Annotated in this window: 58 protein-coding genes (1 of these 58 running past the window's edge); 28 read left to right on the forward strand and 30 right to left on the reverse strand. The window is 58.1% G+C overall.

What is annotated here, in order from left to right; all coding sequences use genetic code 11:
- The 7 genes from LWH94_RS07725 to LWH94_RS07755 all read left to right on the forward strand — a co-directional run.
- On the forward strand, positions 1–1285 hold a 1285-nt coding region (locus tag LWH94_RS07725; RefSeq protein ID WP_232901778.1), incomplete at its 5' end, for an ATP-dependent nuclease.
- A complete protein-coding gene (locus LWH94_RS07730; protein WP_232901779.1) occupies positions 1270–2304 on the forward strand; it encodes a DNA helicase UvrD in 1035 nt (344 codons plus the stop codon). The genes LWH94_RS07725 and LWH94_RS07730, both read left to right, overlap by 16 nt.
- 163 nt (positions 2305–2467) lie before the next feature.
- Complete coding sequence (locus LWH94_RS07735) at positions 2468–3466, forward strand: hypothetical protein (protein ID WP_232901780.1); 999 nt, start codon at positions 2468–2470, stop codon at positions 3464–3466.
- Between the two features lie 27 nt (positions 3467–3493).
- Entirely contained in the window at positions 3494–3664 is a 171-nt protein-coding gene (locus LWH94_RS07740; RefSeq protein ID WP_232901781.1) for a hypothetical protein, read from the forward strand.
- Between the two features lie 80 nt (positions 3665–3744).
- Entirely contained in the window at positions 3745–4203 is a 459-nt protein-coding gene (locus LWH94_RS07745) for a hypothetical protein (RefSeq protein WP_232901782.1), read from the forward strand.
- A 161-nt stretch (positions 4204–4364) separates the two neighbouring features.
- Positions 4365–4637: a CopG family ribbon-helix-helix protein gene (locus LWH94_RS07750; RefSeq protein WP_022989998.1), complete on the forward strand. Its 273-nt coding sequence runs from the start codon at positions 4365–4367 to the stop codon at positions 4635–4637.
- Complete coding sequence (locus tag LWH94_RS07755) at positions 4634–4915, forward strand: type II toxin-antitoxin system RelE/ParE family toxin (RefSeq protein WP_023012028.1); 282 nt, start codon at positions 4634–4636, stop codon at positions 4913–4915. Before LWH94_RS07750 ends, LWH94_RS07755 begins: the two co-directional genes overlap by 4 nt.
- Before the next feature lie 83 nt (positions 4916–4998).
- On the opposite strand, the gene LWH94_RS07760 is transcribed toward LWH94_RS07755, so the two are convergent.
- The 6 genes from LWH94_RS07760 to LWH94_RS07785 form a co-directional block, all read right to left on the reverse strand.
- Complete coding sequence (locus LWH94_RS07760) at positions 4999–5271, reverse strand: BrnA antitoxin family protein (protein WP_054641814.1); 273 nt, start codon at positions 5269–5271, stop codon at positions 4999–5001.
- Complete coding sequence (locus tag LWH94_RS07765; protein ID WP_106693228.1) at positions 5246–5557, reverse strand: BrnT family toxin; 312 nt, start codon at positions 5555–5557, stop codon at positions 5246–5248. The genes LWH94_RS07760 and LWH94_RS07765 overlap by 26 nt, the downstream gene beginning before the upstream one ends.
- Before the next feature lie 117 nt (positions 5558–5674).
- The gene (gene vapC, locus LWH94_RS07770) at positions 5675–6076 is read right to left on the reverse strand and encodes a type II toxin-antitoxin system VapC family toxin (RefSeq protein ID WP_232901783.1); all 402 of its coding nucleotides are present in this window, start codon (positions 6074–6076) and stop codon (positions 5675–5677) included.
- Positions 6073–6267, reverse strand: a complete 195-nt coding sequence (locus tag LWH94_RS07775) for a type II toxin-antitoxin system VapB family antitoxin (RefSeq protein ID WP_232901784.1) — start codon at positions 6265–6267, stop codon at positions 6073–6075. The genes vapC and LWH94_RS07775 overlap by 4 nt, the downstream gene beginning before the upstream one ends.
- 134 nt (positions 6268–6401) lie before the next feature.
- Positions 6402–6656 carry a Txe/YoeB family addiction module toxin gene (locus LWH94_RS07780; protein ID WP_232901785.1) on the reverse strand — a complete coding sequence of 85 codons (255 nt, stop codon included), beginning with the start codon at positions 6654–6656 and terminating at the stop codon, positions 6402–6404.
- A complete protein-coding gene (locus LWH94_RS07785; RefSeq protein WP_127329600.1) occupies positions 6653–6904 on the reverse strand; it encodes a type II toxin-antitoxin system Phd/YefM family antitoxin in 252 nt (83 codons plus the stop codon). Before LWH94_RS07785 ends, LWH94_RS07780 begins: the two co-directional genes overlap by 4 nt.
- A 232-nt stretch (positions 6905–7136) precedes the next feature.
- Between LWH94_RS07785 and LWH94_RS07790 the strand changes: the two genes are divergently transcribed.
- The 6 genes from LWH94_RS07790 (at position 7137) to ahpF (ending at position 11183) form a co-directional block, all read left to right on the forward strand.
- Positions 7137–7280 carry a hypothetical protein gene (locus tag LWH94_RS07790; RefSeq protein WP_232901786.1) on the forward strand — a complete coding sequence of 48 codons (144 nt, stop codon included), beginning with the start codon at positions 7137–7139 and terminating at the stop codon, positions 7278–7280.
- A gap of 6 nt (positions 7281–7286) precedes the next feature.
- Positions 7287–7664 (forward strand): YeeE/YedE thiosulfate transporter family protein, encoded by a 378-nt coding sequence (locus LWH94_RS07795; RefSeq protein WP_232901787.1) that lies wholly within the window; start codon positions 7287–7289, stop codon positions 7662–7664.
- Positions 7592–8170: a YeeE/YedE thiosulfate transporter family protein gene (locus tag LWH94_RS07800; protein ID WP_232901788.1), complete on the forward strand. Its 579-nt coding sequence runs from the start codon at positions 7592–7594 to the stop codon at positions 8168–8170. The genes LWH94_RS07795 and LWH94_RS07800 overlap by 73 nt, the downstream gene beginning before the upstream one ends.
- A gap of 1 nt (position 8171) precedes the next feature.
- Complete coding sequence (gene yedF, locus LWH94_RS07805) at positions 8172–8411, forward strand: sulfurtransferase-like selenium metabolism protein YedF (RefSeq protein ID WP_173637056.1); 240 nt, start codon at positions 8172–8174, stop codon at positions 8409–8411.
- A 271-nt stretch (positions 8412–8682) separates the two neighbouring features.
- A complete protein-coding gene (gene ahpC, locus LWH94_RS07810; protein ID WP_232901789.1) occupies positions 8683–9246 on the forward strand; it encodes an alkyl hydroperoxide reductase subunit C in 564 nt (187 codons plus the stop codon).
- A gap of 371 nt (positions 9247–9617) precedes the next feature.
- Positions 9618–11183 (forward strand): alkyl hydroperoxide reductase subunit F, encoded by a 1566-nt coding sequence (gene ahpF / locus LWH94_RS07815; RefSeq protein ID WP_094624800.1) that lies wholly within the window; start codon positions 9618–9620, stop codon positions 11181–11183.
- A gap of 79 nt (positions 11184–11262) precedes the next feature.
- Here the strand turns inward: ahpF and LWH94_RS07820 are convergent, their stop codons facing one another.
- On the reverse strand, positions 11263–11934 hold the full coding sequence (locus LWH94_RS07820) for a transglutaminase-like domain-containing protein (protein ID WP_232901790.1): 672 nt from the start codon (positions 11932–11934) through the stop codon (positions 11263–11265).
- Between the two features lie 162 nt (positions 11935–12096).
- On the opposite strand from LWH94_RS07820, the gene LWH94_RS07825 reads away from it, so the two are divergent.
- Positions 12097–12639 carry a YgjV family protein gene (locus LWH94_RS07825; protein ID WP_232901791.1) on the forward strand — a complete coding sequence of 181 codons (543 nt, stop codon included), beginning with the start codon at positions 12097–12099 and terminating at the stop codon, positions 12637–12639.
- Positions 12640–12784: 145 nt separating this feature from the next.
- Positions 12785–14311: a flavin-containing monooxygenase gene (locus tag LWH94_RS07830; protein WP_232901792.1), complete on the forward strand. Its 1527-nt coding sequence runs from the start codon at positions 12785–12787 to the stop codon at positions 14309–14311.
- Position 14312: 1 nt separating this feature from the next.
- Here the strand turns inward: LWH94_RS07830 and mltF are convergent, their stop codons facing one another.
- The gene (gene mltF, locus LWH94_RS07835) at positions 14313–15683 is read right to left on the reverse strand and encodes a membrane-bound lytic murein transglycosylase MltF (protein WP_232901793.1); all 1371 of its coding nucleotides are present in this window, start codon (positions 15681–15683) and stop codon (positions 14313–14315) included.
- A gap of 191 nt (positions 15684–15874) precedes the next feature.
- On the opposite strand from mltF, the gene LWH94_RS07840 reads away from it, so the two are divergent.
- Complete coding sequence (locus LWH94_RS07840; protein ID WP_442914975.1) at positions 15875–17182, forward strand: hypothetical protein; 1308 nt, start codon at positions 15875–15877, stop codon at positions 17180–17182.
- Here the strand turns inward: LWH94_RS07840 and LWH94_RS07845 are convergent.
- The gene (locus LWH94_RS07845; protein WP_232901795.1) at positions 17157–17996 is read right to left on the reverse strand and encodes a TlpA disulfide reductase family protein; all 840 of its coding nucleotides are present in this window, start codon (positions 17994–17996) and stop codon (positions 17157–17159) included. The two genes, LWH94_RS07840 and LWH94_RS07845, sit on opposite strands and share 26 nt — an antisense overlap.
- A gap of 344 nt (positions 17997–18340) precedes the next feature.
- Between LWH94_RS07845 and LWH94_RS07850 the strand changes: the two genes are divergently transcribed.
- Positions 18341–19672, forward strand: a complete 1332-nt coding sequence (locus tag LWH94_RS07850; RefSeq protein WP_232901796.1) for a DEAD/DEAH box helicase — start codon at positions 18341–18343, stop codon at positions 19670–19672.
- Positions 19673–19790: 118 nt separating this feature from the next.
- Here LWH94_RS07850 and LWH94_RS07855 read toward each other — a convergent pair whose 3' ends face one another.
- Positions 19791–20549, reverse strand: coding sequence for an OmpW/AlkL family protein (locus tag LWH94_RS07855; RefSeq protein ID WP_232901797.1), 759 nt, complete (start codon positions 20547–20549; stop codon positions 19791–19793).
- Positions 20550–20707: 158 nt separating this feature from the next.
- Entirely contained in the window at positions 20708–21172 is a 465-nt protein-coding gene (locus LWH94_RS07860) for a winged helix-turn-helix transcriptional regulator (protein ID WP_094624807.1), read from the reverse strand.
- An 89-nt stretch (positions 21173–21261) separates the two neighbouring features.
- On the opposite strand from LWH94_RS07860, the gene LWH94_RS07865 reads away from it, so the two are divergent.
- Positions 21262–22374, forward strand: a complete 1113-nt coding sequence (locus LWH94_RS07865; protein WP_232901798.1) for an NADH:flavin oxidoreductase — start codon at positions 21262–21264, stop codon at positions 22372–22374.
- Positions 22375–22413: 39 nt separating this feature from the next.
- On the opposite strand, the gene LWH94_RS07870 is transcribed toward LWH94_RS07865, so the two are convergent.
- Positions 22414–23055, reverse strand: coding sequence for a TetR family transcriptional regulator (locus tag LWH94_RS07870; RefSeq protein ID WP_232901799.1), 642 nt, complete (start codon positions 23053–23055; stop codon positions 22414–22416).
- Between the two features lie 598 nt (positions 23056–23653).
- On the opposite strand from LWH94_RS07870, the gene LWH94_RS07875 reads away from it, so the two are divergent.
- Positions 23654–25237 (forward strand): flavin-containing monooxygenase, encoded by a 1584-nt coding sequence (locus tag LWH94_RS07875; protein WP_232901800.1) that lies wholly within the window; start codon positions 23654–23656, stop codon positions 25235–25237.
- 44 nt (positions 25238–25281) lie between these two features.
- Here the strand turns inward: LWH94_RS07875 and LWH94_RS07880 are convergent, their stop codons facing one another.
- Complete coding sequence (locus LWH94_RS07880) at positions 25282–26793, reverse strand: acetyl-CoA hydrolase/transferase family protein (protein ID WP_269802517.1); 1512 nt, start codon at positions 26791–26793, stop codon at positions 25282–25284.
- Between the two features lie 283 nt (positions 26794–27076).
- Between LWH94_RS07880 and rluF the strand changes: the two genes are divergently transcribed.
- Positions 27077–28006: a 23S rRNA pseudouridine(2604) synthase RluF gene (rluF, locus tag LWH94_RS07885; protein WP_232901802.1), complete on the forward strand. Its 930-nt coding sequence runs from the start codon at positions 27077–27079 to the stop codon at positions 28004–28006.
- Positions 28007–28094: 88 nt separating this feature from the next.
- Positions 28095–28721: a MarC family protein gene (locus LWH94_RS07890; protein ID WP_022990652.1), complete on the forward strand. Its 627-nt coding sequence runs from the start codon at positions 28095–28097 to the stop codon at positions 28719–28721.
- Here LWH94_RS07890 and LWH94_RS07895 read toward each other — a convergent pair.
- The gene (locus tag LWH94_RS07895) at positions 28710–29507 is read right to left on the reverse strand and encodes a transporter substrate-binding domain-containing protein (RefSeq protein WP_232901803.1); all 798 of its coding nucleotides are present in this window, start codon (positions 29505–29507) and stop codon (positions 28710–28712) included. The two genes, LWH94_RS07890 and LWH94_RS07895, sit on opposite strands and share 12 nt — an antisense overlap.
- Before the next feature lie 32 nt (positions 29508–29539).
- On the opposite strand from LWH94_RS07895, the gene LWH94_RS07900 reads away from it, so the two are divergent.
- Together LWH94_RS07900 and LWH94_RS07905 are read left to right on the forward strand one after the other, a co-directional pair.
- Complete coding sequence (locus LWH94_RS07900) at positions 29540–30124, forward strand: gamma-glutamylcyclotransferase (RefSeq protein WP_094624814.1); 585 nt, start codon at positions 29540–29542, stop codon at positions 30122–30124.
- A gap of 140 nt (positions 30125–30264) precedes the next feature.
- Positions 30265–30681, forward strand: coding sequence for a hypothetical protein (locus LWH94_RS07905; RefSeq protein ID WP_232901804.1), 417 nt, complete (start codon positions 30265–30267; stop codon positions 30679–30681).
- On the opposite strand, the gene LWH94_RS07910 is transcribed toward LWH94_RS07905, so the two are convergent.
- Positions 30662–31591, reverse strand: a complete 930-nt coding sequence (locus tag LWH94_RS07910) for a DMT family transporter (RefSeq protein ID WP_232901805.1) — start codon at positions 31589–31591, stop codon at positions 30662–30664. The two genes, LWH94_RS07905 and LWH94_RS07910, sit on opposite strands and share 20 nt — an antisense overlap.
- A 248-nt stretch (positions 31592–31839) precedes the next feature.
- Here LWH94_RS07910 and LWH94_RS07915 point away from each other — a divergent pair, with 248 nt between their 5' ends.
- Positions 31840–32787, forward strand: a complete 948-nt coding sequence (locus tag LWH94_RS07915) for a LysR substrate-binding domain-containing protein (RefSeq protein ID WP_232901806.1) — start codon at positions 31840–31842, stop codon at positions 32785–32787.
- Between the two features lie 436 nt (positions 32788–33223).
- Here LWH94_RS07915 and LWH94_RS07920 read toward each other — a convergent pair whose 3' ends face one another.
- From LWH94_RS07920 to LWH94_RS07930, 3 genes are all read right to left on the reverse strand, one after another.
- On the reverse strand, positions 33224–35722 hold the full coding sequence (locus LWH94_RS07920; protein WP_232901807.1) for an acyl-CoA dehydrogenase: 2499 nt from the start codon (positions 35720–35722) through the stop codon (positions 33224–33226).
- Positions 35723–35800: 78 nt separating this feature from the next.
- A complete protein-coding gene (locus tag LWH94_RS07925; RefSeq protein WP_094624818.1) occupies positions 35801–36691 on the reverse strand; it encodes a prenyltransferase in 891 nt (296 codons plus the stop codon).
- A gap of 44 nt (positions 36692–36735) precedes the next feature.
- Positions 36736–37623, reverse strand: coding sequence for an AEC family transporter (locus LWH94_RS07930; RefSeq protein ID WP_058342122.1), 888 nt, complete (start codon positions 37621–37623; stop codon positions 36736–36738).
- Between the two features lie 124 nt (positions 37624–37747).
- Between LWH94_RS07930 and LWH94_RS07935 the strand changes: the two genes are divergently transcribed.
- Complete coding sequence (locus LWH94_RS07935; protein ID WP_232901808.1) at positions 37748–38929, forward strand: MalY/PatB family protein; 1182 nt, start codon at positions 37748–37750, stop codon at positions 38927–38929.
- Between the two features lie 3 nt (positions 38930–38932).
- On the opposite strand, the gene LWH94_RS07940 is transcribed toward LWH94_RS07935, so the two are convergent.
- Positions 38933–39871: a DMT family transporter gene (locus LWH94_RS07940; protein WP_232901809.1), complete on the reverse strand. Its 939-nt coding sequence runs from the start codon at positions 39869–39871 to the stop codon at positions 38933–38935.
- 40 nt (positions 39872–39911) lie between these two features.
- Positions 39912–41156, reverse strand: coding sequence for a succinylglutamate desuccinylase/aspartoacylase family protein (locus LWH94_RS07945; RefSeq protein WP_232901810.1), 1245 nt, complete (start codon positions 41154–41156; stop codon positions 39912–39914).
- A 185-nt stretch (positions 41157–41341) separates the two neighbouring features.
- On the opposite strand from LWH94_RS07945, the gene LWH94_RS07950 reads away from it, so the two are divergent.
- Positions 41342–41500, forward strand: a complete 159-nt coding sequence (locus tag LWH94_RS07950; RefSeq protein WP_022989318.1) for a YqaE/Pmp3 family membrane protein — start codon at positions 41342–41344, stop codon at positions 41498–41500.
- A 9-nt stretch (positions 41501–41509) separates the two neighbouring features.
- On the opposite strand, the gene LWH94_RS07955 is transcribed toward LWH94_RS07950, so the two are convergent.
- The gene (locus LWH94_RS07955) at positions 41510–43147 is read right to left on the reverse strand and encodes an MBL fold metallo-hydrolase (protein WP_232901811.1); all 1638 of its coding nucleotides are present in this window, start codon (positions 43145–43147) and stop codon (positions 41510–41512) included.
- Positions 43148–43435: 288 nt separating this feature from the next.
- Between LWH94_RS07955 and LWH94_RS07960 the strand changes: the two genes are divergently transcribed.
- Positions 43436–43861 carry a thioesterase family protein gene (locus LWH94_RS07960; RefSeq protein ID WP_232901812.1) on the forward strand — a complete coding sequence of 142 codons (426 nt, stop codon included), beginning with the start codon at positions 43436–43438 and terminating at the stop codon, positions 43859–43861.
- Between the two features lie 6 nt (positions 43862–43867).
- Here the strand turns inward: LWH94_RS07960 and LWH94_RS07965 are convergent, their stop codons facing one another.
- From LWH94_RS07965 to LWH94_RS07985, 5 genes are all read right to left on the reverse strand, one after another.
- Entirely contained in the window at positions 43868–45190 is a 1323-nt protein-coding gene (locus LWH94_RS07965) for an MATE family efflux transporter (RefSeq protein WP_232901813.1), read from the reverse strand.
- A 243-nt stretch (positions 45191–45433) separates the two neighbouring features.
- Complete coding sequence (gene tpx / locus LWH94_RS07970) at positions 45434–45934, reverse strand: thiol peroxidase (protein WP_232901814.1); 501 nt, start codon at positions 45932–45934, stop codon at positions 45434–45436.
- A gap of 328 nt (positions 45935–46262) precedes the next feature.
- Entirely contained in the window at positions 46263–47480 is a 1218-nt protein-coding gene (locus LWH94_RS07975) for a multidrug effflux MFS transporter (protein WP_232901815.1), read from the reverse strand.
- A gap of 233 nt (positions 47481–47713) precedes the next feature.
- Entirely contained in the window at positions 47714–48625 is a 912-nt protein-coding gene (locus LWH94_RS07980) for a LysR family transcriptional regulator (RefSeq protein WP_232901816.1), read from the reverse strand.
- A gap of 236 nt (positions 48626–48861) precedes the next feature.
- The gene (locus tag LWH94_RS07985; protein WP_232901817.1) at positions 48862–50013 is read right to left on the reverse strand and encodes an alpha/beta fold hydrolase; all 1152 of its coding nucleotides are present in this window, start codon (positions 50011–50013) and stop codon (positions 48862–48864) included.
- A 182-nt stretch (positions 50014–50195) separates the two neighbouring features.
- Here LWH94_RS07985 and LWH94_RS07990 point away from each other — a divergent pair, with 182 nt between their 5' ends.
- Positions 50196–51089: an acyltransferase gene (locus tag LWH94_RS07990; RefSeq protein WP_232901818.1), complete on the forward strand. Its 894-nt coding sequence runs from the start codon at positions 50196–50198 to the stop codon at positions 51087–51089.
- A gap of 14 nt (positions 51090–51103) precedes the next feature.
- On the opposite strand, the gene LWH94_RS07995 is transcribed toward LWH94_RS07990, so the two are convergent.
- From LWH94_RS07995 to LWH94_RS08010, 4 genes are all read right to left on the reverse strand, one after another.
- Positions 51104–53089, reverse strand: a complete 1986-nt coding sequence (locus LWH94_RS07995; protein ID WP_232901819.1) for a ribonuclease R family protein — start codon at positions 53087–53089, stop codon at positions 51104–51106.
- Between the two features lie 71 nt (positions 53090–53160).
- Complete coding sequence (locus tag LWH94_RS08000; RefSeq protein ID WP_199456137.1) at positions 53161–54879, reverse strand: sensor domain-containing diguanylate cyclase; 1719 nt, start codon at positions 54877–54879, stop codon at positions 53161–53163.
- A 135-nt stretch (positions 54880–55014) separates the two neighbouring features.
- Complete coding sequence (locus LWH94_RS08005) at positions 55015–55464, reverse strand: DUF411 domain-containing protein (RefSeq protein ID WP_232901820.1); 450 nt, start codon at positions 55462–55464, stop codon at positions 55015–55017.
- A 126-nt stretch (positions 55465–55590) separates the two neighbouring features.
- Positions 55591–55613: the 3' end of a heavy metal translocating P-type ATPase gene (locus LWH94_RS08010; protein ID WP_232901821.1), read on the reverse strand. The gene runs 2590 nt beyond the window's last position; 23 of the gene's 2613 nt are visible here — the last part of the coding sequence; the start codon falls outside the window, past its right edge; its stop codon occupies positions 55591–55593.

Genomic DNA, 55613 nt, shown 5'->3' on the forward strand with positions numbered 1-55613 from the left:
GAGTAATCCGGATTTATATGGAAAACATAACACTGATGGCTTAAATGCAAGTGGCTTACATTTGGTTTGCGAGCCAAATGAAGAGTTATCAGAGGAGATAAATCAGGTTATCAAATCAGGTGAAGAGAATTTTCCCTATGAATTTTATATTGCAAAGTTTTTTACTTTTAATGGTGAGGCTTATTCAGGGTATCGTCAATTCTTAAAAACATTAACTATCGATAGTTCAAAGATAAATAGTGAATATGCAAATAGGGAATATATTAAAACAATCTATGAGTCATCAATAGACTATCCAACTAGAATATCTTTAAAGAACGAATATAGGCAACAAAAAATTCAGTTTAGAGAAGAACACCTGAAAACGGTAAATGATTCACTCGGTGAATACGATTTCAGTGTGCGTTCAGGTTCAAAATCAAACCTAGAAACCGATATCACGCTAACGCAAAACGAAATACCAATTGATGAGCGCGGAAAGGGTCAGCAGTGTTTTATAAAGACGGAATTTGCTCTTGCTAAAAAAACGGACAAGAAGAACATAGATATTCTTCTACTAGAAGAACCAGAAAATCACCTCAGCCACTTAAACATGAAGCGTTTGATCAATAAAATTTCTGCTTCACACCAAAATCAGATTATCCTTGCTACACACAACAGTTTGGTTAGCACACGCCTTGATCTAAGGAAATCCATACTTATTAACAGTTCAAGTGAAACGCCAATAAAACTAAAGGATGTTTCCGAACCAACTGCAAAGTTCTTTATGAAAGCACCAGACAACAACATTCTTGAGTTCGTCCTATCTGAAAAGGTTATTTTAGTAGAAGGTGATGCTGAGTATATCTTGATGGACTCTCTTTATGCTAATGAAACTAAAAGGAGCCTTGAACAAGATTGTATTCATGTTATTTCAGTTGGTGGAACAAGCTTCAAAAGATACATGGAGTTAGGAAAAGTATTAAGTATAAAAACGGCAGTAATACGAGATAATGATAAAGATTACCAAAAAAACTGCGTCGAAAACTACAAAGACTTCACTTCTGACAATATTAAGATTTTTTCTGATCAAGATAATTCTCGCTACACGTTTGAAGTATGCATACACGCAGATAATGAAAAATTATGTAATGAATTATTTTCCGGAGGCAACATAAAAAAAGCCCCCCTTGATTTTATGTTGGATAATAAGTCTGAATGTTCTTTTCGACTGGCAGATAAAAAATCAGATAAGCTAATCACACCGGAATATATTAAGCAGGCAATTACATGGATAAACGAGTAGTTTTTGCTGTTGCAGGGTCGGGAAAGACAACAAGCATTCTTGATAGAGTGGAAAATGATAGTAAGTATCTTATTATCACTTACACAGATAACAACACACGACACTTAAAAAGCAAAATAATCCAGAAGCTTGGTAAAATACCCGATGGAGTACGGGTCTATAGCTACTTTACGTTTCTATATTCATTTTGCTATAGGCCACTTTGTGATTATGAAATAAAATGTAAAGGTATAAATTTTACCCAACCAATTCCGAAGTATGCCCAAAGAACGAAAAAAAATACTTGGGATCATTATTTCGATAAAAATCGACGGCTTTTCTCAAGCCGAATCGCAAAATTACTTATTGAATTCAATGTTATTCCAGAAGTTCTGGAAAGGATTGAAGCATTTTTCGAAGCTGTGTTCATCGATGAAATCCAAGATTTCGCAGCAAATGATTTCAACTTAGTTTGCCAACTTGCAGAAGCTAACGTAGAAATAAAGCTCGTCGGAGACTTTTTTCAACACACTTTTGATACAAGTCGAGATGGCAACACTCAAAAAAACCTTCATAATTCGTTTAATACATACTGCCAAAAATTGAGTAGCGCAGGATATACTGTTGACCTTGAGTCACTATCTCACAGCTATAGATGTAGCCCTACCATCTGCTCATTCGTCGAGAATAATATAGGAATATCAATTAAATCTCATCGTGATGATACTATGGAATTAAAGTTATTAGAGGACCAAGAAGCAATCGAACAGGTTTTCTACAACGACTCAGTAGTAAAGTTATTTTACCAGAACAGCAAAGCATATCCTGGAAATACAGAAAATTGGGGAAATACTAAGGGGCTTGATCATTACCGAGATGTCTGTGTTGTTCTAAACTCTAATTCATTCAAAGCATATGAAACTGGCCAACTCTCCTCTCTGGCCGCAACAACAAAAAATAAACTTTATGTTGCATGTACAAGGGCAAAGGGAAATCTATATTTTTTATCAGAAAAAAAATTAAAAAGCTACAAACAGTAAAGCGTTTTAAACATCGTTTGAATGTTCATCACCGAGTAAGTGCCGTATAACAAGTAAATCCAGGTGACGCCTACGGCGCACCTGATTTAGGCCTTAGGAATCCGTGTTCTCCATAAATAGAGGGCTCCTCATATAATTAGGGTTCTATCATCAGAGAATAAGTATGAAAAAAATAGTCATAATTCTGCTGTTGCTTATTATTCCCACATATTCCTTAGCTATTGAAGGAGAAGGTACGATAATAGATGGGGTAATGGGTCATCTTGAAAGCAAAAGAAGTGATGCCCGTGAGTGTCTGAGAGTCCAGCTGGAAGAAGACCCAAAAGATAGAAAAATTATAGAAGTCAATGTAAGAGAGATACATAATTTAAATTGTGGCGGTGACCCGAATACCGCTCCTAGGTATGGATTTTATCAAGTAAATAAAATGACAGGGTTGCTTTCCGAAATGGATATAGCAACAGCCGAATATAAGCCAATTAAAATAATAAATTTGGCTGGAAGTTCTGCTGATACAGTTAAATCAAATGGGCTTCACGATCAAGAAGGTTTTACTCTATCTATAGCAACGATATTGGCAAGATTGTTAGACCCTATTAGCTTTATTATTGTGTTATTTATTTCATTATTCTCGCGAAAAAAATGGTTTATTCCAGTCGTTGCGGTAGCTGGAGCCACTGTAACAGAGACCTTGTTAACATCGACCCAAGTAACCAGGAGCTGGGGTCAAGGAATTGTACTTGGGGTTGTTGCTAGTGGAATTCATGCAGTAATCTGTCATTATTTAATTCAACGATTCAATAAGCGTAAATTGAAAATATCTGATAACAGGGGTGAATTGGATATTGATCATGATCTAGAGAATGTTGATCCTACTTATCTGGAATCGTTTGCTAAAGTTTATCGTATCGTTGGTCTGGCTATTGTCATTGCTTTTGTGATTTGGGGTGTAAATTATGAGTGGAGCTATAGTAGTAGTCCATTCGAGAGTTTGATTAGTGCTTTTGGCGCGAGTTATCGACGCGAAGGCCTTTACTCGCTTATTTTGGCATCTTTTTTCTTCGTGACTGGTTGCTATTTTAGGCTAGCTATAGGTGCTTTTTTTGTATCGGCGATATTAAAGGCATGGAATATTTTGAAATCGATTTTTAATAAAATTTAAAGCCGCAAAATTAAAAAGGGAGGTGGCATGCAGTTAAAAGAAGCCAAAAATTTAAACGAAAAGAACCAAGAGCCAGATTGTCAGCATACTAACTTAAGCAAAGAGTATTATCTAGGTTCAGCAACTGGTGATTATGTGTGTACTAATTGCGGAAAATCAGGCCATGGCCGAGAGTGGGTTGATAATAAAAAATCCTAACAAGTGGCAGCAGTCGGAACGTTTTTCCGCTCCTTCGTCGCTCCAAAACGTCCGCTGTGCCAAGCGTTAAGTGCAAAATCATGGAATACGATTACCGGAAGATCATCAAAGAAGGCTCATCGGACGTTACTTCCGTCAAAGGAAGAAGGCTTGATTCAGCGTTGGCCCACGTCGTTGCAGATGAGATAAATGTCGTTCATCTCTGTTTCGATGGCATATGGTATTCCGTCCACGGGCTAGTTGGTTCCGAGGTAATGGGCTTCAAAAGGCGTGAACGGCAATTTCAGGAGGAAATTATCAATGAAGGTAGCGTTGTATGCAGGCTACCAATTCTGGATCAGTTTGTCGGTTTAGAGGTTGCTGAAGTACGGCATATTGGCGAAGCCTGGAATGGTCATGGGTTTGAGCTAAGTTTCAAGGGTGTTCCAGACAAGACATTAATACTGCAATCGATCTACACGGGGTCTGAGCCAGAAGAATTTAGTGATTGCATGAGGATTGGCGTTGGGAATTACATCTATCAGGTTCCCAGCACTTAACAAGGCGCATCAATACGCGGCCGGTGGCCGCCGGACGCCCTTTTCATTGCGGCTGCGCCTCCATTACAAGGGCGCCGTTGTGCGCTGGCGTTAAATTTTTTGCCGCACCCTCGTAGACTATGTTGTAATACATTGTAGTAGCCAAACTCGAGGGTATAGTCATGAGCGTCACCACGGTTCGCCTTCAAGCAGAAGTTGAACAGCACCTGGAAGCAATTGCTGGCAGGTTGCACCGGAGCAAAGGTTGGGTAATTAACCAAGCATTATCGGAGTACATAGAAAAGCAGCAGCTGGAGCAAGAGCGCTGGAAACAGACCTTAGAAGCAATGGAGTCCGCTGCACAAGGCAAGGTTGTTGATGCCCGCGAGGTTCACAGCTGGCTTAATAGTTGGGGAACCGACAACGAGCAGGATGCACCGAGGTCAGGTAAGTGAAACTGGTTTACACGGACGAAGCCATTGAAGATTTACAGCGCCTCAGGGAGTTCATTGCAGTCCACAATCCATCGGCGGCAGCCCGGATCGCCACCGAACTGGTTGGCAAAATCGAATTGCTTCCTGATTTTCCCAAGATGGGCACACCAGTTGAAATGGCACCGGTGCCTGACTCTGTTCGAGATATGGTTTTCGGGAAATATGTCGTTCGATATTCGCTCCATCCCAGTGCCATCATCATTCTCCGGGTATGGCATGGCCTTGAAGGTGAGCGGTAGTAATTTAACCAGGCGCGTCACTCGGATGCCTTTGTCTCCGCTGCGCTGCGACAAAGCCACCGGTGCGCTTCAGCGTTAGCACCTCAGGTCCGACGGCTGTCGTTCACATCATCTGCAAGCCAAGCCTTGATCAGCGATTGATAAGGCATGTCCCGCTTGTTGGCTTCGATTTTGATCCGATCAAGCAGCGTTTCCGGCAACCGGAGTGAGATGGTCTTGGTTGAGGGTTTCAGCTTCGGGAAAGATGCCGGCTTGGCCTGGCTCCAGTCCAGATAATCGGTAGAATCGTGGGTTTCCCAGAATTCCCGTTCTTCTGCTTCAGTTTTGAACTCAGGCATCTTTTTTGGTTTGCTCATAAACGGCCCTCTCTTTTCGGTGCATGTCGCGAGCGGAAATCACCCGAATCAGTGTACCGTTCTGCCTTAGTGTGAACGTGATGTGGAGTAATCTCTCATCATCAGTTTCACCAAGGGCATGAAAACGGGCCTCGGTCTGGCTGTGTTTGGAGTCTTCCAGCACCAGAAGCGGCTCATTAAAGAAAATTTCTTCCGCTTCAGACTGGTTTACGCCGTGTTTCTCCGCATTCTTGCGGGAGTTACCTTCGTCCCAGTCAAAGCCAGTAACTTGTGCCCAATTGATCATGAACGTATATTATCAGCATATACGCAGGGGTCAACAAGTGCTAACCAAGGCAGGCACGGCGACACCCACTACATTGCGGCTTCGCCTCCATTCCGTAGCCGCGCATGCAGGCTGGCGTTATGTTTCTCTCAGGGCAGGCTCAAGCCCAAGGTGATCAACAAAAGGGATAAAGTCGCGATCCAGGAACAACAGGGGTAGCTCCTTCTCTATGCAAAATGTCGCGATGATCACATCGGCAGTCTTTCTGATCGTGATGCCCTTTTTACGAAGCGCTCGATAATTGTCGGCACACTTGGCTGCCATATCTTTGCCAAACATTTCATATTGATCCAGCGCCATCAGGCTTTGTTTGGTCTGACGATATTGTTTGTCGTTGCGGATGCCTTGCAGGATTTCCAGAAATATGAGGTCCCCGATAGCGACAGATCCTTGGACTATCGAGGCATCCAACAGGTCAGTATGTGGGTTAGTGAATCCGTTGAAATAGTCAATCCAGACGCTGGTATCCACCAGTATCATCCGACGCTCCGCATTTCATTCAGGTCGCCTTCCCACTTGACCTTGCCGCGCAGTTTTCGAATTTCCTGCTGCTTACTCAACTGGACCAGAAGTTTCAGGCCTTGCTCAACGGCCTCTTTCTTGGTTTCGCAGCCGGAAGCTTTGAGGGCTTCGGCCATCAACTGGTCGTCAATGACAATGTTCGTTCTCACGGTGCACCTATGTGTATGGTTTTCGGTTTCTATACACAATCTAGCACTTCAGGGAAAACATAACAATCGGCTGCACAGCGACCAGTTTTGTGCTGCTCCGCGGCTCCCAACCAGCGCATGAGCCGGGCGTGAACTCAGTAGTGATACCGGAGTTGGGCGATTAGCAAAGCGTCATCCGTGACTTTGTAAACTATTCGGTGTTCGTCGTTGATCCGGCGAGACCAGTAACCGGCGAGGCTGTGTTTGAGGGGCTCTGGTTTGCCAACACCTTCGAACGGTTCTCGCTTGGTCTCTTTTATCAGCTTGTTGATTCGGTTAAGAATCTTTTTGTCGGTTTTCTGCCAGTACAGATAGTCTTCCCAGGCGTTCTCGGAGAAGATGAGTTTCATTCAAGAAGTTCCTTTTCCTGACCACCGCCTTGCTCCAGCTCCGCAACGGATTCCAGCAAACGCCGTGCGTTTTTTGGTGCGCGCAGAAGGTATGCCGTTTCTTGCAGCGCCTCGTAGTCTTCCAGAGAGATCATTACCACTGACGGCGACTTGCTCCGGGTGATGATTACAGGGGAATGGTCTTCACAGACCTGCTCCATGGTTTTTGCTAGATTGGTTCTGGCGGCGGTATAGCTAATGGCATCCATAAGGCTGCTCCTGTACAGAATGTTGAACATGGTCAGGATATCGTACGCCAAAGGATTTAACAATCGGCTGCAGAGCGCCGATGTTCCAGCGCTGCGCGGCTCCGTAACCTTTCGAGCAAAGCTGTCGTAGCTAATCAGTCGTATCCTAGTAGAATGCTCGCCAATCAAGCCCAAGACCAAAAGGACTTCCGCTTCATGTTTCAATCCGTCTTCCAGCGCCACTGGAACCCCTATGTTGTGCTCATCGTCGCAGGCGCTGCTCAGCGCACTGTACTTCGGCCTGACCTCCACGGTCTGGGCGGTCACCGGTGAATTTACCCGGCTTGGGGGCGAGATCCTGCAGGTGTTCGGGGTGGATGTGTCCGGGTGGGAGTAATACCAGATGGTCAAGCTGGACGGTTCCACATGGACCCGCCCGGATGGCTGGATTGTCTGGGGTATGTTTATCGGGGCGCTGATGATGGTGCTGCTGAGTAACAGCTTCAAGGTTCGATTGCCGCAACAGAAGCGCCGTTATGTGCAGGGCTTTGTCGGCGGCATTATTGCCGGTTTTGGTGCCCGCCTGGCGCTGGGGTGCAACCTGGCGGCCTTCTTTACCGGGGTGCCGGTAAACCTTCCGTTGCCAAAACTCGGGTTATCCAGCCTTATGTTGGTGGCGCTATTGCCCTCGTTTATCTGGGCTTTGTGGTGTACCTGTTCTCTACCGGGCAGAAGCTGCTCGGCCTGGGTGCGCTGTTTGGCCTGGCTTTCGGTGTGCTGATCGAGCGCGGCCAGATCTGCTTTACCTCCGCCTTCCGGGATCTGTTCCTGGTCGGGCGCAGCCTGATGACCAAGGCCATCATTATCGGGATGGCGGCCAGTTCGGTGATCACCTTCGTCGTCATTTCTGTCTATGACATGACGCCCATCACCCAGATTGCGGCGCTCAGCACCCTGGTGGGTGGTGTCTTATTCGGCCTGGGTATTGTAATGGCCTCGGGTTGTGAAACCGGCATGATGTACCGGCTGATGGAAGGTCAGGTGCTGTTCCTGCCGGTATTTGCCGGCAACGTGATCGGTGCTACGGTACTGGCCTATGGCTGGGATAACCTCGGCATCTATGATGTGCTGGTGCAAGGTGGTGACAAGGTCAACCTGATCGCCACACTGGGCCCCGCTGGCGCGATTCTCAGTACTCTCGCCATGCTGGGCATCCTGTACGCCCTGACCGTGTACCGGGAAAAGAGCTACCACCGCAATTTCGAGTTGAAAAGGGGCATTGCATAATATGGAAGCCATGAAAGAGGCAGACTTCACGCTGGATCTGCGGGGCGAATCCTGCCCCTATCCGGTGATTTATACCCTGGAAGCGCTGGAAGGCATGAACAAGGGCGAGCTGTTGCAGGTGATCACCGATTGCCCGGGTTCTTTCCGCAATGTGCCGGAAGAGGCCATCGCCCACGGTTATACCTTTGCCCAGGATCCGGTGAAGAACGGGCAAGAGTATCTTTTTTACATTTACGCCTAGTGAATCCGGGGGTTACTGCCGCCATCAAACCGTCACCGGAACAACACATACTGGTTTTCCACAGGATTGAAACGGCGGGGCGAGGCCCCATATCTGGTTAGGCATCGGGATAACGCCGTACCGCTGCGGGCCGAGAGGCAGGGTTTTATCAGGATAGGCTCAGCCTATCCCCAGGTTGGAAATAATCAATTTTTACCGAATTGGCAAAAGCAGTATTCTTTGCACCGATCCTTAGCCATCAACCCAAACTATCAACAGGAGCTATTCTGAGATGGGTATTATCAACAGCGAAATCAAACCGTTCAACGCTACCGCATTCAAGCAGGGCGAGTTTGTAGAAATCTCCGAAGCAGACGTTAAAGGCAAGTGGTCTGTATTCTTCTTCTACCCGGCTGACTTCACCTTCGTTTGCCCGACCGAGCTGGGCGACGTAGCTGACAAGTACGAAGAGCTGCAGAAGCTGGGCGTTGAAGTGTTCTCCGTGTCTACCGACACTCACTTCACCCACAAAGCATGGCACGATACTTCCGACACCATCGGCAAGATCCAGTACTACATGGTAGGCGACCAGACCGGCACCATCACCAACAACTTCGGTGTTATGCGTGAAGGCCAGGGCCTGGCAGACCGTGCTACTTTCCTGATCGATCCGGATGGCGTTATCCAGGCCATGGAAATCACTGCTGAAGGCATCGGCCGTGATGCAGACGACCTGCTGCGCAAGGTTAAAGCTGCCCAGTACGTTCGCAACCATCCTGGCGAAGTTTGCCCGGCCAAGTGGAAAGAAGGCGAAGAAACACTGGCTCCGTCTCTGGACCTGGTTGGCAAGATCTAAGTTTTTCTGCCATAGAAAAACTGACTGGAAAGAGGTCTGTCCGCAGGCCTCGATCCTCCGAAAACCCCGGCCCTGCCGGGGTTTTTGCGTTGTGGTGTCCGCAAAACCCGCAATCTTGCCACCGGTCATGCCCTGGGCTTCCGATATCGTCTACTGTTGAAGTGAAGCTTGGGGTATTCGAGCGGCTGTGGTGGCCGGGGTTCAGAGTGGGGATGGGTTAACGCGCATACTATAGCTCTGCCCTATTAATCGTTTTGCATCAATTAATTTGAGCTTTGTATTGCAGGGCCGTATCGTACACACAACTTCTTTTAACGATTCACTTTGAATTCAGCCACTTGGCTACGACAGACATCAAGGAGACCCCCTAAATGTTGGATGCAAACATCAAGCAACAACTCCAAGCGTACATGGAAAAGCTGCAGCAGCCGATCGAGCTGGTGGCAGCCTATGACGACAGCAAGAAGTCCCAGGAGCTGAAAGAGCTGCTGGAAGAACTGGAGCCGATGTCCTCCAAGATCAGCCTGCGCACGGAAGAATCAACCGACGTGCGTCGCCCGTCTTTCGCGATCAACCGGATTGGTTCCGATGTTGGCGTACGTTTCGCCGGTATCCCCATGGGTCACGAGTTCACCTCACTGGTACTGGCGCTGCTGCAGGTAGGCGGTCACCCGTCCAAGGCGTCACAGGAGCTGATCGAGCAGATCCAGGAGCTGGACGGCGAGTTCGAGTTCGAAACCTACTTCTCCCTGTCCTGCCAGAACTGCCCGGACGTGGTACAGGCCCTGAACCTGATGAGCGTGCTGAACCCGAAGGTGAAGCACACCTCCATCGACGGCGCCCTGTTCCAGGACGAAGTCGAGCAGCGTGAAGTGATGGCGGTGCCGAGTGTGTACCTGAACGGCCAGCCCTGGGGCCAGGGCAGGATGACGCTGGAAGAAATCGTAGCCAAGCTGGACACCAACTCCGCCGAGAAAGAGGCCGAGAAGCTGAACCAGAAAGATGACTTTGAAGTTCTGGTCATCGGTGGTGGCCCGGCTGGCGCTGCGGCGGCTATCTACGCGGCCCGTAAGGGAATCTCCACCGGTATTGCGGCCGAGCGTTTCGGTGGCCAGGTGAGTGACACCATGGGTATCGAAAACCTGATTTCCGTGCCTTACACCGAAGGCCCGAAGCTGGTCTCCGCCATGGAGCAGCACGTTAACGAATATGAAGTCGACATCATGAACATGCAGCGCGCCGAGAAGCTGATTCCGGCAGCGCAGCCGGGCGGCCTGCACGAAGTGAAGCTGGCCAATGGTGCTTCTTTGAAGTCCCGTACCCTCATTCTGTCCACCGGTGCCCGCTGGCGCCAGATGGGTGTGCCGGGTGAAGAAGAGTACCGTAACAAGGGCGTGGCCTACTGCCCGCACTGCGACGGCCCGCTGTTCAAAGGCAAGCGCGTGGCGGTAATCGGTGGCGGTAACTCCGGCGTGGAAGCTGCCATCGACCTGGCCGGTATTGTTGGCCACGTTACCCTGATCGAGTTTGGCGACCAGATGCGTGCAGACGAAGTGCTGCAGAAGAAACTGCGCAGCCTGGACAACGTGAAGATCATCACTTCTGGCCAGACCACCGAGGTAGTGGGCGAGAACGGCCGGGTAAGCGGCCTGAACTATACCGACCGCACCACCGGCGAGGCGCACCACATCGAGCTGGAAGGTATCTTCGTCCAGATCGGCCTGGTGCCGAACACCGAGTGGTTGAAGGGTGATATCGAGCTGAGCCAGCACGGCGAGATCATCGTCAACGACCGTAACGAAACATCCATTCCGGGTGTGTTCGCGGCCGGCGATGCCACCACGGTGCCCTACAAGCAGATCGTGATCTCTATGGGCGAAGGTGCCAAGGCTTCCCTGAGTGCCTTTGACTTCCTGATCCGCAACTCTGCGCAGTAAGTTTACCCAAGCCTGACAGCCTCAGGCTGACCCCTGAAACCGGTATCTGCGGGATGTGGATACCGGTTTTTTTATGGGCTTACGAGCCGCCCGCCATGTCCTGCTCCAGGCTACCGCTTACCGGGCCAGCCCCGCCCTGCGGGTTGAACAGGTGGCCGTAGGCCGCCCGCAGGCCTTCCAGAATAAAGTCAAAGGGCACGTCGTCGAACACGCCGTGGTCGTTGATGTATTCCATATGGGCGTGGCCATCCTCGGTGAACTCCTGGAACACTGAGTCGTTCACGCCGTCGAACTCCAGCGGGTCTACCTTCATCATCTGGCACAGCTGCTGGTTGAATGCTGGCGTGGCCTTCACCCAGCGGCCGTTCAGGTACAGCTCGATAAACCCGTGCATGCGAAACACATCCGACTGCAGCCATTCAATCAGCTTGGGGCTGGACAGGTGGTTGCGTACATCGGCCAGGCCCAGGCGGCTGGGGATGCCCAGGGCCCGCGCGGCCGCGCCCAGAAGAACGGCTTTGGGGATGCAGTAGGTTTCGCCGGATTCCAGGGCATAGCTGGCGGACAGGGTGTGGGGCTCCGCCCGGAACACATAGGGGTTGTACTGGATGCCGTCGCGCACCGCCAGGTACAGCGCCTTCATTTGCTCTACCGGGTCATCCGGAACACCGGCCAGCTGCTCCTGGAGCCAGGCGCTAACTGCGGGATGGTTGTAGTCGAAGAAGGGCGTGGCTTTGAGGTAATTGTCCATGTCCGGATTCCAGGGTGTGCGCGTGATTGAACGATGATGGCCTGATTAGCAAACTAAGGGCAATGGCATTTTGTACCAAAGGTATTGCTCGCAGGCACCACCAACTGCGTGGTTCAGCGCCGGCAAATATGGCAGTCTGGTGGTTTTGACGACGAGGGCGCGATGGCAGATCTGATCGCAGGCATGACATTGGCACAACTGCTTGGCCAGCTGGCGGGCCTGGTGGCCCTGGCTTTCTGTATTGCCGGCTTTGCCAACAAGAATGACGACCGGCTGATGGTGCTGCTGATCTCTGCCAATGTCGCCTTCGCCCTGATGTTTGCCTTCTTCCAGAGCTGGACCGCTGCCGCCCTGACGGTGTTGGTCATCCTGCGTATCGCCCTGGCGCGCCGTTACCAGGGCAACTGGAAAATCATGGCCGGCATACTCGCCGTGAATCTGCTGGTGGCCTGGGCCACCTGGAAAACCGCCACCGATGTATTCCCGCTGACCGCCGCCACCCTGGGCACCGTGGGTATGTTCATGCTCAGGGGGATACCGCTTCGCATTGTGCTGGGCCTCGCCGCCCTGGCGTGGATGCTCAACAACATCGTGATCGGTTCGGTGGGCGGCATTCTGGCCGAGGGCATGGTGCTGGTTACCAACATCATTACCATTGTCCGGCTGTATCGGTTGCAGAAAAAGTACCCGGGGTTAAAGCCGTGAGACAAGCAGGTTCCGGCCGGAAGTGTGCGGGTGGTTTGGCCCTGTATACGGCTTCATGGGGGTTGTCAGGCCAATTGCATAGGCCGCTTGCGGACGTAACGTGGGCGTTATTCAACAAGAAAGATAACTCCCGGGAGACCTCCGCATGAACCAACAACACTACGATGTCCTGATCATCGGTGCCGGGGTATCCGGCATCGGCATGGCCTGCCATCTGAAACGGGAATGCCCCGGCAAGCGCTTTGCCATCCTGGAGCGCCGCCAGGCCATGGGCGGTACCTGGGACCTGTTCCGCTATCCCGGCATCCGTTCGGATTCTGACATGTTCACCTTCGGCTATAACTTCCGGCCCTGGACTGGCGGCAAAGTGCTGGCCGATGGCGCATCCATCAAGCGTTATGTGGCGGAAACCGCGAAGGAAAACGATGTCGAAAAGCACATCCGGTACAGCGTGGCGGTAAAGAACGCCGAATGGTCCAGCGCAGATAAGTGCTGGACAGTGACCGCCGAGAATGAGCAGACCGGCGACCAGGAAACCTACACCGCTAACTTCCTGGTGGGTTGTACCGGTTACTACAACTATGACCAGGGCTACAAACCGGATTTCCCCGGCGAGAGCGACTTCAAGGGCCAGGTTGTGCACCCGCAGCACTGGCCGGAGAACCTGGACTACACCGGCAAGAAAGTGGTGGTGATCGGCAGTGGCGCCACGGCCATTACCCTGGTGCCCACCATGGCGGAGAAAGCGGCCCATGTCACCATGCTGCAGCGCTCGCCCACGTACCTGATGCCGCTGCCGTCAACCGATAAAATCACCCTGGCCATGCAGAAAGTACTGCCGGCCAGGACCGCCTACCGGCTGACCCGGGCCCGGAACATTTCCATTTCCCGGTTTTTGTTCGAGCGCTCCCGCAAGAGCCCGAAAGCCATGCGTCGCCTGTTCCTGTCGATCATCAAACGCCAGCTTAACGGTAAGGCTGACATGCGCCACTTCAGCCCTGACTACAACCCCTGGGACCAGCGCCTGTGTGTGGTGAAAGACGGCGACCTGTTCGAGGCCATCAAGGCGGGCAGCGCGTCGATCAAAACCGATCACATCGAGCGCTTTACCGAAACCGGTATTCGCCTGAAATCCGGCGAGGAACTGGAAGCAGACATCATCGTTCCGGCCACCGGCCTGGATATCCAGATGCTGGGTGGCATCAAGCCCCGGGTAGACGGACGGGAGGTGGTGCTCAAAGACAAGGTGATCTACAAGAACGTGATGGTGGAAGGGGTGCCCAACGCCGGCATGATCTTCGGCTACACCAACATCTCCTGGACCCTGAAAGCGGATATCGCCAGCGAGTACCTGTGCCGGCTGATCAACCATATGGATCGCAAGGGTTATGAGGTGGCGGTGCCCCGGGACACCGAAAACAGCCGTGGTGACGAAACCATTCTGGGTTCGCTGGACGCCGGCTACATCAAGCGTGCAGAAGACCGGCTGCCCCGCCAGGGCACCCATGGCCCCTGGAAGGCCTCGCAGGATTACCTCACCGATGTGAAGATCCTGCGCTTCGAGCCCATCGAAGATGGCTACCTGGAATTCGACGGCCAACGCAGCCTGGCCGGACAGTCCCAGAGTACCGGTTTCCTGCGGCCCCTGCGCTCGGCCCTGTTCGGCTCCTGAGTTACTGGAACGCTGGCCGGATAATGTCCCGGTAGTTGCGGATACGCTGCACGTAGTGCACCGGTTCGTAACCCCGGGCGTAGCCATAGCGGGTGCTGGGGTAGTAGCGTTTGTCGGCTTTCAGGGGCAGTACTTTCTCCATGTCTTCCCAGGAATCCGGGTTCTTGCCCAGGTCCCGGGCCAATTGCCGGGCATCCAGCAGGTGGCCGCGGCCGATGTTATAGCTGGCCAGGGCCAGGAAGGTGCGGTCCGGCTCCGGGATGGTTTCCGGCAGGCGGCGATGGCGGTCGGCCAGGTAGCGGGCACCGCCGTCAATGGAAGCAACCGGGTCCAGCCGGTTGGTCACGCCCAGGGATTTTGCGGTATTCAGGGTCAGCATCATGATGCCCCGCACGCCGGTGGGCGACCTGGCTTTCGGGTTCCAGTGGGATTCCTGGTAGGAAAGCGCTGCCAGCAGGTCAGCCGGTATGCCGGTTTTCTGCTCGGCTGCCCGGAACAGGTCGATGTAGTTCGGCAGCCGGTCTTCAATCCGCCGGTTCAGGGCCCGCAAGTCGACAAAGTCGAAGTCGCCGATATAGGCGTAGTAGAGGTTTTCCATCCGGCCCAGGGCTTCGTCACCTTCCTTGCTGTTCATCCACTCCCGGGCGTCTGCTGCCAACTCGTCTGAGCCGGCAGGCAGGTACCAGCCCAGGTTACGTCCTTCGGTCAGGTTCATGGCCACTTCCAGGTGCGGGAAGTGCCGGCGCATCACCTGCACAATGTTGGAGTCTGCCACGGTGCAGCCCACATTCCTGTCTGCCACTTCAGCCAGGATCACTTCGGTAGTGCGCTCGCTGTCTTCCCGGAATTCAATCTCCGGATGCTGTCCGGCCAGTTCGTTCAGTGTGTCCACATAGCTAGACCCGGCGGTGACTGCAATATCAATTCCCTGAATGTCTTCAGGTTTGCGGGGCAGGGGGCGATCGTCACGGTGGCAGACCAGTTGCTCGGTGATCTCGGTGTGGGCCGGCCCCGGAGTGAACAGCTCGTTGCGGCTGTGCAGGTGGGTCAGGCCGGAGGCCGCCAGGTGGGTAGTGCCGGCTTCCAGGGCGGCGAGCACATCGGCGGTGGAGTCCAGCATGGTCCACTCCACCTCCCAGCCACGGGCCTGGGCGTAGTCGGAGACCAGGGCGTATTCGGGGCCGACAGGGTTCTCGTGCCGGTCAAGGTAATAGGTGGTCGAGCCGTTTCGGGTGGCGACCTTCAGAATACCGGTTTCCGAGGGCGGCTTGAGCCCGGTGCTTTGGGCGGGCGTTTCCTGCTGCTCGCTGCACCCGCCCAGCATCATTAAAACGGCGGACAGGCCGAGGGTGAATTTCCATCCGGACTGCATGATGGATCATCCTTTTTTCTTATGTCGTGAATTTATATAGATCTTACTCTCTGTTAAAACTACGCACCGATCAACCCTGTGGATTTCCTCCCCGGCATAGCTCAGGGCTGTGTTATCACAAATGCTGATAGGCAAGGGCCCTTAGCATCCTTACGATAATGGCTTTCCGTTGTTCGAATAAGGACACCACCTTGCCTACCGGATTGCGTTCGGCCTTTGCCTACCTTGCCCTGACTGCGGCGGTGCTTTCGCTGCTGCCCGGTATGCCGTTGCTGGGTGCGGCGGCGGCTGGTATGGCGATACTTCTGGGCTGGCAGGACATGCGTAACGTGCCCCGTGCGGTGTTTGTGGTGGCCCTGGCCATGCTGATCTTCGCGCTGGGCTACGACCCGGCGCTGATCGTAACCGCCGCCGGTAACATGACCCGCCTGGCGGGCCTGATGCTGGCGGTGATGCTGTTGTCGAACGTGCTGGCCCGCACACAGGACCTGCAACAGATTTCTTCCAGCCTGTTTGGCGGCAAACCGCTGACCCGTTATCTGAGCCTGGCCTTCGGTACCTCGCTGGTATCCATTCCCCTGAACTTTGGTTCGGTCGCTGTGGTGGGCAGCCTGGTGGGGGAGCGTATCCGTCGCAATGGCGATTCCGAATCTACCCGCAATGCCACGCGAGCTGTTTTGCGGGGGTTCGGCGTGGCACCCTCGTTCTCGCCCCTGTCTATCTCGGTGGTGCTCACCCTGACTTTGTTGCCCCAGGTGAGCCTGTTGTCACTGTTGTCCCTGGCCGTGCCGTTTTCTGTGCTGATGCTGCTGGCGGGATTACGCTGGCGTGAACCGGAACCATTGGAAAACACCGAGCAGGGCGGTACTGGTGCCGGCGCGGGCAGTTGGCTGCGATTTGGTGGCCTGATTCTGGCGGTGTGTGTGGGTGTACTCTGGCTCAGCCATCAGTTCGGGCTGAGCTATGCCCATGCGGTGGCTCTGAGCTGCCTGGGGGCGGTGCTGTTGTACCGGGTTCTGGGATGGCTGCGAGGGCAAAATCCGCCCATGACCAGCATGGCCAATGTCAGCAACGAACTGGCCATTGTGGGTGGTTCGGCCTTTATCGGGGCGGTGCTCAGCGGCGTGGTACTGGGCCAGATCAGTGGTCAGCCGGAATTGCCGGTGTGGCTCTGGGCCCTGCTGGCCGCTGGTGTGCCCTGGGCGTTCTTTGCCGCCGGGCTGGCGGGTATGAACCCCATTATTATTGCCACCCTGGTGGGCGGCATTCTGGGTTCCCTGTGGCCAACCGCGGCCCAGCTGGGCCTGGCGATTGCCATGGTTACCGGCTGGGGTATTACTGCCTTCGGCACACCCTTTGCGGCCAACGCCCTGATCATGGAACGGCTGACCGGATACCGGGCCCGGGATGCCTCCTTCCGCTGGAGTCTGCCGTTGTCTCTGTGCGGTTTGGGCGCGGCCAGCCTTCTGGGCTTCAGTCTGACCCTGTGGCTGGCCTGAGGTAAGCCGGGTCGAAGCGTTCGAGGCTCCGGGCCAGGCTGGCGCGGGACAGTTCGCCCATGTGGGTATCCACAAGGTGGCCCTGGGCGTTATAGAACAGGGTGGTTGGCAAGCCGTGGCTGCCGACTACCCGGCCAAACCGGTTCTGCCTGTCGCTGAGTACGTGGCTCAGGTTCAGGTTCTGTTCCATCAGGAACTTGCGGATGGTTTCCGGGTGCTCGCCCTGGTTGGCGAAGACAAAGTTCACGTTCGGATAACGCTTCTGGGCTTCTTCCAGCACTGGCATCTCGCGGATGCAGGGCGGGCACCAGGTGGCCCAGAGATTCACCACCGTGGGCTTGTCACCGGCCAGGCTGGCCAGGTCTACCGGGCGCTCGTTCAGGTCGGTCAGGGCGACTTCCGGCAGGCCCTGGGTTTGCTGGTTCATCAGGGCGATCAGGCCACTGATGCCGCCCCAGGTAATCAGCCCGGCGGCGACGGCCGAGCCCAGTGCCCGGCGCATGGCGGCCCGTTTCCACATCAGGTAACCGGTGAACGCCAGGGCAACAACCAGGCCGGTCACCATATCGAAACCGCCGTCGCGGATGTCGATCATGCCCAGCCAGTCGCCCTGATACTCGCCAAAATACCGCACCACAAAGCCGATTCGGGCACTGACCATGGCGACCAGGAAGATATCGGCCAGCGTGCCGGCGACCGGGGTTTTCTCTTTACGGCCAGTCAGGGCGCCTACAATCAGGGCGACCACAAAGGCCAGCACCAGAAGCAGGTGCCCGATGGACAGGCTGAGGGGGCCAACGCCTACGCTGAGCATGGAATCTCCGGAATCCAGTGGGTTTTTATTGGCATACGGCGGCTAGTGACCGGAGACATTCATGGGAGTTCCATGTTTTTGCATAAATGAAAGCCTGCTAATAAAAACCACCTATAGCTATTTGCCGGGTGCTCTGTTACCGTGCCTGCATCCTGCCTCTAGGGATTCCGCAGTTTCCGGCCAACGGCCGCTTTGCGAACCATCCATACGACCTGTCAGAGGACGTCACCCCGAACCCGGCGCGTGACCGTAGTCGTCTTTTATTCCATGACTTTCATGGCATCTGCCCGCATTCGCCGACGACGGTGTTCGTGGAGGCAGAATCAATCAAGAGTACACCGTATATGAGTTTTTCTTCCCTCGGTTTGTCCGAGCAGCTGGTCCGTGCCACCGCCGATCAGGGTTATGAAACCCCGTCTCCCATTCAGCTGCAGGCGATTCCTGCCGTTTTGTCTGGCAAAGACGTAATGGCCGCGGCCCAGACCGGCACCGGTAAAACCGCTGGTTTTACCCTGCCTTTGTTGCAGCGCCTGGCGGAAAACCCCCGCACCGGCAAAGGCCCCCGCGCCCTGATTCTCACGCCTACCCGTGAGCTGGCCGCGCAGGTACACGACAGCGTGAACCTGTACAGCAAATACGTTCCCACCAAGGCCGCCGTGGTTTTCGGTGGTGTAAAGATCAACCCGCAGATGATGAAGCTGCGCAAGGGCCTGGACGTACTGGTGGCAACACCGGGCCGTTTGATGGACCTGTACCAGCAGAACGCTGTGCGCTTCAACGAAGTGGAAATCCTGGTACTGGACGAAGCCGACCGCATGCTGGATATGGGCTTTATCCGCGACATCCGCAAGATCCTTGCGTTGCTGCCGGCCAAGCGCCAGAACCTGCTGTTCTCTGCCACCTTCTCCAACGAGATCCGCACCCTGGCCCAGGGCCTGCTGGATAATCCGGTACAGGTGGAAGTGGCTGCCCGCAACACCACCGCCGAGAAAGTGAAGCAGTCGGTATACCCGGTTGACCAGAGCCAGAAGACCGCGCTGCTGAGCAAGCTGGTGCGTGACAACGCCTGGGACCAGGTGCTGGTATTCACCCGCACCAAGCACGGCGCCAACCGCCTGACCCAGAAGCTGGAAAAAGACGGCATCACCGCCGCCGCCATTCACGGCAACAAGTCACAGGGTGCCCGTACCCGTGCGCTGGCCGACTTCAAGGCTGGCGAAGTCCGTGTGCTGGTAGCCACTGATATCGCTGCCCGTGGCCTGGACATCAAACAGCTGCCGCAGGTAGTGAACTTTGAACTGCCGAACGTGCCGGAAGACTACGTGCACCGCATCGGCCGTACCGGCCGCGCCGGCGAAAGTGGCCATGCGTTGTCGCTGGTGAGTGCCGATGAAGGCAAACTGCTGGCGGGCATCGAAAAGCTGATCAAGAAGCAGCTGCCGCGCAAGGAAGTGGAAGGCTTCGAGCCGAAAAACAACCTGCCGCTGAAGCCCAAGGCCAAAGCAGACCCGAGCAAGGCGCGGAATCGTCGCCCTCAGGGTGGCAATGGTAAGAGCTTTGGCCCGAAGCCGGCTGGTCGTAGCGGCGGTCGTGGCCGTGGTGGTCAGGGCGAAGGACAAGGTCGAGGCCAGGGGCAGGGCAGAACTGGCCGCCCGGCCCAGCGCCAGAGCGCGTGATCTGATCCGGTTTTCCGGACAATAAAAAAAGCGGGGCTGAAGAGTCCCGCTTTTTTGTGTTCTGAGAGTGGTTCCTGCGGCAGCTCCGTGAGGCGCGTGCTGCCGGGGAGACTCCGGATCAGAACTTGTAGGTGAAACCTACCATGTAGACCATGGGGTCGATTTCGACTTCGGTAGTTGCCTCAGCGACTTTGGTGTCACCAGCGTAAGCCGATACCGTTGCATCGGTGTTGATATCAGCCCACCAGATGGCGGCGTTCAGACCGAACTGCTCGCTCAGCATGTAATCCATGCCCAGCTCCACAGCTACGCCGAAACTATCGTCCAGATCAAGCTTTGTGTCAGTCACCGTGCCGATAGCCGTGCCGTAGGCAGCGTTGGCAGTTTGATCCACATAACCAGTCAATGTTGAGTTGGTTTTCTCTTCAAAGAAAGTCGTGTAGTTAACACCAACACCAGCGTATGGCTGGAATTTGGAACTGCTCGGCATTGGGAAATACTGCAGGGTAATGGTTGGTGGCAGATGTTTGGTTTCACCTAACTTACCGGCACCAGACAGTGAGCTCTCCCCTTTAATATCATGTTTGAAAGGAGTTGCGCCTAATACACCCAAACCCAGACTATCGGTAAACATGTAAGTAGCACGAATACCCAGCTGAGTATTCGCATCAACGCCAACTTCAGTTCCAGCAAGCAGGTCCTGATTGCCATCAAGCGGGCCAAATCCGGTTACCAACAGCGGGTCACTGGAATCATCCGGCGCCACATGCACAACACCCGCACGCAGAACAAAGTCGCCAGCTTCAAAGGCCTGAGCAGCCGGCGCAACAGCCATCACGGCCGCAGCCAGAACACCGAGTTTGAAAGTACGAGACATAGCCATTTCCTCACTTATTAAAAGTCGATGGAGTGAGGGTAATCGCTGGGGAAAGGGAAAACTTGATTTAAGACAATTAAGGACGCCACCCCGGCAGGCTTCGGCGGCACGGTTGACCCAACTCAAAAAAACGGAGGCGCTTCGGACACTTCGTATAGTCAGCCCTGGTTGCTGGCCTTCTCCAGGTCTTCCGCCACCAACACATCCCGGATGCTCAAGGGTTCGCCTTTGGCGTTCTGAACCGTCACGGCCTGGATAGGCTGGCCACTCTCCCGGTCACGAAGATCCAGCGGCTGGCCGTCTGGCGCCGGATTCCATTTGTCGCCCCACTGGCGCAGGGCTACCACCACCGGAAACAGGTCCCGGCCTTTTTCGGTCAGGCGGTATTCAAAGCGGGAGCCGTGCTCGCCCACGTCTTCCTTGCGCAGCACTTCGTTATCCACCAGCTTGGCCAGGCGGTCGCACAGGATGTTCTTGGCGATGCCCAGCTGCTGCTGGAAGTCCACAAACCGTCGGGTGCCGTACATTGCATGCAGCACAATCAGCAGGGACCACCAGTCGCCCACTTCATTGAGGGCGCGGGCGACGGAGCAACTGGAATCATCAAAACGTTTTCTGGCCATGTAAGGGAGTGTACCCAATAGGGTTGCATTTTGAAACCGGATTGAATAGGGTTGCTTTACGAAACCAAATTAATGAGGTTGCACATCACATGAGTATGAATCTTGGTCCTTTGTTTGAGCCGTTTGAACTTCACAACCTCAAGCTGCGCAATCGCGTAGCCATGGCTCCGATGACCCGCAATTTCTCACCCAACGGCGTACCGGGTCAGGATGTGGTCGATTACTATCGTCGCCGTGCCGAAGCCGGCGTCGGCCTGATCATCACCGAAGGCACGGTAGTGAATCACGCCGCTGCCAACGGTTACCCGAACGTGCCGGCCTTCTATGGTGACGAAGCCCTGGCGGGCTGGAAGCAGGTGGTTGATGCCGTGCACGAAGCCGGCGGCGCCATCTTCCCGCAGCTGTGGCACGTGGGCGCGGTGCGCAAAGAAGGTATCGAGCCGGATCCGTCTGTTCCCGGTTACAGCCCTTCAGGCCTGTTTGCCCCGGGCAAGCCCAACGGCAAGGCGATGAGCAAGGAAGACATCCAGGATGTGATCAAAGCCTTCGGCGATGCCGCCCAGGATGCCAAGGCCCTCGGTTTTGACGGCGTGGAAATCCACGGTGCCCATGGTTACCTGCTGGACCAGTTCCTGTGGGAAGGCACCAACCAGCGTGACGACGAATACGGCGGCAGCATGGAAAACCGCCTGCGCTTTGTGGTGGAAATCGTCGAAGAAGTCCGCCATCGCGTAGGCCCGGATTACCCGATTATGCTGCGTTTCTCCCAGTGGAAGCAGCAAGCCTATGAAGCGAAACTGGTCGACAGCCCGGAACAACTGGAACAGTTCCTGAAGCCGCTGGCGGATGCCGGTGTGGATATCTTCCACGCCTCCACCCGCCGCTTCTGGGAACCGGAATTTGAAGGTTCCAACCTGAACCTGGCCGGCTGGACCCAGAAACTCACCGGCAAGCCGACCATGTCTGTTGGCAGCGTAGGCCTGACCGAAGACTTCATCAGCGGCACCTTCGCCAGCAAAAAAGAAGCCGTGGAACAGTCAGGCATCGACGAGCTGGTTGAGCGCATGACCAACGGCGAATTCGAACTCATTGCCGTCGGCCGCGCCCTGCTGCAAGACCCGGAATGGCTGGTGAAAGTGAAAGAAGGCCGATTGAACGAAGTGGAAGCCTTCGCCAAGAAATCCCTGGCCAAGCTTTACTGATCGAACTACTCCTTCGATCCTGCTTGCCGCGGTGCCTGCTCAGGCCCCGCGGCTTTTTTGTGCCTGCAGCGCCAGGAGATTCTCCACCTCAACCCCCTCCAGCAGCGCACCCCGGAACTGCCGGTTGATAAACCGCTCTGTCTCCACCTGAATCCGCTCCCGCTGCTCCGGCTTTTCAATGTAGTCCATGGCCCGGAACAGAATGTAGCGAATGGTCATGTGGGAAACCTCATGCACCACAGCGGCCTCCACACCCGGTACCAGGCCCCGATCCAGAATATCCTCCGCCATCTCCCGGGCACTGGCATCCAGCTGCGCTTCCAAAGCCCGGCGCAACACCGGCGACGGCCCGTGCAGCTCACGAACAGCCACGGTGGTGGCAGCCGGATTGGCGAGGAAGTAGCGGTACACAAAAGTGACGGTATCGTGTGACGCCTGCTCGGAAGAATCCGCCATCTGCCGCAGCTGCCGCACCCCGGTTTTCATATCCTCGGCGATATACCCCAGCACCTGCAGCCCGAATTCATCCAGGCTTTTGAAGTGCCGGTAAAACGTATTCGGATTCAACCCCGCCTCACGAGCCAGCTCCCGCAGCCCCAACGACGTCAGGCTCCGCGTTTCGGTAATCAACCGCAGAGCGGCCTGAACCAGTTTCAGTTTTCCGCCGGCCAGTGTTTGCATCTGTTCCTCTTACGTCGGGAGTTAGTCCGCTCTGGTGGAGCTTTCGAAAACCGCTGTAAATACGTCCCTGTACGCTTGCTTTCCGCCATCCATGGCTCCAAGCATTTTCGAAAGCTCCACCAGAGCGGACTCTCGAACATTGGCGTATGGATTCCTTCCAAACAGTTCAATCTGGGAGACGGCTATCACAATAGTTTAACGGTTGGTTTGGGGGGAGGCTGTCCAAAAATGTGCGGAGCCATGGATGGCGCAGCAGAAGCGCCACATGGGCTCAGCCGAGCGCTGATGAAGCGAAGCTTCATGCGACAGCTGAGCGACCGCAATCTGTGATTGCGGGCCGGACCCCGAAGGGGTGCCGCAAGGAGCGGTTTTTGGACAGCCTCCCCCCAAACCAACCAACCCCCCGAAGCCAGCGGCCAGTAGATCCGGAGCACCCAACCCCGAGGCTACACAGGCCAACAATCTGTCACCCAAGGCCAAACACCCGAACCGGAGTATACAAGTGTCTACTCATGGCGGTATACATGTGTCTACCGGTCATGATGACCACCGAAACAACAACAGGCAAGGCCCAAACAGGCCACACAGGAGTGCAGCAATGACACAAACCGCCCAGATCGCCATCATCGGCACCGGCTTCTCCGGCCTCGGCATGGCCATCAAACTCAAGGAAGCAGGATTTCACGACTTTGTGATCCTCGAACAAAGCGACGACATCGGCGGCACCTGGCACGAAAACCACTACCCCGGCTGTGCCTGCGACGTGCAATCTGCGCTGTACTCCTTCTCCTTCGAACAGAACCCCAACTGGAGCCGGATGTTCGCCACCCAGCCGGAGATCAAAGCCTACCTGCGCCACTGCGCGGAAAAGTACGGCCTGATCGAGCACATCCAGCTCAACACCCACGTAGCCGGTGCCCGCTGGGATGAAAGAACCGGTGCCTGGACCATCGAAACCTGCGACAGCCCCGAACTCTGGGCCTATATGGAAAAGCAGGGCCTCAAGCCAGGAGATTCACTGGATCGCAGTGACAAAACCCTGCCCAAATTCCGCAAACTGCACGCCGAGGTGCTGGTGTCCGGCATGGGCGGCCTGAGCACGCCGGCGTACCCGGATATCAAGGGTATGGAGTCTTTCACCGGCACTCGCTTCCACTCCCAGAACTGGGACCACGACTATGATTTTCGTGGCAAGCGAGTGGCGGTGATCGGCACCGGCGCTTCGGCTATCCAGTTTGTGCCGGAGATCGCCAGGGATGCCGCGCATCTGGATCTGTACCAGCGCACGCCGCCCTGGATCATGCCCAAGCCTGACCGGGAAATCCGGCCATTGGAGCGGGCCATGTTCCGCCGGTTCCCACAAACCCTGAATGCGTTCCGTCAGAGCATTTACTGGATGCTGGAAGCCCGGGTGCTGGGCTTTGTGGGTAACCCGCGCATCCTGAAAATCGGTGAACTGCAGGCCCGCCGCCACATCCGCAACCAGATCAAGGACAAGGAACTGCGCAAAAAAGTCACGCCGGATTTCCACTTCGGCTGCAAGCGGGTGCTGATCTCCAACAACTACTACCCGGCGCTGGACCAGGATCACGTGGATGTGCTCACCGATGGCATCCGTGAAGTGAAGGGCAACACCATTGTGGATAACAACGGCACTGAACGTGAGGTGGACTGCATCGTGTACGGCACCGGCTTCAAGGCCCAGGAGCCGATTCCCCGGGGCATGATTTTCGGCCGTGGCGGCCAGGATCTTCTCGATGCCTGGCGCGAAGGGGCGGAAGCCTACAAGGGCACCACGGTGGCCGGCTTCCCCAATTTCTTTATGCTGATGGGCCCGAACACCGGCCTCGGCCACAGTTCCATGGTGTACATGATCGAATCCCAGGTTCAGTACGTGCTGGATGCCCTGAAGAAAATGCAGCACCGGGGCTGGAAGAGCGTGGAAGTGAAAGAAGACGCCTTCAGCCAGTACAACGCCTCGATTCACGCCAAGCTGGGGGATTCTGTCTGGCAGACCGGCTGCAAGAGCTGGTACGTGAACGAGAACGGCAAGAACACCACACTGTGGCCGGGCTTTACCTGGCAGTTCCGGCAGCAGACCCGGCTCTTTGATGCCGAGCAGTATGTGTGTGAAGCAGCAGAGGTAATGGAGCAGGGTGGCGAGCCGGCGTTGGCCGGCTGACCATTGCAACAGGGCCAGCGCAGTGGCTGGCCCTGTAAACCGGGTTACATCTGCCCGGTTTCTTCGAAGCGGTGGTGCCAGCTCAGGGCTTCTTCCAGCAAGTGCGGGGTGTGCATACCGCGGCCGCTGTTGCAGGCGCGTTCGAAGTAGTCCCGCAGGCGCGGGCGGAAGTCCGGGTGCGCACACTTTTCGATGATGTTCAGCGCCCGCTGGCGGGGCGGAAGGCCGCGCAGGTCGGCCAGGCCCTGTTCGGTCACGACAATCTGCACATCGTGTTCGGTGTGGTCCACGTGGGACACCATCGGCACAATCGTGGAAATAGAGCCACCCTTGGCGGTAGACGGGGTCATGAACACCGACAGGTAACCGTTACGGGCAAAGTCGCCGGAACCACCGATGCCGTTCATGATGCGGGTGCCCATCACGTGGGTGGAGTTCACGTTGCCGTAGATGTCGGCTTCGATCATGCCGTTCATGGCAATGATGCCCAGGCGGCGGATCACTTCCGGATGGTTACTGATTTCCTGGGTACGCAGCACAATGCGGTCCCGGTAGAAATCGATGTTGTCGGCCAGCTCCTGGTTGGCTTCCGGGCTCAGGGAGAAGGCGGTGGCTGAGGCCTTCGCCAGTTTGCCGGATTTCAGCATCTCCAGCATGCCGTCCTGCAGTACTTCGGTGTAGGCGGTCAGGTTGTTGAACGGGCCTTCGTTCAGGCCAGCCATCACAGCGTTGGCAATGTTGCCGACGCCGGATTGCAGCGGCAGCAGGTTGGCCGGCAGGCGCTTCTTTTCGACTTCGCTGGCGAAGAAGTCCAGCAGGTGGCCGGCAATGCGACGGGAGTTTTCGTCCGGGTCGCTGAAACGGGAGTTGCGGTCCGGCGAGTTGGTTTCCACTACCGCAATCACTTTCTCCGGCGGGCACATCAGGTACTTCTCACCAAAGCGCTCGTCCGGTTTGGTGATCGGAATCGGCTTGCGGCGCGGGGGCAATGCGGTGCCGTAATAGACGTCGTGCATGCCCTCAAGGCCGGCACTCTGGCCGTGGTTAACTTCGAGGATGACCTTGTCGGCCTGGTCAATCCAGGTTTTGTTGTTGCCGATGGATGACGACGGAATCAGTCGGCCATCTTCCGTAATGCCCACCACCTCGATGACGGCAATATCCAGCTTGCCGAAGAAACCGGACCATGCGTGCTGGGCCACGTGCGACAGGTGGATATCCATGTATTCCATCTTGCCTTCGTTGATCTTCTGGCGGCAGGTGGGATCGCTCTGGTAGGGCAGGCGCATTTCAATGCCGTCTACTTCGGCCAGCGCGCCGTCCAGTTCCGGGGCGGTGGAGGCGCCGGTCCATACGCTGATGCGGAAGTTCTCGCCACGGGCGCGGTGGTCACGGATGTGCTCGGCCAGGGCCTGGGGCACGGCTTTCGGGTAGCCCGCGCCGGTAAAGCCGCTCATGCCCACGTTCACGCCGGAGGGGATCAGGCTGGCAGCGTCTCGGGCACTCATAATACGCTTGCTAAGTTTTGGGCAACGAATCCTGGATTCGGTCGACATGATCCACCTCTTGTTATGCGGTTAACGGCCCCGGTTCCTGACCTTGTCGGCAATGGGGCGAACAGAAAAGCGCCATATTCTAACAGCGAAACAAGAAAGCATGCTTAATGGTGTTAGTGAAACTACCTAATTCTTTAGTCTAATGCTGGTGTAAGTTCCAGATAACACTGGGATAGTTCGGAGAGCGAGCCGCGGTTTGCCGGTTGCCGTAGCGGCCACCCGGTGGGATGATGCCCGCATTCGACCGTGAGTTATCCCATTTCCAGGCATCCGGCAGGGCTCCATGAACACCAGAACCTCCACCCGACTGAACAAATACATCAGCGAGAGCGGCATGTGCTCGCGCCGGGATGCTGACCGCTACATCGAACAGGGTAATGTTCACATCAATGGCCGCCGGGCCCAGGTGGGAGACCAGGTGTTGCCGGGCGATGTGGTGAAGGTGAACGGCCAGGTGGTGGAACCCCGGGATGAAGAAGATCTGGTCTTTATCGCCCTGAACAAGCCGGTGGGCATCGTCAGCACCACCGACAGCGCCGAGAAAGACAATATCCAGCGCTTTGTCGGCCACAGCGAGCGGATTTTCCCCATCGGCCGGCTGGATAAAGACTCCCAGGGCCTGATTTTCCTCACCAGTAACGGCGACCTGGTGAACAAGATCCTGCGCGCCGGTAATAATCACGAGAAAGAATACCTGGTGACGGTGGATAAGCCGGTCACCCGGGAATTCGTCGATGGCATGAGTAACGGCGTACCGATTCTCGGCACCATGACCAAGCGCTGCAAGGTCGAGAAGGTTTCCCGGTTTGTGTTCCGCATCATCCTGGTACAGGGCCTTAACCGCCAGATCCGCCGCATGGCCGAATATTTCGGCTATGAGGTCACCCGGCTGGAGCGGGTGCGGATCATGAACGTCAGCCTGCAGGGGCTGCCGGTAGGGGCCTGGCGGGATCTCACTGAACAGGAACTGGCGGTGCTGTTCGATGCCATCCGGGATTCGTCGTCGGAGGCCTCGCCGCCGGCCGGTAACAAGCCCCGTAAAAAGCCTGCCGCAGCGAAGGGTGGCCGCCCGGGGCTTGGTGGCAAGCCGGCCAGGGCCGGAGCAAAGCCCGGCGGAAAAGCCCCCGCAGGCAAAGGCCGAAAAGGCCCCGGCCCGAAGGGCAAACCGTCGAAACCCGGAAAGCCCCGCAAGCCGTCCATCAAGAAACGCTGAGCACCGATCATAGGTTCTCTTCCTTACGGCAGAACCGGCAAACCGGCGCTATGCTTACCGGCTTTAAACCTGTGCCGGATTTGCCTCAATGCTTGAAACGTTTTTCTCGACCTACCTCAGCAGCACCATTCGCTTCCTGTTCCTGCTGGCGCCGTTTTTCGTGGTCACCATGTTCCTGGCGCTTACCCGGGGGTTACCGGCAGCCGAGAAGGCGTCGATCATCCGCCGGGCCTGTGTGTCGGCGTTTATTCTGGGGGTGATCCTGTTCTTTGCCGGCCCGCTGCTGTTCAACGCCATCGGCATTACCCTGAATTCGTTCCGCATCGGGGCCGGCAGCTTGCTGTTCCTGACCGCCATCAGCCTGGTGAACAGCGGTACCCGCAACCATGCCACCGGCCTGCCGGATGAAGACCGCGATGACATCGCCGTGGTGCCCCTGGCCATTCCGGTGATGATCGGCCCGGCAACCATTGGTGCCATCCTGGTTTACGGTGCTGAACTCAAGGCGGTGCCGGAAGTGGCGGGCGGTTTGCTGGGGCTGGTGTCTGGCTTGCTGATCCTGGCGGTGTTGCTGCGGTTGTCCAGCTACCTGGAAAAAGCCCTGGGCAAGACCGGCCTGAACATCATGTCGAAGATCAGCGGCCTGATTCTCTCGGCCATGGCGGCGGAAATCGTTCTGACCGGTATTGCCGGGTTTATGGCTTCAGTCGCCTGAAGGTAAGGCCGGAAACCGGTATTTTTCCTGCAGTTGCTGTGGAATTTCGGGGTTCTGCTCAAGAAAATCAGCCAGTGAGTTGATGATGTCCGGGTGCCGGGCAGATGACAGATGATAGCTGCTGAGGCTGACCGGCAGCAGGTGGGCCGCGGTTTCAAAGCGCCCTGTCGCGTCCAGGTTGCGGAAATGGTACTCCGCCACCGGCGCCGCCAGGTTGATCACTTCTACCCGACTGGCCAGCGCCATCAGCACCAGGTTTTCCGGCGATGATGCGGTAATCAGTTCAACATCGCCCTGGTCGATCCGGTCCTGGAATTTCCACGGGGTAAAGCCGTGTATGGTGCCGTAGTCGGCCATCTGCTCCCGGGTGATGCCGGCGTTTTCCCGCAACACGTACAGGCCATCGGCAAAGTGCAGCAGCGGCGGCGAATAGCTCAGCTCCATGCCCAGTTTTTCGGATTTGTTCCAGTTGGGGTGATCGGGCAGGGCGAAGTCATACAGGCCCCGGGTGTACTCCCAGATCATCCGGCGCACTGGCCGCACCTTGTACTCGAAGCGGATACCCTCGGCCGCAGCAAAGGCATCCATCAGGTCCCGCAGGTAACCGGAATACTCGTTACTGGCTAAATCAGCCTTGTAGATGGGATAGTAATCAATATCCTGAACCACCACGCTGTAGGTGGGTATTGGCTGGCTGTCCGGCTCGGCTGCGCTAACCGGACACTGGATGAGCCAGCCGGCAAAGCTGGCCAGAAATGCCAGCCGGATTGAATGAAAAACCTGCAATTGAAACGTCTCCCGGATATGTCAGGACAGGAATGACTGCTAATACTATCGACCACAATCGGGCCAGGTACAACTTTGAGGGTATCGAATCGGTATGGCTGTTTGGCTATGGCTCGCTGATTTACAAGGTGGATTTCCCGTTTCTGGAACAACGCCCGGCCACTATTCGCGGTTGGGCCCGGCGGTTCTGGCAGGGTTCCCACGACCACCGGGGCACACCGGAAGCACCGGGGCGGGTGGTTACCCTGATTGAGCAGCCCGGAGCCCGATGCAAAGGCATGGCCTACCGGGTATCGCCCAATGTCTTCGAGTACCTGGATGTGCGGGAGAAGAACGGCTACCTGCGCTTCAGCACCACCATGACCTTCGACGACGGCAGCCACGCCGAGGGGCTGGTGTACATCGCCACGGAGGATAACGAGGCGTTTCTGGGCGAGGCTCCGGAAGCGGATATCGCCGCCCAGATTGCCGCTGCCGCCGGGCCCAGCGGCCCGAATTCCGAGTATCTGCTGCGGCTGGCGGAGTCTTTGCGGGCATTGGGCGACGACTGTGTGCATACCTTTGCGATAGAAACGCACCTGCTTGGCAACGAACCTGTCGCGGTTAAGGACCGTTAAACGTCAACCGGTGTAAAGCTTGTGCAAATTCGCCCTTCGGGCGCTGACAACACCCTTCTGTTCGGTAATCTGACGGCAAGGCTTCACGGAAAGTTTCCGTATAGCATGGTTTCAGTCGGTCAACAGATGGGAGAGTCATCATGAAACGACTACTGATCAGCAGTACCCTGATTGTCGCCTTGGGCTTTGCCGGCCTGGCACAGGCAGACGGCTACCGTGGCCATGGCCACCCGCCGGGCATCCAGAAACAGCTGGAACGGGGCAAGGCGCTGCCGCCGGGGCATCAGAAGAAGTACCTGCGCTCGGAATGGCGGGACCGCGATCATCGCGGCGACCGGCACTACAGCCGGGACCATGATCGAAAATACTGGGAGAAGCGGCAAAAAGCGCGCTACAAACAGGAAAAGTACCGGGACCGCCACGATCACTACCGGTATCGTGACGATTACCGGAACGGATACCGCACCAGCTACGGCTACGACGACCGTCTGCCGCCGGAGCATCGGGTAGCGCGGATTATCCGCGATACCCAGGCGATCATTGAGCAGACCCGCTGAACCCGGGTTCCAGCTCTTTCTGCGGTGTTTCCCGGCTGGCGGGGTTAAAGCCCCAGGCCGGTGAACGCCGTCTCCGGTGCCGCAGGCCAATCAGTACCAACGGCACCACGATCATCATGCTGCCGGCCAGGAACCACAGGTCCGGCACCTCACCAAACCAGATCCAGCCAATGGCCACCGCCCAGATCAGCCCGGTGTATTCGGCGCTGGTGACCTGGTTGGCATCCACCTGCCGGTAGGCCAGCAAGACGGTGATGTTGTAACCCAGGATGAACAGGGCCGAGCCGGCGGCGCTGACCAGGATCTGCAGGTTCCACGTTGCCCCTTCCCAGAATGCCAGTGCGGCTGCGGCCGGTATGATCAGCAGGTAGTTCAGGAACAGCTTGTGCACGGTGGTTTGTTCTTTCGGCAGCTGGCGCACCATGACGGCGTTGATGGCCAGGGCAAAGGCCGAGCCCAGGGCAGCGATGACGGCCCAGTTGAACTCCACCGGGCGCAGTATCACGATGATGCCGGCAAAGCCGCTGAACACGGCGGTGACGCTCAGGGGCGTGAGTTTTTCCCGGAAGAATACGGCCGACAGCACCATCACCAGTATCGGTGCGGCGTAGAACAGGGCGTTGGCGGTGGCCAGCGGCAGGTTGGTGAGGGCGATCACCATGCACACGATGCCGACCAGGTGGATGTGGGCGCGGATGGCGTGGACTTTCAGGCCGCCGAAGAGGTTGCCTGTGTCGAGTTTGCGGGCCAGCGGCAGCAGGAACACCAGGGTGAGTACGCAGCGCAGGAATGCGAACTGGAAGACGGGGGCGCCGGGGTCCATCAGTTTGATGAAGACGTCCGAGAGTATGGCCATGGCGTTGCCGATGACCAGCAGCAGAATGGCGCTGTTGACGGTTTTGCCTGACACTTTGGTGCTCCTTTTCCTTCCTGAAATCCGCTGGTTTGGTGCATGAGTGTGTCGGGGGGGCTTGCTTCCGAAAACCGCTGCGAGTACTTCCTTGTACGCTTGTCTCCGCCATCCATGGCTACGAACATTTTCGGAAGCAAGTCCCCCGACACACTCCCGAACCTTGGAGGTGGATTCTAGGTGTGTTTAACTATCCGATAAAATGATCATTATTAGTCGGTCATTAGAAAATTCGATAGCAGGCCGCCATGAGACTACCCCCACTCAAAGCCCTCCCCGTATTCGAAGCCGTTGCCCGGCTAAACAGCTTTTCGGCTGCCGCCGAGGAACTGTCGATCACCCAGAGTGCAGTCAGTCACCAGGTCAAACAGCTGGAGACTTATCTGGGCGAACGGCTGTTCTGGCGCTCCGGTCGGACGGTGACGCTGACCGACGAAGGCCGGCAGTATTTTGATGCGGTCGGGTCGGCGCTGTTGCAGATTGAACGGGCCAGTGAGCAGTTACTGGGGCATGAGGAGTCCCGGTTGCGGTTGTCGGTGTTCAGTTCGTTTGCGGTGCGCTGGCTGGTGCCGCGGTTGCCGGAGTTGCAGCGGTTGCACCCGCAGATCGACCTGGCTCTGGAGATGAGCAGCGAGAACCCGGTGTTGTCGGATCGGGTGGCGGATTGTTTTATCACCATCCACACCGCGGCGCCGGCCTACAGCTATGAGCATTTGTACACGGAGCGGTTGTTTCCGGTGTGCAGCCAGGATTACTGGCAGCGTATCCGGCGAGAGTTAGGGCGTGACGCGGAGCCGGAGGGGCGGGATGAGAGTCCGGTGTCGCCGGAGGATATCGCGCGCTTTCCGTTGTTATCGACCCACAGCATCTTCGACAAACCCGCCGGTGACTGGCAGGCGTGGTTTCGGGATGTGGAGCAGCCGTTGCCGTCTGCTGCCCGTGTTCAGCATTTCAGCCACATGCTGCTGGCGCTGGAGGCCGCGCGCTTTCACCAGGGCATCGCCTTGACCAACGACTATATGCTGAGTACCCGGAAGGATTCCGAAGACTTCGTTCGTTTACCGACCCATTCGGTGGTGACCGGCGACAAGTTCTACTTTGCCTGGAAAACCAGCCGCCGGCGGGAACGTGGGATTCAGACGTTACGGCGGTGGTTGGTTGACGAGGCAATTCGGGGTGGGCTTCGGGGGGAGTAACGTTCAGCTCCGTATTAGCAGCCTGCGAGTTCTCGTGTTGTGAGCAGGGCGGGGGTGTCTGTCCGGAAAACGCTCGAGCCATCCATGGGCGCTTCTGCTCCGCCATCCATGGCTCCGCAAATTTCCGGACAGACACCCCCGCCCTGCTCAGTTATGCTCCGTGCAGTTCGCTTTGTTCAAGCCGGATTTTCGGGGCGGCCCCTCTAAATAGTCCGGGGCAGTCCTTGGTGGGTAGGCCTTCCAAAAATGTGCGGAGCCATGGATGGCGGAGCAGAAGCGCCACATGGGCTCAGCCGAGCGCTTATGAAGCGAAGCTTCATGCGACAGCTGAGCGACCGCAATCTGTGATTGCGGGCCGGACCCCGGAGGGGGGCCGCAGGAGCGGTTTTTGGAGCCCCCTCCCGCCAAGGATTGACCTCCACCCATACAAGTAACCCTAATCCGAAGACCGCTCGACAACTTTTCGCTTACCGGTCGCCGCTTTGGCCAGTGCTTTCAGGCCATCAGCATCAAACGCATCTACGCGGATCACGTCGTACAGGGCTGTCAGGGCTTCTTCCAGTTTCGGGCACTCGTCGGCTGTTACGATGCCCTCGGCACAGGCCCAGTCCACCAGCTCCTTGCGCTGATGCCCCATCAACAGGGCGATACCGTCCAGCTCGTCTTCGTCGCGGCTGCGGATGGCTTCGTGCAGGCGCTGGCGCATGTCGGCGGTTTCGTTGGCGAGTTTGTAGGCGTTGAGAACGCGGCCCAGAGGATCGTCCGGATCCATGTTGATGAAGGTACCCCGGCTGATGCGCTGGCGTACCGGCGTGTCTTTCACAATGGTCGCCGCTACCTTCGCGCCCAGCTTGTCATCCGGGCCGTTCAGGCCGGTGGCGCCGAGCGGGAACACCAGCAACCGTAGCGGCCAGCGCAGGGCCGGGACCGGGAAGTTGATGATGGCTTCGCGCATGGAGTTCTGCAGGTCGTGCAGGCAGGTTTGCAGGCACCATTCCACCAGGTCTCGCTGGTCGTCCGGGTAGCCTTCTTCGTGCCATTGCTTGATCACCGCTGTGGCGTAGTACAGTTGCACCAGGCAGTCGGCCATGCGGCCAGACAAGCGCTGGCGGGCTTTCAGGCCACCGCCTACGGTAAGCAGGGTGACGTCGGTCATCAGGGCGAAGGCCGCAGAGAAACGGCCCAGCTGGCGGTAGTATTTCTCGATGTCGCCGTGGCGTGGCGCGGTTTCCAGCCATCCCTTGCTCAGGCCCAGCACCAATGCGCGCAGGGCATTGCGGGTGGTGTGGGCCAGGTGGCGGTAGAAGATGCCGTCGAATTTCTTCGCGGCCTTGTCTTCGTCTTCCATGCCGGCCGCTTCGATTTCCTCGACGATAAACGGATGGCAGCGGATGGCGCCCTGGCCGAAGATCATCAGGCTGCGGGTCAGGATATTCGCGCCTTCCACGGTAATGCCGATGGGCACGGCCTGGTATGCCCGGGCCAGGAAGTTGCGGGGGCCGGTGATCACGCCGCGGCCGGCTACGACGTCCATGGCGTGGTTGATCACTTCCCGCATCAGGTCGGTGTTGCGGTATTTCAGCACGGCCGAGGGCACGGAAGGCCGTACGCCCCGGTCCAGCATACCGGCGGTGAGCAGGCGGGCTGCGTCCATCATGTAGGTGTAGCCGGCAATGGGTTCCAGGGCTTCCTGCACGCCTTCAAACTGGCTGATGGAGCGGCCGAACTGTTCCCGGGTGTAGGCGTACGACCCCGTAGCCAGGCTGGCCAGTTTGCCGGCACCGGTGCCGAGGGCTGGCAGGGAGATGGAGCGGCCGATGGACAGGCATTCCAGCAGCATTTTCCAGCCCTTGCCGAGCATGTTCTGGCCGCCGATGACCTGTTCCATGGGAATAAAGACTTCATTGCCCCAGGTGGGGCCGTTCATGAATACCGTGTTCATGGGCAGGTGGCGGGCGCCGGCGTGTACGCCGTCGGTGTCGCGGGGTACCAGCACACAGGTCACGCCAATGTCATCGTCGCCGCCCAGCAGTTTTTCCGGGTCATACACCTTGATGGCCAGGCCGATCAGGGTCGCCACCGGGGCCAGGGTGATGTAGCGCTTGTTCCAGGTGACCTTCAGGCCCAGTACTTCCTTGCCGTTCCATTCGCCCTTGCAGACGATGCCTTTATCCGGAATCGCGCCGGCGTCGGAGCCGGCCACCGGCGATGTGAGGGCAAAGCAGGGAATCTCTTCGCCACCGGCCAGGCGCGGCAGGTAATGCTGCTTCTGGTCGTCGGTGCCGTAGTGCATCAGCAGCTCGCCCGGGCCGAGGGAGTTGGGCACCATCACGGTGACTGCAGCCGATACGCTGCGGGTGGAGATTTTCATCACGATTTCGGAATGGGCGGTGTTGGAGAAGCCCAGGCCGCCGTCTTCCTTGGGAATGACCAGGCCGAAGAAGCCGTTTTCACGGATGAATTTCCAGGCTTTTTCGGGCAGGTCGTAGTGTTCGTGGGTGATCTGCCAGTCGTCCAGCATCTGGCACAGCTCTTCCACTGGGCCGTCGAGAAATGCCTGCTCTTCACTGGTCAGGTGCGCGGGGGCGGCGTCCAGCAGCTTGTTCCATTCCGGCTTGCCGGAGAACAGTTCGCCGTCCCAGTCTACAGAGCCAGAGGCCAGGGCTTCCTGTTCGGTCGGCGACAGCTTGGGCAAGCGGCTGCGGACCCAGCCCAGCAATGGCCGGCTGAGCTTGTCGAGGCGGAGGTCTCCGGGCAGGGTGATCAGCAGGGCCAGTGCCAGCAGGATACCGCCAACCAGAAAGCTGAGGATGTGCCAGTCGTCGTTGGCCACCCCGATCAGGGTGGCGACGGACATCACGATCGCGGCGGTTTTGCCGCCGATACTGAAATAGATCAGCACCAGGGCACTGAGAACCAGAAGCAGGACGCTCATCAACAGATCTCCATATCAAAATGTTTGCCTCTAACCATCGGCTATAGATCAGTCAGTTGCAAGTGAAACCAGCGGCTTTCAGAGGCTGATGCCCAGCACCAGCAAGGCCAGGGTGGACAGCAGTACGGCGACGTTGGCACCGAGTACCTGATTCAGCGCGGCGGGGTTATCCAGGCACGCTGGCAGTTGCCGGCTCAGCCACAGTGCAACGGGCAGTGGCAGCAGCGCCAGCAGGCTCCAGGCTGGTATCAGGTTGAGCCAGGCGGCAGTGGCAATAAGCCCGAAGCTGCCCAACAACAGTGCTGCGACCAGCTTGCTGGCGGCGCGGGGGCCCAGGGTGATCACCAGGTGCCGGCGGCCGGCTTTGCGGTCGGCCTCGGCATCGGGGATCTGGTTGATCAGCAGCAGCTCGCTCACCAGCAGCAGGGCGACGCCGGCGCACACCAGTGCGGTGGCATCCAGACGGGCGCCCAGGGCAATCAGTGCACCCAGCACCATCACCGGGCCAAAGCCGATACCGGGGGCCAGCAGGCACAGCCAGGGGGAGCGGGTAATCCAGCGGGTGTAGGTGAGTACCAGCATTACGCCGGCGGCGCCCAGCACAAACATTGGCAGGCCGCGCAGCCACAGAAAATACAGGCCAATGGCAATCACCAGGGCCAGGGTGCCAAGGGCGGCCAGGAGCACCCTTTTGGCCGCCGAGGGGGTTTCCGGCAGGGCTCCGCTGCCGCCGGAAAACGGCGTTCGCCGGGTGGTCAGGTCGAGGCCCGAGACAAAGTCTTCATACTCGTTCAGCAGGTTAACGGCGGCATGGGCCAGGACCGCGCCGATGAACACCAGCAGGGTATCCAGCAAGGCGGGTGGTTCACCCTGTTGCCAGGCCACGGCCAGCCCGAGCCCGACACACAGCGGTGCCAGTACCAGGAAATTGGGGCGGGAGGCGCGAACAACTGCTACTGCTTCAGACATGGAATACCGTACCTGGTAAATCGAAATCGTGGGTTGAAACCCGGTTATACGTAGCCGGCGGAAAATACCAGCCCGAGCACCACCGGCATTACCACCAGGCTGCCGAGGTTGCTCAATAATACCAGCGATGCCACCTTGTGGGGTTCCTGCCGGTACTGCTCTGCCACCATGTAGTTCAGTACCGCCGGCGGCAGTGCCGCGAACACCCACAGGCTGGCGACCTGAAGGCCCGGCAGGTCGAGCATGGCAATCATCGGCCAGGCCAGCAGCAGCCCGCTGGCGGGGCAGGCGATGGCGCCGATCAGCCCCAGTTTCCAGTCGCTGAAGTCCACATCCAGCATGCGCACCCCCAGGGCAAACAGCATCAGCGGAATGCACACGCCGCCCAGCATGTTCAGGGTTTCCAGCAGCCAGCCGGGCAGGGCTACGCCACTGAAATTCACCGCCAGGCCGGCAATACTGGCAAATACGATGGGCAGGCGCAGACGTTTCACGATCGAGGTGTGGGGGTCCAGCATGTACAGGCCCACCGAGAAGTGCAGCAGCATTTCCACGATAAACAGCACAATGGCGGCCGGCAGCGCCGCTTCGCCAAAGGCCAGCACCAGCAGGGGGATGCCCATGTTGCCGGAGTTGTTGAACATCATGGGCGGCAGGAAGGTTTTCAGGTTCAGGTCCAGTGCCCTGGCCAGCGGGTAGAGCACAACCCCGGAGCCAAGCACAATCACCGTGGCGGCCAGGGCCAGCCCGCCGTATTCCTGCAAGGGAGCTTGCTGGTCGGCGAGCACCGCAAACACCAGCATGGGCACAAACAGTTCCATGTTCAGCACATTCAGGCCCTGGATGTCGGGCGTGCGGTAGCGGCCGTACAGGGCGCCGCAGCCGGCGATCAGGAACACCGGTAGCATGGTGGACAGGATTTGCGCGATCATAGCGGGTTCCGATAGCGAGTGCCGAAGCGGCCTGTTAGCAAAGCCGACAGGTTCGCAAGTCCCCGGCCATTGGGCAAGTGGCCGTTGGTATCGGGCAGCGAAAAACCATCAATGGAGAACGCCTGTGACTGCGGATTTTGACCAGCCGATCCCGAGGGAAAACACCCATTCCGTGAAGTTCGATGTGCGCCGGGCCGTGTTCGGCCGGGAGGATGTGATCCCGGTGTGGGTAGCGGACATGGATTTCGCCGCCCCGGCGGCGGTTACCCAGGCCCTGAAAGCCCGGGCCGAGCATCCCGTGTACGGCTACACACTGTTTCCGGACAGCCTCTACCAGGCCATGATCGACTGGTTTGCCAATCGCCACGGCTGGCACATCGAGCGGGACTGGATTCTGATGGCGCCGGGGGTGGTGCCGTCACTGCATGCCGCCTGCATGGCCTACGCCGGGCCCGGTGAGGGTGTGATTATCCAGCCACCGGTTTACCCGCCGTTCTTCAGCTCGGTGCGGGACAGCGGCCGGGAAGTGATCGAGAACCCGCTGTGGCTGGATGAAACCAGCGGCCAGTACCGGATGGACCTGGAACACCTGGAGCAGTGTGCCGCCCGGGCCGATGCGCGGATTCTGATGCTCTGTTCCCCCCACAACCCGGTGGGCCGGGTCTGGTCGGAGGAAGAGCTGGAAGCGGTGCTGGATATTGCCCGCCGGCACCAGCTGGTGATTCTCTCGGATGAAATCCACTGTGACCTGACTTTTCCCGACAAGCCGGCTCATACGGTGCTGGCCAAACTGGCCAGGCCGGAGGACGCGGTGATCACCGCCGTAGCCCCCAGTAAAACCTTCAATATGCCGGGCCTGGGGCTGTCTGCCCTGGTGATTACCGACCCCGGGCAGCGCCAGGCCATGAAGGCGGTGTTTGATTCCATGCACCTGCCCCAGTGCAACCCGTTCAGCGTGACCGGTTTTGAAGCCGGATACCGCCACGGCGCGCAGTGGCTGGACCAGTTGATGGCCTATCTGCAGGCCAACCGGGATTATGTTTGCGGGCAGGTGGCGGAGCGGTTGCCGGGAATCAAGGTATCCCGGCCGGAAGGCACCTACCTGATGTGGCTGGATTGCCGGGGGCTGGGGCTGGACGATGCCGGGCTGAAAAGGTTCTTCGTGCAGCAAGCCGGGGTGGGCATGAACCCGGGTATTTCCTTTGGTGATCCGGGCAGTGGCTTCATGCGCCTGAATATCGGTTGCCCCAGAGCCGTTCTGGCGCAGGTGCTGGAGCGTATTGAAACCGCCCTGAACCAGCGCTGAGGCCTACTTCTGGTATACCGGCGGCCGCCGCCCCACCCGGGTGGCCAGCAGCAGGCCGGCCAGGATCAGCAGGGCGCCGAACAGGTGGTAAAGCCCCAGCGACTCGCCCAGGAACAGGATGGCGAGGATGGAAGCAAACACCGGCGTCAGGTACATGAAAATGGCCGCGTTGGCCGGGCCGATTTCGTGCACCGCGTGGTTCCAGAACGCGTAGGCCAGAATGCCCGGGAAGATGGCAAAGAACGCCAGTGGCAGGGCGGTGCTTCCGGACAGTTCGAAACCGCCGCTGAACCACAGCAGGTCGCCCAGATAGAACGGCAGGATGACCAGGGTGCCCAGCAGAATCTGGGCGGTCAGAAAGGTCAGCGCCGGCAGGGGCACGACGTGTTTGCGCAGCAGCACCGAGAACACGCCCCAGCTGAACACCGCCGCCACCATGATCAGGTCCCCGGGCTGGGCTTGCAGCTGGGCAATAATCCGAAGATCCCCCCGCCCGATCACGATCAGTATGCCGACAATGGCCAGCCCGATACCCAGGGCCTGGACCGGCCGCGTGCGTTCCCCCAGCAACAGCCAGGCCAGCAGGGCGACAAAGATCGGGATGGTGGAATTGATCAGGGCGATGTTGGTGGCGGTGGTGGTCATCGCCGCGTAATACAGCAGGGAGTTGAAGGCCGCTACGCTGAAGGTGGCCAGCACCAGAAGTGTCACCAGATGCTGGCGGATCACCTGCCGGTGCCGCCAGAGCCCAGGTAGTCCGAACGGCAGGATCAGTGCCAGGGCGATTACCCAGCGCCAGAACGACATGGACAACGGCGGAATGTGTTCCACGGTGGCCCGGGCCACCACGGCGTTACCGGCCCAGAACAGCGGCGTCAGCACCAGGCCGATATAGGCCAGGCCCGGAATTTTCGACAGCATGCCGGCGTTATCTGCAGCCACGGGGTGTCCTTGGGGGTCAGTGCATCAAACGCCTAGCATACTACTCTCCCGGTACTTCTGCCTCCGTACCAATGTGGTAGGCGGCAAAGCCGGCCATCACCACCTGGTCTACCGCCATACCGATTACCCGGCCGTTGGAATTCGAGCGGATGGGGTATTGTTCGTTGGTGATCGGGTCGGCCACGTAGCCGAGGATTTCACCCTCGGAAATCCGGTCACCCAGATCCACATCGCTGAACAGAATGCCGCCATGCTGGGCGCGAATCCAGGTGGAGTCGTAGTAAACCGGCTGCGGATCGCCCCAGACAAACATCCGGGAAATCATGCCGTGCTTTTCCATCAGGCTGTTGAGGCTGTTTACGCCGGCTTCAATCTGGTGTTCCTGGATGCGGAGCGATTCCCCCGCTTCCAGGGTTACCGCGCGAATGCCCGCGTTGACCGCAGCCGTGCGCAGCATGCCCGGTGAACCGCTGCTGTGCACCACCGCCATGCGATCAAAGCCCCGGGTGAACTCGGCCACTTCCGGGTTGTTCATATCGGCCCGCAGCTGGGGCAGGTTGGTGCGCTTGAGGGAACCGGTGTGGATATCCACCAGCATGTCGCAGTGGCCGATCACATCGGTGAACAGGGAATGGGCAATCCGGTCTGCCAGGGTGCCGTCGGGGCGGCCGGGGAAGTACCGGTTGAGGTCTCGCCGGTCTGGCAGGTAACGGCTGCCCTGCTGGAAACCGCTCAGGTTGACGATGGGAACCCCCACCACGCGGCCGCTCAGCTTGGCCGGGTCCAGGTCGTACATGGCCCGGCGCACAATTTCGATACCGTTCAGTTCGTCACCGTGAATCGCGCCGGTCAGGCACAGGGTGGGGCCGGTGTGAGCACCGTTTACCACCAGAACCGGCGTGGTCTGGGACAGCCCGGCAATCTGGATATTAGGGGACCATGCCAGGCGGGTAGAGGTTCCGGGCAAGACTTCCTTGCCCAGCAGGGTGAAGGTTTCCGAGGGTACTGGTTCGGGCCCTGCCAGTTCCGATTCCGATTCTGGCTCCGGTTCCGGCATGGGCGCCACTTTCTTCAAGTCGACGTTGGGGGCAATCTTGCGCGGCTCGGACTGAACCACATCTTCGACATTTTCATCTTCCGCGAGCTGCGCGATCAGTGGGGCCGGCAGCGCCGTACCGGTCTGAGAGCTGCCGGTATCAGCACCAGCGCCTACTGGCACCAGCGCCAGCAAAAAACAGGTGAGCAGGGTGCAGTTTGCGGGGTAGTCGCGTTTGGGAAACAGCATAAGTCCTCAAGTACCTTGACCAATCGGCCCAAGCATAGGGCCCGCGGGGTGTCATGAATACCGCTGTGACGAAGCTTTAATGCCACTTTCATGATTCAGGGCCGGATATTGGCCGGCCTGTTGTGTATAACAGTGCTATCTTGCAATGATATGAACCGTTATACGCTGACCAGGGAGATAACTGTATGGACCTTTTGCGAATTCTGATTGCGATTCTGTTACCGCCGTTAGGTGTTTTTTTACAGGTAGGTATCGGCAAGCACTTCTGGATTAACATTGTGCTCACCCTGCTCGGTTATATCCCGGGTATTGTTCACGCCGTCTGGGTGATCGCCAAGAAGTAACCCGGCTGGTCAGGCCGGGTGCACGGTGTGCCAGAGCTCATCCTTCTGGAACGCCCTGTGCTCGGCCTCCAGTTTCAGCAGGTGCGCCAGGGCCGAACGGGCCGCCAGGCCATGAATGGCCGCGGGTACATCGTCATAGGCCTTGGCGGTGAGATCTTTAAGGGAAACCGGTGCCAGGGCTTCCAGTGCCCGGAAAATCTTGTGTTCCCGTGACAACCGGTGGGTGATCAGATAATCAATCACCGCCTCCGGCTGGCCCATCAGAAAGCCGTGGGCGGGCGCAATAAACCGTACCGGTTCTTCCAGCAGTTCGTACAAAGACTCCACATACGCCTTCATATCGCCGTCCGGCGGATTGATCACCACCGTTGAGCCTTGCATGATGTGGTCGCCGGCGAACAGCAACTCCTGCTCCAGCAACAGAAAACAAAGATGGTTCGAAGCGTGGCCGGGCGTGTGCAGAACCTTCAGAACCCCGGCCTCGGTAACAACCAGGTCTTCGTGCCCCGGTTCATCATCCGGGCTGAAGGCCTTGTCGTGGCTGGGCGCATCCGGCGCCGGCCAGCCGAACACCCGGCAGCCGGTGCGTTCCTTCAAAACCCGGGCCGCCGGCGAATGGTCCATATGGGTATGGGTGGTCAGCACCTGATCCACCACCCCGCCAGTCAGCTCCAGAATCCGCTCGATGTGAGCCTCGTTCGCCGGCCCCGGATCAATCACCGTAAACCGCTCATGGCCCAGAATGTAGGTGTTGGTACCCGGCCCGGTCATCATGCCCGGATTCGGCGCCGTCAGCCGTATCACCCCGGCCGCCACCTCTACCGGCTCACCCGGAACAATCTCCGCCCGGGTGGATCCTTCGCCTTCCGGGTCCAGCTTCACCGCCTCGTCGTAGGCCGGCGCATTGGGCTCCAGCAGCACCGGCTGGCCCTTGCGAAGTGCCGGCCACGGGTCGGTCGGAAATGCCTCCGGCGGATTGGCGTGGGCATAGCGCATCAGCTCGGCGGTGGTGCTGAAATCACACAACACCCGCAACGTGCGAATCGTCGGCAACCCCAACAACCGCTGCCCGCCCCGATGCTCCTCCAACGCCTGCGCCGGCGAAATCCACACATGGTCAATGGTCTCGGTGCCATCATGACTGGCAACCTGACCCTCCGGCGCCACCGCCACAAAAAACCGCGTATCAAACCGCCGCGGCGGCCCCGGCGGCGTTACCCAGTGGCTTAGATACGCCAGCCGGTCCAGCGGCAACGTCAGCTGATGTTTCTCACACAACTGCGCCAGCGAAACCTCCTCCCGGAACAACGCAAACCGCTCACCATGCACCGCATGACCGGAATCCACCAGCTTCCCGGAACCCTCCTGAGCCAGCAGAATCCCCGCCTCCTCAAAACACTCCCGAACCGCCGCCAACATGTAATCCGCGCCACCTTCATCCAGGCTCATGGTCTGACTGATAGCGGCATCTTCAATCCCGATCGAATGCGCCCGCGCCTCCGGCTCCTGTTGGTTAACCGCCCCGCCGGGGAACACAAAATATCCCGGCAGAAACACTGCCTCCCAGGTGCGTTGCAGGAGCAGGACTTCAATGCCGTTGTCAGTATCTCGGGTCAGAACCAGGGTGGCCGCAGGGCGAATATCCATATGTCTCTCAATGTCTTATTAGATTATTGGTGCGCGCACAGGGTTAGAGTGGGGATTGGGGAAGGGCTTTCCAAAAATTTGCGGAGCCATGGATGGCGGAGCAGAAGCGCCACAGGGATGTGCCGTAAGGAGCGGTTTTTGGAAAGCCCTTCCCCAAGCGCCACAAATACCCGGAGTTAATGCGCATGGTGTTTAGCAAGATACCCGAACAACCCACAGGATGAGAAGGGACAAAGGTAGGAGTATGATGCAGCCCCAACACCAAAGCGCAAACCAAGGAACCCCGCCGTGGCCAGAATCAAACTCGAATTCCCGGATGACACCTTCTGCTTCGAAACAAGGATGCCGGTCAGAATCACCGACATCAACGGCGCCAACCACCTGGGTAACGACGCCCTGATCTCCATGCTCTCCGAAGCCCGCGCACAGTTCCTGGTGGAATACGGCGTTGAAGAAGGCGGCGAGGATGGCTCAGGCATCATCGTCACCGACCTGGCCACCATGTACCAGGGCGAATCCTTCTACCCGGACATGCTGCGCTTTGAAGTGGGCCTGATGGACTTCAACAAATACGGCGGCGACTTCGTATTCCGGGTGACCAAGGCCGACAGCGGCCAGCCCGTTGCCCTGGCCAAATACGGCTTTGTGTTCTTCAACTACAAAACCCGCGAAGTCACCCCCATGCCCGAGAGCTTCCGCGCCCGCTTCGCCTGAGCTGCATCATGCGGGCCGGCGCAGCCGGTTCATACCTTGCCGGTACAGGCTATAGGCCATGGCACCGGCCAGCAGGTTGCCAATCAGCGCGCCGGTCATCAGGCCGGTCAGCCCGGATACCTGCCCGCCAATCCAAAGCAGCGGCAGGTAGCAGGCAAACAGCCTCAAGGTGGAAATCAGCAGCGCCCGCATGGGCATGCCCAGGGCGTTGTTCACCGATACCATCAGAATGCACACCCCCAGCCCGCTGTAACTCAGCGGCACCCGCAGCAGGTAACTCAGCAGAGTGTCCTGTACATCGGCATCCGGGCTGAACAGGGTAGATACCACGCCCGAGGCGCCCAGCCACACCAGCCCGATAAACAGCTGCCAGCCGAGGATAAAGCGCACGGCAATACGCACCAGTTTGCGGATCTTCTCCAGCTCACCGGCCCCGAGCATACGGCCAATCATCGGCGGCATGGACATGGTCAGCGCCAGCACCACCACAATGGAGAAAAACTCCAGCCGGGTACCCAGGCCCCAGGCCGCCACGGCGGCGGAACCAAAGCTGGCCACCAGGGCGGTAGCCAGCATGGCCGAGATGGGCGGCATCAGCTGGCTGACCATCGCCGGGGCCATGATGCCACCCAGCTGGCGGACAGCTTGGGCCAGTTGCAGCTGGAGCAGGTCAAAGCGCAGCCAGGCCCGTTTGAGCAAGGTGGGAAACACAATCAGGGCGCCGATACTGAAGGCGGTGATGGTAGCCCAGGCGGCACCGGGCAGACCCCAGCCAAAGACAAAGATGTACAGCGGGTCCAGCGCAATGTTGAGCAGGCTGGTGATGATCATCATATAGCCGGGCAGGCGGGTGTCGCCGTTGGCCCGGCATACGGCGTAGCTGAAGTACACCATGGCGCCGGTCCAGGCCGACAGCAGCCAGGGTGCCCAGTATTCGCGAATCACCGGGCGCAGGGCCTGTTCGGCTCCGAGCAGGTCCAGGATTACGCTTTGCAGTAGCCAGACCGACAGGCAAAGCGTCAGGGCGAGGCCGGCGCCAATGGCGATCACCAGGCCGCCGAGGCGCTGGGCGCGCAGGTCTTCGCCCTGGCCCAGGGTGCGGGAGATGATGGCGGTAGTGGCGATGCCCAGGCCCACGTACATGCCGCTGACCAGTTGTTGCATGGGCACGGTGAAGCCCAGGGCTGCCAGTGGGTCCCGGCCCAGTTGGCCGACGAAGAAGCTGTCGGTGAGCTGGAAGGTCATCAGGGAGAGGACGCCGAACAGCATGGGCCAGGTCATGTGGTAGAGCTGGCGGCCCAGGGAGGCGTTTTGCAGGTTTTTGTGCACGTCGAGTTGGGTGCCTTGGTTCTGAGTGTGGCGGGATTCTAACAGGTCTGGCTTTTGGTGCATGCAAAGGGGAGGGGATGGCTTTCCAAAACACGCTCCTTCGGCACATCCATGTGACGCTTGAGCTCCGCCATCCATGGCTCCGCACAGTTTTGGAAAGCCATCCCCTCCCCTTCGTCCCAGCACTGGGGGGAAACCGCCATCACTCCAGAGCGAGAGGCGGTTCGGTCGGGGCTGGGGGTATCAAAGTACTTTCAGCGCCGCATCATAATCCGGCTCGTTCTTGATCTCGCTGACCAGTTCGCTGTGGATAACTTTGTTGTTCTCGTCCAGTACCACGACCGCACGGGCGCACAGGCCGGCGAGGGGGCCGTTCTGGATGGCTACGCCGTAGTCTTGCTGGAAGGCGTAGTTGCGGAAGGTGGAGAGGGTTTCCACGTTGTCCAGGCCTTCGGCGCCGCAGAAGCGGGAGGCGGCGAAGGGTAGGTCGGCGGAGACGACGAGGACGACGGTGTTGTCGAGGCCGCCGGCTTTTTCGTTGAATTTGCGGGTGCTGGCGGCGCAGACGCCGGTGTCGATGCTGGGGATGATGTTCAGGATTTTGCGTTTGCCGGCCCAGTTATCGAGTTTCACTTCTTCCAGGCCGCTGCTGGTGAGTGTGAAGGGGGCTGCGTTGTCACCGGGCTGGGGGAATTTGCCGTCGATTTCGATGGGGTTGCCGTCCAGGGTTACGTTGTTCGCCATGGTTTGCTCCTTGCTGATTGGTTTCGGGAATTTGTACTTACTCTATGTAGCCTAGTTTGGATGAGTTTTCATCCATGCGGTTTGTAGGGGTTTAGAGAAAGGGGAGAGGGCTTGGTTGGGGGACGGCGTTTCGAAAAACGCTCAAGCCATCCGTGGGCGCTTCTGCTCCGCCTCTCAGTGCTAATTGCTCCTGCGTCGCACTGAGAGTCCTGGGCAGGCCATCCCTGGCCAGCCCGTGAAGCGCTATCGCGCTCCACCCACGGCTCCGCAAATTTTCGAAACGCCGTCCCCCAACCAAGCCCCTGTCATTACCGGAACGCGTCCAGTACTACTTTGCAGCAGCCTGGGTTTCGAAGTCTTGTGCCGGGTAACGCTGCACCATCAGCAGATAGCCGATTAAGCCCAGGGCGCCACAGGTGGCGATGATGCTTGCCATGACCAGTGGCGTGCCATCGTGTAGATGGCCGACGAGCGCACCTGCGGTGGCGGCGGCACTCATCTGGATGAAGCCAAGAAGCGCAGAGGCGGAGCCGGCCATGGTGGGGTGGTTGGCCAGGGCGCCGGCCATGGTTTGGGGCAATACCATGCCGGTGCCAACCATGAACAGGGTCTGGGGCAGGATGACCGCCCAGGGGCTGTAAATCTGGTTCCAGGCCAGTAAGGCCATGGCCATTCCCGCCGCTACGGTGGTTACCAGGCCGTAGAGCAGGACCTGGTCCGGGTGGAGCTGATTGGTTAGCCGGATGGACGTCATGTTGCCCAGCAGGTAGCCGCCGGCAGTCACTGCAGTGTACAGGCCGAAATGTTCCGGGGCCACGCCCAGAACATCAATCAGAACGAACGCTGAGCCGGACAGGAACGCGAAGATACCGCCGTAAATTGCAGCGCTGGTGAGGGTATAACCTACGAATGTCAGGTCGGCGCTGACTTTGCGGTAGTTACGCAACAGGCTGCCCAGGCGAAAAGGCTGACGGTTGTTCTGGCTTAGTGGTTCCGGGATGCCGATGGCGATGATGGCGATCATGATCAGGGCATAGCCGGCCATGACCGTAAAGATCCAGTGCCAGTCCATATGGGCGACAATCAGCCCGCCAAACGTTGGTGCGATTGCCGGTGCCAGCGCCATCATGCCGCCCAGCATAGCCAGGATTTTGGCGGCGTCTCTCGGTTGATAGACGTCACGAACGATGGCTCTTCCCAGCACCGGGCCGGCAGAGCCGCCCAAGGCCTGCAAAAAGCGGAACATCTGCAGGGACTCTATATTGCTGGCCAGCGCGCAGCCTATGCTGGCCACGGCGAACAATACCATGCCGCCAATCATGACCGGCTTACGGCCGAAGCGGTCAGCCAAGGGGCCGCAAATCAGTTGGGCTATAGCAAACCCGACAACATACAGGCTGAGGGTCAGCTGTACCTGATCGGTTCCAGCACCAAAGTCACTGCCAATCTGGGGAAGTGCAGGCAGGTACATGTCCGTAGCCATAGGGCCCAGAGCCACGGCAGCCGCCAGCAGAATGGTTGTCCAGATACTTGTCAGTGCGAGCATGGTTTATGTGGGGCCCATGATGATGTTTGCGAGGCAGGTGTGGGGACGTCCTTCCGAAACTGTGCGGAGCCATGGATGGCGGAGCTCAAGCGTCACATGGACGTGCCGAAGGAGCGTGTTTCGGAAGGACGTCCCCACACCTGCCGACCTATTGCGAAGTGGAAGTCTAGGACGATAAGCCCCCAAAAATAACAGCCCGAGCTTTCATGCAATACATGAATGAAATTGATTGATTAATTGTTCAGCCCATTCATGGTGGCTGCGACGGAGTTCAGCTGGTTACGAACCCAGCGGTGAGCGGGGTCGGTCTGGTGGCGGCGGTGCCAGAGCATGAGCAGGGTAAACGGGTTGTACTGGAACGGCAGCGGCACGTACTCGAAGTCCCGCATCAGGCCATTGCTCATGCGTTCGGGGGCCGAGGCCAGGAGAGTGGTGCCTTTGAGGAACGCTGGCAACCCGGAGAAGTTGGACACCGTCACCGCGCTGTGCCGGTTCATGCCGCGGGCTTCCATGGTGCTGTCGAGCCCTGGTTTTTCGCCGGTGGCGAACAGCACGGTGATGTGGTCCGCGGCCATGTACTCCTTCAGATCCGCCGGCGCTTGCCGTTCGTTCTGGTCATAGAACACCACCATCCGGTCTGCCATCAGGCCCCGCTGCATGATGTCTGTGGCCTCCGGCGCGAACGGACTGATCACCAGGTCACAGGCCTCCTTGCGCAGCAGATCGGCATTGGGAATGCCGGAGGGAATCACCTGCAAATGAATCCCCGGCGCCTGCTCCCGCAGAATCCCGGCCAACCCCGGCAGCAACAAATCCCGCTGATAGTCGTTGGCGGCAACGGTAAACGTAAACTCCGCCGTCGCCGGATCAAACGGCGGCCCGGAAGGCAGCGTGCGTACATCGTCCAGCAACTGCCGGATATGAGGCCCGGTGCGCAAGGCATAGTCCGTAGGCACAATCCCCCGCCCGGACTTCACAAACAACGGATCCCCGAACGCCTGCCGAAGCCGGTCCAGGGTATGACTCACCGCCGACTGACTGACCCCAAGCCGAACCGCTGCCCGAGAGACACTCCCCTCGTCCAGCACAGCCAGAAAGGTCACCAGCGACCGCAAGTCCAGGTTCAATATATCAATGGATTTCATGGATGGAAGTTTAGGGCAGGAAAGCCCCTAAGTCATGGCGGTAAGATCAAAAACGCAGGTAGCACGAAGAGCAAAAGGGCCCGAAAGCAGTCAGCGGAGGCATGTGGCAGGGTTAGGCCTTCCAAAAATGTGCGGAGCCATGGATGGCGGAGCAGAAGCGCCACAGGGAAGTGCCGCAAGGAGCTTTTTTTGGAAGGCCTAACCCTGCCATATGCCGGCAATCTCCATAACCCAATTTAGTCAGACCGAACCGAAAGCCACTCCGCAAGCTCCAACCACGAAGCCCGCGGCGCCTTGCTCCCCGCCAGGATCCCCATATGCCCACCCGGTGCCACCCGGAACGTCTTGTCCGCAGAGCTGACATGGTCCATCACCCGCTTTGCCGCCCCCGGCGTCGCCAACGTATCCTCCTGGCCGGCAATCGCCAGTAAGTTGGCATTCACATTCTCCAGCCGCGCAAAATCCTCACCAATCTGAATTTGCCCCTTCGCCAGCTGGTTATCAATCCACACCCGCACCACCGTGTCCTGAATCACCCCGCCCGGGTAGGCCACCATCCGGTCCAGGAAAGCCGACGTCGTGGCATGGTTAGTCACAAACTCCCGGTCACCCAGGCGCACCAGCAGCTCCCAGTAACCCATCACACTGCCTACCGGATTGGTCAGCTTGAAGCCGATGGTATTGGCCCAGCCAGGGGTGTAGAACCAGTGGGGTTTCAGGTCATGCAGCTTGAACCCGGTACGCTTGCGCACCACCTCCGCCACATCGGCAATGCGCTGGTACATCCAGCCAATGGCGCCCGAAGCATGGCTGTCGATGGGCAGGCCCAGCACGATGGCGTTGCGGATATGTTGGTCTTTGCTTAAAGCGGAATAGAACAGGGTAAACATGCCGCCCATGCTCCAGCCATGCAGCGACAACTCCTGCTCGCCACTGTGCTCGCGCACCCGGTTCAGGTAGGCCGGCAGCAACTCCGCCACATAGGTGTGCATGTTGTAGTGGGTGTGCTCCCGTTTGGGGATGCCCCAGTCAATCAGGTACACCTCGAAGCCCTTGGCCCGCAGGAACCGCACCAGGCTGCGCTGGGGGAACAAATCGTAGATCAGCATGTTCACCGCCAGGGGCGGGATGATCACAATCGGGGTGCGGTGGGTTTTCCGTTCTACCGGAATCACCATGCCGTCCAGCTCGATGAAGTCCTCCTGCAGCGGCGGGTAATAACGCAGGCTCACCAGGCCGTCACTGTGCAGGGTTTCGAACGGGGTTTGCCCGGCCTGTACCAGGCTGGCGGCGCGGAATACCCGGTCAAAGGCATTGCCGGCGTAGAGTGCACCCTGCCGGGTGAGACCGGAGGCGGTATTGCGGACCGTTTTCAGAACACTGGGCATGGGCCTTCCATCATCGACTGCTGTTCAGGGAATGGGGTAAGGATAGGGCGGCAGTGGTGCCGGCACCATGGCAAATCCGTCACAGATGACCGGCACAATGGTCACTTCGGGCCACTGCCCAAGTGCCCCGGCGATTGCTATGATGCAGGCCTTCGGAACCAATAACCTATAACAGGATTACCATGCTGAGCTTTCTGCCTGCGCCCCTGATCGGCATTCTCAATTCCATACTGCTGGGCATCAACACCCTGTTCTGGTGCCTGCTGCTGTACATTCCCGCCATCCTGAAGCTGATCGTGCCCCACAAGGGCTTCCGGGTGCTGTGCACCAAGGCCATTATCTGGGTGTCGGAATCCTGGGTGGCCTGCAATACCGGCTGGATGAAACTGACCCAGGGTACCCGCTGGCAGGTGACCGGGGCGGAAAACCTCAAGCGCGAAAGCTGGTATCTGGTGCTGAGTAACCACCAGAGCTGGGTGGATATCCTGGCCATGCAGCGGGTATTCAACCGCCGGGCGCCGTTTCTGAAGTTCTTTCTCAAGCAGCAGCTGATCTGGGTGCCGGTGATCGGCCTGGCCTGGTGGGGCCTGGATTTCCCGTTCATGAAGCGCTACAGCCGGGAATACCTGATCAAGCATCCGGAAAAACGCGGTGACGACCTGATTGCCACCCGCAAGGCCTGCGAGAAATTCCGCTATACCCCGGTCAGCGTGATGAACTTTGTTGAAGGCACGCGCTTTACCCAGGCCAAGCACGATAAACAGAAATCACCCTACCAGCACCTGCTGGTGCCGAAGGCGGGCGGAGCGGCGTTTGTGCTGGATGCCATGGGCGATTCCATCGACACGCTGGTGGATGTCACCATCGCCTATCCGGCCGGAGCGCCCACCTTCTGGGACTTCCTGTGTGGCCGGGTGCCGGAGATCCAGCTGAATATCAGTACCCGGAGCATTCCCGAGCACCTGAAAGGGCGGGACTACTCCAGCGATGCCGAGCATCGCCGGAACGTGAAAGACTGGCTGGGCGAACTTTGGCGCGCCAAGGATGAGCGTCTGTCCAGAATGCTGGAGAAGTAAGTACGAGGGCGGCGTCAGCCGCCCTCTTTGTCTGTACCGGTGGGGATTTCTTCGGCGCTCAGCAGCTTGAAGTTGATCTGCCGGCGCTCGTCGTCCACCCCGGTAAAGCTCACGGTTACCCGCTGTTCCAGCTGGAAGATGCGGCCGTTCTTGTTGTGCACCAGGCGCAGGGTGACCGGGTCAAAGCTGAACTTTCCGTCCAGGTCCTTGCAGCTGACAAAGCCTTCCAGGCCGTTGCAATCCAGTCGTACAAAGAAGCCGGAGGGCATGGTGCGACTGATGGTGCCGTCCATGGGGTCTTCCGGCAGGGTCTTGGCGTAGTCTGCTTTCAGCCAGGTTTCCAGGGTGTTGGCAGCCTGGCGGGCCCGGAACTGGGTGCTCTGCAGGGCTTCCAGCTGCTGGCTGTTCAGGGCCTTGATGGGGCAATCCCAAAGCGCAGACTTGATCAGCCGGTGCACGTAGAAGTCCGAGAACTTGCGCAGCGGCGAGGTAAAGGTGGTGTAGGCGGCCAGCCCCATACCCTGGTGGGGCGCGGCTTCAAAACCCAGCTCCGCCCGGGCCAGCTGGCGGGACAGAATGGATTTAACCGGTACTTCCGCTTCCAGTTGCTCGGTGTGTTTCATCAGGGCCTTGAAGCCCTCGGCGGTGCTGGCATCGTGCTCAGCCAGGTGCGGCGCGTAGCCTTCCAGCAGCTTGCGGATGTTGTCGGCCCGATCGTCCCGCAGGCCCGGGTGCTGGATAAACAGCCCTTGCCCCTGCTGGTTCAGGAAGTCAGCGGCGCAGCGGTTGGCCGCCACCATGCACTCTTCCACCAGCCGGTGTGCTTCGTTCTGGACCGCAGGCTCGATCAGCCGGATGCGCTTGTTCTCGTCCAGCCGCAGGCGGAATTCCGGCCGGTCGTTGCTCAGCAGTGCGTGTTCGGCGCGCCATTTACGCAGGGCGGTGGCGGCCTGGTGCAGCTGGTCCAGGCTGTTGGCCACGGCGTCTGGCAGAGCCTTGATATCGTCGTCTTCCCGGCCTTCAATCAGGTGCGAGACCAGCTCGTAGCTGAGCTTACCCTTGGAGCAGATCGTGGCCTGGTGAAAGCTGTAGTCACCCAGGCTGCCATCGTTGTTCACCTGCAGGTCGCACACCAGCGCCAGCCGGGGTACATCCGGCATCAGTGAGCACAGGCGGGTGCTGATGGTGTCTGGCAGCATGGGCAGCGGCTCGCCCGGGAAGTAGATTGCCGTGGCCCGGTTGAAGGCTTCTTCCTCGGCCGGGCTGCCCGGTTCAATCATCGCCGTCGGGTCGGCAATGGCAATGGACAGAGTCCAGCCGGTGGCGTTGGGTGTGGCCATCAGGGCATCGTCCATGTCCTGGGTGCCCGGGCTGTCGATGGTTACATAGGGCTGTGCGGTGCGGTCTTCGCGGCCATCGGTATGGGCGGAAACAGACTCTTCGCCCAGGGCATCGGCCTGCTTCTGCACTTCGTCCGGCCAGGCGTCGGCCAGGTCGAAGTTGGCCAGGGTGAAGGCCCGTTCGATGCCCGGTTCACCGGCCTTGCCGATAACCCGCAGTACCTTGGCCTGGCCCTTGCCGTCCTTGAACGGGTGGCGATGAATCTGGCAGTAGATGAAGTCGTCCGGCTGGGCGTTCATGCGTTCTTTCGGCGGAATGAAGATCCAGCGGTTGATGCCCGGGGTTTCCGGCGCCACAAAGTGGCCCTTGCCCTTGATCAGGTAACGGCCCACGAAGGTGGTCAGGTGCGATTCCAGAAGCTCGTCCACCACGCCCTGGGTTTTGCCCTTTTCCACTTCCTGTTCGGTAACGTTTACACGGTCGCCGGGCAGCACCTTCTGCATTTCCTCGGGCGGCAGGAACACGTCCCGTCCTTCATCCAGGGCCACAAAGCCGAAGCGCCCATTGGTGGGCTTGACGGTACCCGGGAAGACCACCTTGTTCTGCTTGATATCGGTTTTCAGCTGGCGCAACTGATTGAGAGCGTCGGCATTGAGCATGGAGAAATAACCTGGCTAAAAATGTGTGATGCAGCGGAGTATAACGGTTCTGCCAGAGGGAGTCAGATCTGTCAGGCCGGATGAAAGGCTTCGCCCGTCGGCGAGAGGATGCAGACCCGGTTCCGGCCTTTTTTCTTGGCTTCGTACAGGGCTCGGTCGGCAGTGCGCAGCAGGGTATCGAAATCTTCACCAGGCTGGCAGTAATAGCCGCCCACGCTGATGGTAACCGGTGTTCCGCTACGCTTGCTTTCCCGCTCGACACCGGCGCGAATACGGCAGGCAATCTGCTCCAGTGTGGTGGCATCGCACGGTGACAACAGTACCACGAACTCGTCACCGCCCCAGCGCCCGGGGTGGTCATAAGGCCGAACAGCTGCTTTCAGCCAGAGTGCAACCCGACACAGGATCTGGTCACCGGCCTGGTGGCCCTGGCTGTCGTTGATGGCCTTGAAGTGATCAATGTCCAGCCATAGCAAGCCGAAGCCTTTTTGCTCCCTCTCAGCGCGTTGAATCTCCTCATTCATGGCTTCGTCGAGCCCCCGGCGGTTTTTCAGGCCGGTCAGGGCATCAACCCGGGCCAGGCGCTGCAGTTCCTCGGTGCGTTGCGCCACCTTCTGCTCAAGATCGCGGGTGGTATCCCGCAGGGAATGGGACATCTTCTCGAAATGGTCTACCAGGCGGCCAATCTCGTTGTCTGGCTTGGGCAGGTAGGGCAGGTCAAAGCGGCCGTCCCCTAACCGGTGCACGGCTTCCTCAAGGCTGACCACCGGCCGCAGGATACGGGACTGGATGATCAGGTGGAACAGCACCAGTGTCACCAGAAGGCTGACCAGGAACACCGATATCAGCGGCCAGAGATAGCTTCGGGGAATCAGCGCATCCAGGTCGAGCAGGGTAATCTCGAACCAGCCGATGGCGGGCAAAAAGGCTACGCCGGCGAGGTGTTTGCGACCGTCCACCGTAACGAATCCGCTTTCTACCGCGCCGTATTCGCCATTGCGCTGTTTAAGAAGCTGCAGCATGCCGAGAATTTGCTGTTTGTCCTGGGGGGCGTCGAACAGCAGGTCTACGGTGTTCTTCTGGCCTTCCGGTTTGATGATGGTGGCAAAGTCGATGTAGTTGCGATCCCGGTAGAGCTGGATGGCACCGTTGTAGTCCACGAACAGGGTGGTGATGCCTTCCTGGCCGATATCGACTATGTCTTGCAGAAAGTCGTCCAGGTTCAGGCCGGTGCCGACCATGCCGACGATGTTGTTGTCTTCGTCACGCATGAGTGCATCGATCCAGAGCTTGGTAACGCCCAGCTCGGTGTCGGGATTGACGTTCAGGTGAAAATCCCGGCCTTCCTCGATCAGCTGGAAAAACCAGGTGTCGTCGGGCTTGTCCGGATTCAGGGTATAACGATACTGGTTGCCGGCGTAGTCGTTGTCAGCGTTGTTGTAGTAGTAATGGCCGTTACCACGCAGCGCCACAAAGTAGCTGTTATCGCGGAAGTTGCTGCGGAAGCTCTCCATCTGACGGATGGCCTGGGCTTTCAGTTTCGGGTCTTCCGGTGACCGGGCCCACTGAATCAGGGCCGAGGAACTGGCCATCTGCCGGGCCAGCCCGATTTCCCGTTCCAGGGACTGCAGCAGCCGGGCGCTGTCGTAGCGCACCTGGATCTCGGCCACCTGCTGGCCCCAGCGCTCAATAATGTCTTCCGATAACGCCCGGTAGGCCAGCCAGGAAGCGGTACCTGCCGCGACGATCAACAGCGCAGCCAGCCCGAGAATGCGGGTTTTGAGGCTCAAAATGTTTCCTTGCCAGTATTGTTCTGAATCCATGTTCCATCATAGAACAGTGCGGGGCTGTCGTGTAGAAAAAATAGGCAGATTTCGGGCGCAGGTGTGCAACCTGCGCCCGACACAGCCCCGAAGGGCGAACCATCAGTTGTGTTGATTAAAGATCCGGGTCTGGCCCTGTTCATTGAACAGAATCACCTTGTAGTGATCTTTCCGGTCGCCCATTTCCATACCCGGAGAGCCTGCCGGCATGCCGGGCACGCTCAGGCCGGTAGCTTTGGGTGCCTCGGCAAGCAGGCGCTTGATATCGTCTGCCGGTACATGGCCTTCAATCACATAGCCGTCCACAAAGGCGGTGTGGCAACTGCCCAGGCCCGGAATCAGCCCGGCTTCGGCCTTGATCTTGCCCATGTCGTTACTGTTGGTGGCGGTTACCTCGAAGCCGTTCTCTTCCAGATGGTCGATCCAGTCGCCGCAGCAGCCACAGGTGGGCGATTTGTATACATGGATGCTCTGGGCGGCACCGCCAGCCAGGGCGGTTGTGGAAAAACCCATTGCAACAATCAGGCCAAGGGCCAGGGTGTGTTTTTTCATGGCGGTTACCTCAGTGTTGGTGTTCTTCGTTATTGCCAGATTTTCTGCCAGAGCCGGGCAGCCAGAACCACCAGACAATGGCGGCCATCAGGGCGACTCCTGTGGCATTGACCAGAAACGCTGCCATCAGTTCTGCTCCCTTTTTTCAG

Origin of the sequence: Marinobacter sp. G11, from assembly GCF_021282325.1 — a bacterium.
In the GTDB taxonomy this organism is placed as follows: domain Bacteria; phylum Pseudomonadota; class Gammaproteobacteria; order Pseudomonadales; family Oleiphilaceae; genus Marinobacter; species Marinobacter vinifirmus.

Excerpts from the sequence above, each read along its gene's own strand:
- LWH94_RS07915 (WP_232901806.1), top strand. The coding sequence starts at position 31,840 with ATGAGACTACCCCCACTCAAAGCCCTCCCCGTATTCGAAGCCGTTGCC.
- mltF (WP_232901793.1), bottom strand. The coding sequence starts at position 15,683 with ATGCAGTCCGGATGGAAATTCACCCTCGGCCTGTCCGCCGTTTTAATG.
- LWH94_RS07750 (WP_022989998.1), top strand. The coding sequence starts at position 4,365 with ATGAGCGTCACCACGGTTCGCCTTCAAGCAGAAGTTGAACAGCACCTG.
- LWH94_RS07820 (WP_232901790.1), bottom strand. The coding sequence starts at position 11,934 with ATGGACAATTACCTCAAAGCCACGCCCTTCTTCGACTACAACCATCCC.
- LWH94_RS07995 (WP_232901819.1), bottom strand. The coding sequence starts at position 53,089 with ATGCTCAATGCCGACGCTCTCAATCAGTTGCGCCAGCTGAAAACCGAT.
- LWH94_RS07730 (WP_232901779.1), top strand. The coding sequence starts at position 1,270 with ATGGATAAACGAGTAGTTTTTGCTGTTGCAGGGTCGGGAAAGACAACA.
- LWH94_RS07945 (WP_232901810.1), bottom strand. The coding sequence starts at position 41,156 with ATGCTGTTTCCCAAACGCGACTACCCCGCAAACTGCACCCTGCTCACC.
- LWH94_RS07830 (WP_232901792.1), top strand. The coding sequence starts at position 12,785 with ATGAACCAACAACACTACGATGTCCTGATCATCGGTGCCGGGGTATCC.
- LWH94_RS07870 (WP_232901799.1), bottom strand. The coding sequence starts at position 23,055 with ATGCAAACACTGGCCGGCGGAAAACTGAAACTGGTTCAGGCCGCTCTG.
- LWH94_RS07975 (WP_232901815.1), bottom strand. The coding sequence starts at position 47,480 with ATGCTCGCACTGACAAGTATCTGGACAACCATTCTGCTGGCGGCTGCC.
- LWH94_RS07855 (WP_232901797.1), bottom strand. The coding sequence starts at position 20,549 with ATGTCTCGTACTTTCAAACTCGGTGTTCTGGCTGCGGCCGTGATGGCT.
- LWH94_RS07880 (WP_269802517.1), bottom strand. The coding sequence starts at position 26,793 with ATGTCGACCGAATCCAGGATTCGTTGCCCAAAACTTAGCAAGCGTATT.
- LWH94_RS07845 (WP_232901795.1), bottom strand. The coding sequence starts at position 17,996 with ATGCTCAGCGTAGGCGTTGGCCCCCTCAGCCTGTCCATCGGGCACCTG.
- LWH94_RS07765 (WP_106693228.1), bottom strand. The coding sequence starts at position 5,557 with ATGATCAATTGGGCACAAGTTACTGGCTTTGACTGGGACGAAGGTAAC.
- LWH94_RS07875 (WP_232901800.1), top strand. The coding sequence starts at position 23,654 with ATGACACAAACCGCCCAGATCGCCATCATCGGCACCGGCTTCTCCGGC.
- LWH94_RS07925 (WP_094624818.1), bottom strand. The coding sequence starts at position 36,691 with ATGTCTGAAGCAGTAGCAGTTGTTCGCGCCTCCCGCCCCAATTTCCTG.
- LWH94_RS07785 (WP_127329600.1), bottom strand. The coding sequence starts at position 6,904 with ATGGATGCCATTAGCTATACCGCCGCCAGAACCAATCTAGCAAAAACC.
- LWH94_RS07760 (WP_054641814.1), bottom strand. The coding sequence starts at position 5,271 with ATGAGCAAACCAAAAAAGATGCCTGAGTTCAAAACTGAAGCAGAAGAA.
- yedF (WP_173637056.1), top strand. The coding sequence starts at position 8,172 with ATGGAAGCCATGAAAGAGGCAGACTTCACGCTGGATCTGCGGGGCGAA.
- LWH94_RS07745 (WP_232901782.1), top strand. The coding sequence starts at position 3,745 with ATGGAATACGATTACCGGAAGATCATCAAAGAAGGCTCATCGGACGTT.
- LWH94_RS07920 (WP_232901807.1), bottom strand. The coding sequence starts at position 35,722 with ATGAGCGTCCTGCTTCTGGTTCTCAGTGCCCTGGTGCTGATCTATTTC.
- LWH94_RS07950 (WP_022989318.1), top strand. The coding sequence starts at position 41,342 with ATGGACCTTTTGCGAATTCTGATTGCGATTCTGTTACCGCCGTTAGGT.
- LWH94_RS07955 (WP_232901811.1), bottom strand. The coding sequence starts at position 43,147 with ATGGATATTCGCCCTGCGGCCACCCTGGTTCTGACCCGAGATACTGAC.
- LWH94_RS07795 (WP_232901787.1), top strand. The coding sequence starts at position 7,287 with ATGGTCAAGCTGGACGGTTCCACATGGACCCGCCCGGATGGCTGGATT.
- LWH94_RS07905 (WP_232901804.1), top strand. The coding sequence starts at position 30,265 with ATGAAACGACTACTGATCAGCAGTACCCTGATTGTCGCCTTGGGCTTT.
- LWH94_RS07865 (WP_232901798.1), top strand. The coding sequence starts at position 21,262 with ATGAGTATGAATCTTGGTCCTTTGTTTGAGCCGTTTGAACTTCACAAC.
- LWH94_RS07985 (WP_232901817.1), bottom strand. The coding sequence starts at position 50,013 with ATGCCCAGTGTTCTGAAAACGGTCCGCAATACCGCCTCCGGTCTCACC.
- ahpF (WP_094624800.1), top strand. The coding sequence starts at position 9,618 with ATGTTGGATGCAAACATCAAGCAACAACTCCAAGCGTACATGGAAAAG.
- ahpC (WP_232901789.1), top strand. The coding sequence starts at position 8,683 with ATGGGTATTATCAACAGCGAAATCAAACCGTTCAACGCTACCGCATTC.
- LWH94_RS07780 (WP_232901785.1), bottom strand. The coding sequence starts at position 6,656 with ATGAAACTCATCTTCTCCGAGAACGCCTGGGAAGACTATCTGTACTGG.
- LWH94_RS07735 (WP_232901780.1), top strand. The coding sequence starts at position 2,468 with ATGAAAAAAATAGTCATAATTCTGCTGTTGCTTATTATTCCCACATAT.
- LWH94_RS07900 (WP_094624814.1), top strand. The coding sequence starts at position 29,540 with ATGACTGCTAATACTATCGACCACAATCGGGCCAGGTACAACTTTGAG.
- rluF (WP_232901802.1), top strand. The coding sequence starts at position 27,077 with ATGAACACCAGAACCTCCACCCGACTGAACAAATACATCAGCGAGAGC.
- LWH94_RS07990 (WP_232901818.1), top strand. The coding sequence starts at position 50,196 with ATGCTGAGCTTTCTGCCTGCGCCCCTGATCGGCATTCTCAATTCCATA.
- LWH94_RS07930 (WP_058342122.1), bottom strand. The coding sequence starts at position 37,623 with ATGATCGCGCAAATCCTGTCCACCATGCTACCGGTGTTCCTGATCGCC.
- LWH94_RS07860 (WP_094624807.1), bottom strand. The coding sequence starts at position 21,172 with ATGGCCAGAAAACGTTTTGATGATTCCAGTTGCTCCGTCGCCCGCGCC.
- LWH94_RS07740 (WP_232901781.1), top strand. The coding sequence starts at position 3,494 with ATGCAGTTAAAAGAAGCCAAAAATTTAAACGAAAAGAACCAAGAGCCA.
- LWH94_RS07825 (WP_232901791.1), top strand. The coding sequence starts at position 12,097 with ATGGCAGATCTGATCGCAGGCATGACATTGGCACAACTGCTTGGCCAG.
- LWH94_RS07980 (WP_232901816.1), bottom strand. The coding sequence starts at position 48,625 with ATGAAATCCATTGATATATTGAACCTGGACTTGCGGTCGCTGGTGACC.
- vapC (WP_232901783.1), bottom strand. The coding sequence starts at position 6,076 with ATGATACTGGTGGATACCAGCGTCTGGATTGACTATTTCAACGGATTC.
- LWH94_RS07850 (WP_232901796.1), top strand. The coding sequence starts at position 18,341 with ATGAGTTTTTCTTCCCTCGGTTTGTCCGAGCAGCTGGTCCGTGCCACC.
- LWH94_RS07890 (WP_022990652.1), top strand. The coding sequence starts at position 28,095 with ATGCTTGAAACGTTTTTCTCGACCTACCTCAGCAGCACCATTCGCTTC.
- LWH94_RS07790 (WP_232901786.1), top strand. The coding sequence starts at position 7,137 with ATGTTGTGCTCATCGTCGCAGGCGCTGCTCAGCGCACTGTACTTCGGC.
- LWH94_RS08005 (WP_232901820.1), bottom strand. The coding sequence starts at position 55,464 with ATGAAAAAACACACCCTGGCCCTTGGCCTGATTGTTGCAATGGGTTTT.
- tpx (WP_232901814.1), bottom strand. The coding sequence starts at position 45,934 with ATGGCGAACAACGTAACCCTGGACGGCAACCCCATCGAAATCGACGGC.